The organism is Kitasatospora sp. NPDC058478 (assembly GCF_042720345.1).
In the GTDB taxonomy this organism is placed as follows: Bacteria; Actinomycetota; Actinomycetes; order Streptomycetales; family Streptomycetaceae; genus Kitasatospora.
On the sequence record NZ_JBHXML010000020.1, the window covers coordinates 1 to 54,002 of the forward strand.

The 54,002-nt window shown below is 73.4% G+C and carries 56 protein-coding genes (1 of these 56 running past the window's edge); 28 read left to right on the plus strand and 28 right to left on the minus strand.

Annotated elements, in window-relative coordinates:
* Window positions 1-45: 45 nt before the first annotated feature.
* Window positions 46-726 (minus strand): TetR/AcrR family transcriptional regulator, encoded by a 681-nt coding sequence (locus ACFWPT_RS13370; RefSeq protein WP_380481741.1) that lies wholly within the window; start codon window positions 724-726, stop codon window positions 46-48.
* A 135-nt stretch (window positions 727-861) separates the two neighbouring features.
* On the opposite strand from ACFWPT_RS13370, the gene ACFWPT_RS13375 reads away from it, so the two are divergent.
* A complete protein-coding gene (locus ACFWPT_RS13375; protein WP_380370123.1) occupies window positions 862-1,899 on the plus strand; it encodes an aldo/keto reductase in 1,038 nt (345 codons plus the stop codon).
* A 50-nt stretch (window positions 1,900-1,949) separates the two neighbouring features.
* Entirely contained in the window at window positions 1,950-2,471 is a 522-nt protein-coding gene (locus ACFWPT_RS13380) for a GNAT family N-acetyltransferase (protein ID WP_380481743.1), read from the plus strand.
* Here the strand turns inward: ACFWPT_RS13380 and ACFWPT_RS13385 are convergent.
* Entirely contained in the window at window positions 2,468-4,534 is a 2,067-nt protein-coding gene (locus tag ACFWPT_RS13385) for an MDR family MFS transporter (RefSeq protein ID WP_380481745.1), read from the minus strand. The genes ACFWPT_RS13380 and ACFWPT_RS13385 overlap by 4 nt on opposite strands.
* A 230-nt stretch (window positions 4,535-4,764) precedes the next feature.
* Between ACFWPT_RS13385 and ACFWPT_RS13390 the strand changes: the two genes are divergently transcribed.
* Window positions 4,765-6,234 (plus strand): MFS transporter, encoded by a 1,470-nt coding sequence (locus ACFWPT_RS13390; protein WP_380370115.1) that lies wholly within the window; start codon window positions 4,765-4,767, stop codon window positions 6,232-6,234.
* Window positions 6,235-6,267: 33 nt separating this feature from the next.
* On the opposite strand, the gene ACFWPT_RS13395 is transcribed toward ACFWPT_RS13390, so the two are convergent.
* Both ACFWPT_RS13395 and ACFWPT_RS13400 read right to left on the minus strand, forming a co-directional pair.
* Entirely contained in the window at window positions 6,268-7,107 is an 840-nt protein-coding gene (locus ACFWPT_RS13395) for an ABC transporter permease (protein WP_380481747.1), read from the minus strand.
* Window positions 7,104-8,015 (minus strand): ABC transporter ATP-binding protein, encoded by a 912-nt coding sequence (locus ACFWPT_RS13400; protein ID WP_380370110.1) that lies wholly within the window; start codon window positions 8,013-8,015, stop codon window positions 7,104-7,106. The genes ACFWPT_RS13395 and ACFWPT_RS13400 overlap by 4 nt, the downstream gene beginning before the upstream one ends.
* A 132-nt stretch (window positions 8,016-8,147) precedes the next feature.
* Between ACFWPT_RS13400 and ACFWPT_RS13405 the strand changes: the two genes are divergently transcribed.
* Both ACFWPT_RS13405 and ACFWPT_RS13410 read left to right on the plus strand, forming a co-directional pair.
* Window positions 8,148-9,344, plus strand: coding sequence for a sensor histidine kinase (locus ACFWPT_RS13405; protein ID WP_380481749.1), 1,197 nt, complete (start codon window positions 8,148-8,150; stop codon window positions 9,342-9,344).
* Entirely contained in the window at window positions 9,341-10,051 is a 711-nt protein-coding gene (locus tag ACFWPT_RS13410; protein ID WP_380370105.1) for a response regulator, read from the plus strand. The genes ACFWPT_RS13405 and ACFWPT_RS13410 overlap by 4 nt, the downstream gene beginning before the upstream one ends.
* A gap of 11 nt (window positions 10,052-10,062) precedes the next feature.
* Here ACFWPT_RS13410 and ACFWPT_RS13415 read toward each other — a convergent pair whose 3' ends face one another.
* The 4 genes from ACFWPT_RS13415 to ACFWPT_RS13430 all read right to left on the minus strand — a co-directional run bounded on the left by ACFWPT_RS13415 (window position 10,063) and on the right by ACFWPT_RS13430 (window position 13,270).
* A complete protein-coding gene (locus tag ACFWPT_RS13415; RefSeq protein ID WP_363589115.1) occupies window positions 10,063-10,902 on the minus strand; it encodes an SAM-dependent methyltransferase in 840 nt (279 codons plus the stop codon).
* Window positions 10,903-11,031: 129 nt separating this feature from the next.
* Complete coding sequence (locus tag ACFWPT_RS13420) at window positions 11,032-11,793, minus strand: hypothetical protein (protein WP_380481751.1); 762 nt, start codon at window positions 11,791-11,793, stop codon at window positions 11,032-11,034.
* A gap of 119 nt (window positions 11,794-11,912) precedes the next feature.
* Window positions 11,913-12,926, minus strand: coding sequence for a DUF1648 domain-containing protein (locus ACFWPT_RS13425; RefSeq protein WP_380481753.1), 1,014 nt, complete (start codon window positions 12,924-12,926; stop codon window positions 11,913-11,915).
* Window positions 12,923-13,270 (minus strand): GntR family transcriptional regulator, encoded by a 348-nt coding sequence (locus tag ACFWPT_RS13430; RefSeq protein WP_063350510.1) that lies wholly within the window; start codon window positions 13,268-13,270, stop codon window positions 12,923-12,925. The genes ACFWPT_RS13425 and ACFWPT_RS13430 overlap by 4 nt, the downstream gene beginning before the upstream one ends.
* 137 nt (window positions 13,271-13,407) lie before the next feature.
* Here ACFWPT_RS13430 and ACFWPT_RS13435 point away from each other — a divergent pair, with 137 nt between their 5' ends.
* The 5 genes from ACFWPT_RS13435 to ACFWPT_RS13455 all read left to right on the plus strand — a co-directional run bounded on the left by ACFWPT_RS13435 (window position 13,408) and on the right by ACFWPT_RS13455 (window position 20,216).
* Window positions 13,408-15,804: a DUF4118 domain-containing protein gene (locus ACFWPT_RS13435; protein ID WP_380481755.1), complete on the plus strand. Its 2,397-nt coding sequence runs from the start codon at window positions 13,408-13,410 to the stop codon at window positions 15,802-15,804.
* A 311-nt stretch (window positions 15,805-16,115) separates the two neighbouring features.
* Entirely contained in the window at window positions 16,116-16,670 is a 555-nt protein-coding gene (locus tag ACFWPT_RS13440; protein WP_380481757.1) for a universal stress protein, read from the plus strand.
* 3 nt (window positions 16,671-16,673) lie between these two features.
* Window positions 16,674-17,090 (plus strand): hypothetical protein, encoded by a 417-nt coding sequence (locus tag ACFWPT_RS13445; protein ID WP_380370092.1) that lies wholly within the window; start codon window positions 16,674-16,676, stop codon window positions 17,088-17,090.
* 389 nt (window positions 17,091-17,479) lie between these two features.
* Entirely contained in the window at window positions 17,480-19,051 is a 1,572-nt protein-coding gene (locus ACFWPT_RS13450) for an APC family permease (RefSeq protein WP_380481760.1), read from the plus strand.
* A 106-nt stretch (window positions 19,052-19,157) separates the two neighbouring features.
* Complete coding sequence (locus ACFWPT_RS13455; protein WP_380481762.1) at window positions 19,158-20,216, plus strand: Clp protease N-terminal domain-containing protein; 1,059 nt, start codon at window positions 19,158-19,160, stop codon at window positions 20,214-20,216.
* A 184-nt stretch (window positions 20,217-20,400) separates the two neighbouring features.
* On the opposite strand, the gene ACFWPT_RS13460 is transcribed toward ACFWPT_RS13455, so the two are convergent.
* The 3 genes from ACFWPT_RS13460 to ACFWPT_RS13470 are packed head-to-tail and all read right to left on the minus strand — an operon-like array spanning window position 20,401 to window position 22,165.
* Entirely contained in the window at window positions 20,401-20,790 is a 390-nt protein-coding gene (locus tag ACFWPT_RS13460) for a roadblock/LC7 domain-containing protein (RefSeq protein WP_063350516.1), read from the minus strand.
* Window positions 20,787-21,809, minus strand: coding sequence for a hypothetical protein (locus ACFWPT_RS13465; protein ID WP_380481764.1), 1,023 nt, complete (start codon window positions 21,807-21,809; stop codon window positions 20,787-20,789). Before ACFWPT_RS13465 ends, ACFWPT_RS13460 begins: the two co-directional genes overlap by 4 nt.
* A complete protein-coding gene (locus ACFWPT_RS13470) occupies window positions 21,806-22,165 on the minus strand; it encodes a hypothetical protein (protein WP_063350518.1) in 360 nt (119 codons plus the stop codon). Before ACFWPT_RS13470 ends, ACFWPT_RS13465 begins: the two co-directional genes overlap by 4 nt.
* A 141-nt stretch (window positions 22,166-22,306) precedes the next feature.
* On the opposite strand from ACFWPT_RS13470, the gene ACFWPT_RS13475 reads away from it, so the two are divergent.
* Together ACFWPT_RS13475 and ACFWPT_RS13480 are read left to right on the plus strand one after the other, a co-directional pair.
* Complete coding sequence (locus ACFWPT_RS13475) at window positions 22,307-22,672, plus strand: hypothetical protein (RefSeq protein ID WP_063350519.1); 366 nt, start codon at window positions 22,307-22,309, stop codon at window positions 22,670-22,672.
* A gap of 710 nt (window positions 22,673-23,382) precedes the next feature.
* Window positions 23,383-24,066 carry a GPP34 family phosphoprotein gene (locus ACFWPT_RS13480; protein ID WP_063350520.1) on the plus strand — a complete coding sequence of 228 codons (684 nt, stop codon included), beginning with the start codon at window positions 23,383-23,385 and terminating at the stop codon, window positions 24,064-24,066.
* Between the two features lie 66 nt (window positions 24,067-24,132).
* Here the strand turns inward: ACFWPT_RS13480 and ACFWPT_RS13485 are convergent, their stop codons facing one another.
* Window positions 24,133-24,549: a DUF3592 domain-containing protein gene (locus ACFWPT_RS13485; RefSeq protein WP_380370079.1), complete on the minus strand. Its 417-nt coding sequence runs from the start codon at window positions 24,547-24,549 to the stop codon at window positions 24,133-24,135.
* Window positions 24,550-24,945: 396 nt separating this feature from the next.
* On the opposite strand from ACFWPT_RS13485, the gene ACFWPT_RS13490 reads away from it, so the two are divergent.
* Window positions 24,946-25,383, plus strand: a complete 438-nt coding sequence (locus tag ACFWPT_RS13490; RefSeq protein ID WP_380481766.1) for a hypothetical protein — start codon at window positions 24,946-24,948, stop codon at window positions 25,381-25,383.
* 157 nt (window positions 25,384-25,540) lie between these two features.
* Here ACFWPT_RS13490 and ACFWPT_RS13495 read toward each other — a convergent pair whose 3' ends face one another.
* The 4 genes from ACFWPT_RS13495 to ACFWPT_RS13510 form a co-directional block, all read right to left on the minus strand.
* A complete protein-coding gene (locus ACFWPT_RS13495) occupies window positions 25,541-25,750 on the minus strand; it encodes a DUF397 domain-containing protein (protein ID WP_380481768.1) in 210 nt (69 codons plus the stop codon).
* Complete coding sequence (locus ACFWPT_RS13500; protein ID WP_380481770.1) at window positions 25,743-26,096, minus strand: Scr1 family TA system antitoxin-like transcriptional regulator; 354 nt, start codon at window positions 26,094-26,096, stop codon at window positions 25,743-25,745. Before ACFWPT_RS13500 ends, ACFWPT_RS13495 begins: the two co-directional genes overlap by 8 nt.
* 112 nt (window positions 26,097-26,208) lie before the next feature.
* Window positions 26,209-26,403 (minus strand): DUF397 domain-containing protein, encoded by a 195-nt coding sequence (locus tag ACFWPT_RS13505; protein WP_380481772.1) that lies wholly within the window; start codon window positions 26,401-26,403, stop codon window positions 26,209-26,211.
* Window positions 26,400-27,227, minus strand: coding sequence for a helix-turn-helix domain-containing protein (locus ACFWPT_RS13510; RefSeq protein ID WP_380481774.1), 828 nt, complete (start codon window positions 27,225-27,227; stop codon window positions 26,400-26,402). Before ACFWPT_RS13510 ends, ACFWPT_RS13505 begins: the two co-directional genes overlap by 4 nt.
* A gap of 102 nt (window positions 27,228-27,329) precedes the next feature.
* Here ACFWPT_RS13510 and ACFWPT_RS13515 point away from each other — a divergent pair, with 102 nt between their 5' ends.
* The 5 genes from ACFWPT_RS13515 (at window position 27,330) to ACFWPT_RS13535 (ending at window position 31,002) form a co-directional block, all read left to right on the plus strand.
* The gene (locus ACFWPT_RS13515) at window positions 27,330-27,581 is read left to right on the plus strand and encodes a hypothetical protein (RefSeq protein WP_063350523.1); all 252 of its coding nucleotides are present in this window, start codon (window positions 27,330-27,332) and stop codon (window positions 27,579-27,581) included.
* 659 nt (window positions 27,582-28,240) lie between these two features.
* The gene (gene tgmA / locus ACFWPT_RS13520; RefSeq protein WP_380481776.1) at window positions 28,241-28,504 is read left to right on the plus strand and encodes a putative ATP-grasp-modified RiPP; all 264 of its coding nucleotides are present in this window, start codon (window positions 28,241-28,243) and stop codon (window positions 28,502-28,504) included.
* The gene (tgmB, locus tag ACFWPT_RS13525) at window positions 28,504-29,475 is read left to right on the plus strand and encodes an ATP-grasp ribosomal peptide maturase (RefSeq protein WP_380481778.1); all 972 of its coding nucleotides are present in this window, start codon (window positions 28,504-28,506) and stop codon (window positions 29,473-29,475) included. The genes tgmA and tgmB overlap by 1 nt, the downstream gene beginning before the upstream one ends.
* On the plus strand, window positions 29,472-30,638 hold the full coding sequence (gene tgmC, locus ACFWPT_RS13530) for an ATP-grasp peptide maturase system methyltransferase (protein WP_380481780.1): 1,167 nt from the start codon (window positions 29,472-29,474) through the stop codon (window positions 30,636-30,638). Before tgmB ends, tgmC begins: the two co-directional genes overlap by 4 nt.
* A gap of 70 nt (window positions 30,639-30,708) precedes the next feature.
* A complete protein-coding gene (locus ACFWPT_RS13535) occupies window positions 30,709-31,002 on the plus strand; it encodes a DUF6087 family protein (protein WP_380481782.1) in 294 nt (97 codons plus the stop codon).
* 936 nt (window positions 31,003-31,938) lie between these two features.
* On the opposite strand, the gene ACFWPT_RS13540 is transcribed toward ACFWPT_RS13535, so the two are convergent.
* The 4 genes from ACFWPT_RS13540 to ACFWPT_RS13555 all read right to left on the minus strand — a co-directional run bounded on the left by ACFWPT_RS13540 (window position 31,939) and on the right by ACFWPT_RS13555 (window position 36,052).
* On the minus strand, window positions 31,939-33,210 hold the full coding sequence (locus tag ACFWPT_RS13540; protein ID WP_380481784.1) for an NAD(P)/FAD-dependent oxidoreductase: 1,272 nt from the start codon (window positions 33,208-33,210) through the stop codon (window positions 31,939-31,941).
* 178 nt (window positions 33,211-33,388) lie between these two features.
* On the minus strand, window positions 33,389-33,820 hold the full coding sequence (locus ACFWPT_RS13545) for a nuclear transport factor 2 family protein (protein ID WP_063350525.1): 432 nt from the start codon (window positions 33,818-33,820) through the stop codon (window positions 33,389-33,391).
* 6 nt (window positions 33,821-33,826) lie between these two features.
* Window positions 33,827-34,630: an MBL fold metallo-hydrolase gene (locus ACFWPT_RS13550; RefSeq protein WP_380481786.1), complete on the minus strand. Its 804-nt coding sequence runs from the start codon at window positions 34,628-34,630 to the stop codon at window positions 33,827-33,829.
* 123 nt (window positions 34,631-34,753) lie between these two features.
* The gene (locus tag ACFWPT_RS13555; protein ID WP_380481788.1) at window positions 34,754-36,052 is read right to left on the minus strand and encodes an MFS transporter; all 1,299 of its coding nucleotides are present in this window, start codon (window positions 36,050-36,052) and stop codon (window positions 34,754-34,756) included.
* 169 nt (window positions 36,053-36,221) lie between these two features.
* Here ACFWPT_RS13555 and ACFWPT_RS13560 point away from each other — a divergent pair, with 169 nt between their 5' ends.
* The 4 genes from ACFWPT_RS13560 to ACFWPT_RS13575 all read left to right on the plus strand — a co-directional run bounded on the left by ACFWPT_RS13560 (window position 36,222) and on the right by ACFWPT_RS13575 (window position 40,596).
* Window positions 36,222-37,319: a DUF5937 family protein gene (locus tag ACFWPT_RS13560; protein WP_380481790.1), complete on the plus strand. Its 1,098-nt coding sequence runs from the start codon at window positions 36,222-36,224 to the stop codon at window positions 37,317-37,319.
* A gap of 91 nt (window positions 37,320-37,410) precedes the next feature.
* The gene (locus tag ACFWPT_RS13565) at window positions 37,411-38,268 is read left to right on the plus strand and encodes a PhzF family phenazine biosynthesis protein (protein ID WP_380481792.1); all 858 of its coding nucleotides are present in this window, start codon (window positions 37,411-37,413) and stop codon (window positions 38,266-38,268) included.
* A 132-nt stretch (window positions 38,269-38,400) separates the two neighbouring features.
* On the plus strand, window positions 38,401-39,681 hold the full coding sequence (locus tag ACFWPT_RS13570; protein WP_380481794.1) for a phosphotransferase family protein: 1,281 nt from the start codon (window positions 38,401-38,403) through the stop codon (window positions 39,679-39,681).
* Window positions 39,682-39,690: 9 nt separating this feature from the next.
* On the plus strand, window positions 39,691-40,596 hold the full coding sequence (locus ACFWPT_RS13575; RefSeq protein ID WP_380481796.1) for a LysR family transcriptional regulator: 906 nt from the start codon (window positions 39,691-39,693) through the stop codon (window positions 40,594-40,596).
* Here the strand turns inward: ACFWPT_RS13575 and ACFWPT_RS13580 are convergent.
* The 3 genes from ACFWPT_RS13580 to ACFWPT_RS13590 form a co-directional block, all read right to left on the minus strand.
* On the minus strand, window positions 40,577-41,761 hold the full coding sequence (locus tag ACFWPT_RS13580) for an MFS transporter (protein WP_380481798.1): 1,185 nt from the start codon (window positions 41,759-41,761) through the stop codon (window positions 40,577-40,579). The genes ACFWPT_RS13575 and ACFWPT_RS13580 overlap by 20 nt on opposite strands.
* Before the next feature lie 132 nt (window positions 41,762-41,893).
* Window positions 41,894-42,157 (minus strand): ferredoxin, encoded by a 264-nt coding sequence (locus ACFWPT_RS13585; protein ID WP_079136117.1) that lies wholly within the window; start codon window positions 42,155-42,157, stop codon window positions 41,894-41,896.
* Window positions 42,154-43,371: a cytochrome P450 gene (locus ACFWPT_RS13590; protein WP_380481800.1), complete on the minus strand. Its 1,218-nt coding sequence runs from the start codon at window positions 43,369-43,371 to the stop codon at window positions 42,154-42,156. Before ACFWPT_RS13590 ends, ACFWPT_RS13585 begins: the two co-directional genes overlap by 4 nt.
* A gap of 670 nt (window positions 43,372-44,041) precedes the next feature.
* Here ACFWPT_RS13590 and ACFWPT_RS13595 point away from each other — a divergent pair.
* Genes ACFWPT_RS13595 through ACFWPT_RS13605 form a run of 3 tightly spaced genes read left to right on the plus strand, consistent with a single transcriptional unit; the run spans window position 44,042 to window position 46,210 of the window.
* Window positions 44,042-45,127 carry an S-(hydroxymethyl)mycothiol dehydrogenase gene (locus tag ACFWPT_RS13595; protein ID WP_380370031.1) on the plus strand — a complete coding sequence of 362 codons (1,086 nt, stop codon included), beginning with the start codon at window positions 44,042-44,044 and terminating at the stop codon, window positions 45,125-45,127.
* Complete coding sequence (locus tag ACFWPT_RS13600) at window positions 45,124-45,753, plus strand: MBL fold metallo-hydrolase (protein ID WP_063350533.1); 630 nt, start codon at window positions 45,124-45,126, stop codon at window positions 45,751-45,753. Before ACFWPT_RS13595 ends, ACFWPT_RS13600 begins: the two co-directional genes overlap by 4 nt.
* A 55-nt stretch (window positions 45,754-45,808) precedes the next feature.
* Window positions 45,809-46,210: a pyridoxamine 5'-phosphate oxidase family protein gene (locus ACFWPT_RS13605; protein WP_063350534.1), complete on the plus strand. Its 402-nt coding sequence runs from the start codon at window positions 45,809-45,811 to the stop codon at window positions 46,208-46,210.
* Between the two features lie 21 nt (window positions 46,211-46,231).
* Here the strand turns inward: ACFWPT_RS13605 and ACFWPT_RS13610 are convergent, their stop codons facing one another.
* The 3 genes from ACFWPT_RS13610 to ACFWPT_RS13620 all read right to left on the minus strand — a co-directional run bounded on the left by ACFWPT_RS13610 (window position 46,232) and on the right by ACFWPT_RS13620 (window position 49,533).
* Window positions 46,232-47,140, minus strand: coding sequence for a phosphotransferase family protein (locus ACFWPT_RS13610; RefSeq protein WP_380481803.1), 909 nt, complete (start codon window positions 47,138-47,140; stop codon window positions 46,232-46,234).
* 140 nt (window positions 47,141-47,280) lie between these two features.
* Window positions 47,281-47,784 carry a DinB family protein gene (locus tag ACFWPT_RS13615; RefSeq protein WP_380370024.1) on the minus strand — a complete coding sequence of 168 codons (504 nt, stop codon included), beginning with the start codon at window positions 47,782-47,784 and terminating at the stop codon, window positions 47,281-47,283.
* A gap of 108 nt (window positions 47,785-47,892) precedes the next feature.
* On the minus strand, window positions 47,893-49,533 hold the full coding sequence (locus ACFWPT_RS13620; protein WP_380481805.1) for a serine/threonine-protein kinase: 1,641 nt from the start codon (window positions 49,531-49,533) through the stop codon (window positions 47,893-47,895).
* A gap of 258 nt (window positions 49,534-49,791) precedes the next feature.
* Here ACFWPT_RS13620 and ACFWPT_RS13625 point away from each other — a divergent pair, with 258 nt between their 5' ends.
* Together ACFWPT_RS13625 and ACFWPT_RS13630 are read left to right on the plus strand one after the other, a co-directional pair.
* Window positions 49,792-50,346, plus strand: a complete 555-nt coding sequence (locus ACFWPT_RS13625; protein ID WP_063350538.1) for a TetR/AcrR family transcriptional regulator — start codon at window positions 49,792-49,794, stop codon at window positions 50,344-50,346.
* 219 nt (window positions 50,347-50,565) lie between these two features.
* A complete protein-coding gene (locus ACFWPT_RS13630; protein ID WP_380481807.1) occupies window positions 50,566-51,678 on the plus strand; it encodes an agmatine/peptidylarginine deiminase in 1,113 nt (370 codons plus the stop codon).
* A 44-nt stretch (window positions 51,679-51,722) separates the two neighbouring features.
* Here ACFWPT_RS13630 and ACFWPT_RS13635 read toward each other — a convergent pair whose 3' ends face one another.
* Window positions 51,723-52,301, minus strand: coding sequence for a TetR/AcrR family transcriptional regulator (locus tag ACFWPT_RS13635; protein WP_380481809.1), 579 nt, complete (start codon window positions 52,299-52,301; stop codon window positions 51,723-51,725).
* A gap of 197 nt (window positions 52,302-52,498) precedes the next feature.
* Here ACFWPT_RS13635 and ACFWPT_RS13640 point away from each other — a divergent pair, with 197 nt between their 5' ends.
* The gene (locus tag ACFWPT_RS13640; RefSeq protein ID WP_380481811.1) at window positions 52,499-53,701 is read left to right on the plus strand and encodes an agmatine deiminase family protein; all 1,203 of its coding nucleotides are present in this window, start codon (window positions 52,499-52,501) and stop codon (window positions 53,699-53,701) included.
* A 119-nt stretch (window positions 53,702-53,820) separates the two neighbouring features.
* Here the strand turns inward: ACFWPT_RS13640 and ACFWPT_RS13645 are convergent, their stop codons facing one another.
* A protein-coding gene (locus tag ACFWPT_RS13645; protein WP_380481813.1) for a phosphocholine-specific phospholipase C crosses the window boundary here: on the minus strand, window positions 53,821-54,002 show its final stretch. It continues 2,938 nt past the right edge of the window; 182 of the gene's 3,120 nt are visible here — the last part of the coding sequence; the start codon falls outside the window, past its right edge; it ends in the stop codon at window positions 53,821-53,823.

The following is a 54,002-nucleotide window of genomic DNA, read 5'->3' on the forward strand; positions in this document are numbered from 1 at the left end:
GCGCAGTTCGACGAACTGCGCGGCCGGCGGCGTTCCCGGACGTTCTCAGACGCCCTCCTGTCGGTGCGCCCCCGCCCGGGCGGCCGCCTCGGCGGCGGCCGCGGCGCGGTCGGCGGCGGCCTCGTCGAGCGGCTCGGCGGTGGTGAGCATCCGGTAGTAGAGCGGCGCGGAGACGGCCCGGACCACCTCGAACGCGTCGGTGTCCGGCGGGAGTTCGCCGCGTTCGACGGCCTCGGTGACGCACGGCGCCCACTCCTCGACCCGGCGCAGGTAGAAGCGCCGGAGCGCCTCGGCGGCGCCCGGGTCGCAGGTGGCGGCCACGATCACCGCGCGGAACAGCGCCCCCTGCCGGGGGTCGGCCAGCGTGCGCTGGACCAGCCGGGCGTTGGCCCGCAGGTCCTCGGCGAGGGAGCCGCTGCGGGTGCGCGGCAGTGACTGCTCGGCCATGTCCGCGAGCAGGTCGGCGACCAGCGCGCTGGTGGTGCCCCAGCGCCGGTAGACGGTGGTCCGGCCTACCTCGGCCCGCTGGGCGACGTCGCCGAGGTCGAGCCCGCTGAAGCCGTGCTCGACCAGGGCGTCCTCGGCGGCCCGCAGGACGGCGGCGCGGACCCGGGCGGTGCGGCCGCCGGGGCGCCGCGTCCCGGGCGTGGGGGTCTCCGGGGCGTCCGGGGCGTCCGGGGTCTCTGGAGCGTCCGGGGTGTCCGGCGCGGAGGGCTCGGCAGTCATTAACGGGATTCCTGTTCCATTAGGTCGATGCGGCCTGCTAGGGTCGAACCATCCTAACGGAATGGGAGTCCCGTTAAGGGCTTCGAGGGGAGAACTGCCATGGAAACCAGCACGACAACCAGCACGACAACCGCCATGGAATACCGCCGACTCGGCTCGTCCGGCCTCAAGGTCCCCGCGCTCAGCCTCGGCACCGGCACCTTCGGCGGCCGTGGACCGTTGTTCGGCGCCTGGGGCACCACCGACGTCCAGGAGGCCCGCCGCCTGCTCGACATCGCCATCGACGCCGGAGTCACCCTCTTCGACACCGCCGACGTCTACTCCGACGGCGCCTCCGAAGAGGTCCTCGGCCAGGCCATCCGCGGCCGCCGCGACCAGGTGCTCGTCTCCACCAAGGCCGGCCTGCCGACCGGCGACGGCCCGCAGGACGCCGGCACCTCCCGGGCCCGCCTCACCAGGGCCGTGGACGATGCGCTGCGCCGCCTCGACACCGACTACCTCGACCTCTTCCAGCTGCACGCCTACGACGCCGGCACCCCGATCGAGGAGGTGCTGGCCACCCTCGACGACCTCGTCCGGGCCGGCAAGATCCGCTACACCGGCGTCTCCAACTTCTCCGGCTGGCAGCTGATGAAGTCCCTCGCCGTCGCCGAGCGCTACGGCCGCCCCCGCTACGCCGCCCACCAGGTCTACTACTCGCTGGTCGGCCGCGACTACGAGTGGGAGCTGATGCCGCTCGCCCAGGAGGAGGGCGTCGGCGCCCTGGTGTGGAGCCCGCTCGGCTGGGGCCGCCTCACCGGCCGGATCCGGCGCGGCCGGCCGCTCCCGGCCGACAGCCGGCTGCACGACACCGCCGACTACGGCCCGCCGGTCGAGGACGAACTGCTGTACCGGGTGGTCGACGCGCTCGACGGGATCGCCGCCGAGACGGGCCGCACCGTCCCGCAGATCGCCATCAACTGGCTGCTGCGCCGCCCGACCGTGTCCTCGGTCATCATCGGCGCCCGCAACGAGGAGCAGCTGCGGCAGAACCTCGGCGCGGTCGGCTGGTCGCTGACCGACGAGCAGGTCGCCCGGCTGGACGCGGCCAGCGCCCGCACCGCGCCGTACCCGTACTTCCCCTACCGCCGGCAGGAGGCCTTCGCCCGCCTCAACCCGCCGCTCGTGGGCTGAACCGGGTAATCCGCTTGCCGTGCCGCCCGGCCTGCGGCAAGGTCCGCACCATGTCCGAACTGCACGAACCCGAACCGCACGAGCCCGAACTGCGCCGGCTCGGCTCCGACGACTGGGCGCTCTGGCGCGAGCTGCGCCTGGCCGCGCTGACCGAGGCGCCGTACGCCTTCGGCTCCACCCTGGCGGACTGGCAGGGCGCCGGCGACCACGAGGCCCGCTGGCGCTCCCGCCTGGAGATCCCCGGCGCCCTCGACCTGGTCGCGGTGCTGGACGGCCGCCCGGTCGCGATGGCCAGTGGCGTCCCGGCCGACGAGGGCGGGGCGGCCGCCGAGCTGATCTCCCTGTGGGTCGGCCCGGCGGCGCGCGGCCGGGGCGTGGGGGACCGGCTGATCGGCGCGATCGCCCGCTGGGCCGCCGAGCAGGGGTTCACCACCCTCAAGCTGGCGGTGAACCCCGACAACGGCGCGGCCATCGCCCTCTACCGCCGCAACGGCTTCGCCGAGACCGACGAGCCCGGCGACCTGATGGCCGACGGCGTGCGGCGCGAACTGATCCTGGCGAGGAAGCCCTAGGTTCGCGCCGCGGCCTTCGAACGGGCGTGGGCCGGAAGGCCGTTGGCGAGGTCTTCGACCATCAGGCGCCAGGCGATGGCGGTCGCCGCGGTGCGCAGCTGGGGGCTGCGCGGGCGGCCGGCGTCGGCGTCCAGCCGGGCGTTGAGCCAGTCCGACCAGGCCTGGGCGAGGACGCGGACCTCCTGGGAGCCGGCCTCGGTGGGGGAGAGCCGGTCGCCGTCGCGGGTGAGGTAGCCCTCGGCGGCCATCCGGTCGAAGACCGGCTCCAGGACCTCGGGCGGCACCCGCTTGCGGGCGGCGATGAGGTCCAGGGAGGCCTGGCCGACGGCCTTGGTGTGGCCGGCGACCTCCATCAGCGCCCAGGCCCCGGCCAGGTCGACCCGGGTGTCGGCGTCGTCGACGATCGAGCGGACGGTGTCGAGGTCCACGCCGCGCACGAGCTTGCCGACGGCGTACTCCAGGTGCGGGTCGGAGTCGCTGGTGGTCGGCTGGGCGAAGCCCTCGCCCATGTCGGTGGAGCCGGCCCGGGCGGTGTCCCGCAGCTGCACCTGCTTGAGGAAGAGCGCGACCACGAACCCGACCAGGGCGACCGGCACCGTCCACAGGAACACGGTGTGCAGGGCGTCGGAGTAGGCCTGGATGATCGGGGCCGCCTGCGTGGCGGGCAGCCGGTGCAGGCCCTGCGGGCTCTCGGCGGCCCGGGTGAGCAGTGCCGGGTCCGCGCCGGTGAGGTGGGTCGAGGAGGCCACGCCCCGGGCGAGTTCGGTCTTGAGGCTGTTGGCATAGATGGTGCCGAACACGGCGGTGCCGAAGGAGCTGCCGATGGTGCGGAAGAAGGTCACCCCGGAGGTGGCGGTGCCGAGGTCCGCGTAGTCGACGGTGTTCTGCACGGCGATGGTGAGCACCTGCATGCTCAGCCCGATGCCGACGCCGAGCACGAACATGTAGAGGGAGGCGAGCGCGGTGCCCGTGCCGGGTTCGAGCCGGGAGAGCAGGTAGAGGCCGACGGCCATCACCAGGGTGCCGACGATCGGGAACACCCGGTACCGGCCGGTCTTGCTGACGGCGTTGCCGCTGGCGATCGAGGCGAGCAGCAGCCCGATCACCATCGGCAGCGTCCGCACGCCGGAGACGGTCGCCGAGTCGCCGTCGACGTACTGCAGGAAGGTCGGCAGGAAGGTCAGCGCGCCGAGCATCGCGAAGCCGACGATGAAGCTGAGTACCGAGCAGACCGCGAACACCGGGTTCCGGAACAGCCGCATCGGCAGCATCGGTTCGACGGCCCTGCTCTCCACCCAGCAGAACAGCCCGAGGGCGACGGCGCCGCCGGCGAACAGGGCGATGATCACCCCGGAGCCCCAGGCGTACTCGTTGCCGCCCCAACTGGTCGCCAGGATCAGGGCGCTGGCGCCGATCGCGACGAGTGCGATCCCCAGGTAGTCGATCACCGGGCGCACCGCCGAGCGCACCGAGGGGATGGTCCGGGCGGCCGCGATCACCACCAGGATCGCGATCGGCACGTTGACGTAGAACGCCCAGCGCCAGGACAGGTGGTCGGTGAACAGCCCGCCCAGCAGCGGCCCGATCACCGTCGCCACGCCGAACACCGCGCCGATCGCGCCCTGGTACTTGCCGCGCTCGCGCAGCGGGATGACGTCGGCGATCAGTGCCATGGCCGTCACCATCAGGCCGCCCGCGCCGATGCCCTGGAGCGCCCGCCAGGCGATCAGCAGCGTCATGTTGGTCGCCAGGCCGCAGAGGAACGAGCCGGTGATGAAGACGACCGCCGAGACCTGGAAGAGCAGCTTGCGCCCGTACAGGTCGCCGAACTTGCCGGCCAGCACGGTGGCCACCGTCTCGGCCAGCAGGTAGGCCGTCACCACCCACGACATGTGCGCGGCCCCGCCGAGGTCCGCGACGATGGTGGGCAGCGCGGTGCCGACGATGGTCTGGTCGAGCGCGGCCAGCAGCATGCCGAGCACGATGGTGCCGAAGACGACGTTGCGCTGCCGGACGTCCAGCACCGGCGGGGCGGTCGGCGGGGTTTCGGTGGCGGCGTTCATGTCCTCAGCCTCCGGGGCGCCGGGGGAGGCCGCGATCGGGTTCGGCCGTCCGGGTGAGCGGCGGCGCGGGCGGCGCAGCCCGGCTGGCGGCTCCGGGGCCGCGCCGTCCACGATGGCCGTTCGGAGGGGGGCACGCGTGGCGGGCGGGCACAGCCGGACCGGGAAGCCGGACGACGGCCGGCCGCCGGGCGCGAAGCCAGACGACCGCCGGACGCCCGGAAGGTGCTCCCATGACGGCCCAACCCCCGTGCAGCACCCCGGAACAGCGGCCCGGCGCCTCCGCCGCGAGCCGGCGGGCCGAGGCGCGGCGCTGGCGGGCGCTGACGGTCTGCCTGGTCGCGGGGTTCATGACGCTGCTGGACGTCAGCATCGTCAACGTCGCCCTGCCGACCGTGCGGGCCGGGCTGCACATGTCCGACAGCGGCCTGCAGTGGGTGCTCAGCGGCTACGCGCTCGCCTTCGGCCTGGTGCTGGTCCCGTCCGGGAGGCTCGGCGACGCCCGCAGCCGCCGGGCCGTCTTCCTCACCGGGCTCGCCCTGTTCACCGCGGCCAGCGCGCTGGCCGGGGCGGCGCAGAACCAGGAGTGGCTGGTGCTGGCCCGGCTGTTCCAGGGCGCGGCCGGCGGGGTGCTGGTGCCGCAGGTCTCCGGCTTCATCCAGGTCCTGTTCCAGGGCGCCGAGCGCGGCCGGGCCTTCGGCGCGCTCGGCGCCACCATCGGTCTGTCCACCGCCGTCGGCCCGCTGCTGGGCGGCCTGCTGATCCACCTGTTCGGCCCGCAGAACGGCTGGCGCTGGGTGTTCCTGGTCAACCTGCCGATCGGCGTGGCCGCCCTGCCCATCGCCTACCGGCTGCTCCCGCCGCCCCCGCCGGCGGCCTCGCGGGCCGGGCACCGGGACTTCGACCCGGTCGGGGTGCTGCTGCTCGGTGCCGGGACGGTCGCGCTGCTGCTGCCGTTCGTCCAGGCGCAGCAGTGGCACGGCTCGACGCGCTGGTTGCTGCTGCCGCTGGCGGCGGTGCTGCTGGGGGCCTTCGTGGGCTGGGAGCGGTACTACGCGCGGGGCCGGGAGCCGCTGGTGAGCATGGCGCTGTTCGCGGTGCGCCCGTACGCGGCGGGGGTGGCGCTGTCGCTGGTGTACTTCGCCGGGTTCACCGCGATCTTCTTCATCTTCACGCTCTACCTCCAAGCGGGCCTGCACTACTCGGCGCTGACGGCGGGCCTGGCGATCACGCCGTTCGCGCTGGGCTCGGGCGTGTCCGCGGCGATCGGTGGACGGCTGGTGCACCGGCTGGGCCGCCGGTTGGTGCTGCTCGGCCTGGTGCTGGTCCTGGCCGGCCTGCTGGCCTCGGCCCTGGCGGTGCAGCTGTGGACGGGGTCGGCGATCGGCTGGGCGACGGTGCTGCCGCTGCTGGTCGCCGGGGTGGGCAGCGGGCTGGTGATCGCGCCGAACCAGACCCTGACCCTCCAGCAGGTGCCGATCGCCCGGGCGGGCAGCGCCGGCGGCGTCATGCAGACCGCCCAGCGGGTCGGCTCGGCGGTCGGCATCGCCATCGTCGGTTCGGTCTTCTTCGCCCACGCCCAGGGCCCGCGCCCGGACTGGGCGCTGGCCTTCCAACTGGGCGTGACGGTCGCGGCGGGCCTGGTCCTGGCGGCGCTGCTGGTGGCTCTGGCGGATGTGGCGGCAGGCCGCCGCGACGGGTGAGCAGCGTTTCCGGCGCCGCCGCCGGACGGCGGGTCAGTGGTCGCGGCGCTGGACGGCGACCGCGGCGACCACCACCGAGGCGAGCGCCCAGAGCGCGAACGTGGCCCAGGATCCGGCGACGGTGGCCGGGTGCGCGGAGGGCAGCGAGTGGGTCAGGTCGACCTGGGCCAGCCGGCGCCAGGCCTGGAGCGGCATGGCGTGCAGGAGGTCGGCCGACCAGCGGTAGCGCTCGTTGAAGAACGCCGGCAGGAAGAACAGCACCAGGACGGTGCCCACCACGGCTCCGGCGGTGTGCCGGATCAGCGCGCCGAGGGCGAATCCGGCGAGGGCGCAGACCGGGGCGAACAGGGCGGCGGCCGCGACGAAGCGCAGCGCGGTCGGGTCGGTGGCGGACACGCCGATGTGGGTGTCGGCGAGGACCGCCTGGCAGGCGCCGAAGGAGACGCCCGCGGTGACGGCGCCGTAGCCGAGCATGACCGCGGTCAGTACGCAGGCCTTGGCGGCGATCACGGCCCGGCGGTCCGGGACGGCCACCAGCGTGGTGCGGATCAGCCCGCTCGCGTACTCGCCGACCAGGACGAGCGCGCCGACGCTGCCCGCGACGATCATCACGACGTCGGCGGCGATCATGGTGAAGGAGTTGCCGAGCGCGACCTGCAGCATGGTCGCCGGATCGCCGTCGCCGACGGTGTAGTGGTCGTAGGTGTACCGGGCCGCCTTGAGGTTGGCGGCGATGATGAACAGGGCGCTCAGGCCCAGCACCCAGACGGTCGAACGCAGGGACCAGAACTTGATCCACTCGGCGGCGAGCAGGTCGCCGAAGCGGGCGCGTGGCCGGGGAAGGGGGCGGGGGGTGGTGGTCGCGGTGCTCATCGGGGCTCTCCGGCCAGGTAGTCGACGCTGTCGGCGGTCAGTTCCATGAACGCCTCCTCCAGGGAGGCGGTGCGGGTGGTCAGGGCGTGCAGCAACAGGCGCTGCTCCAGGGCGAGTTCGCCGATCCGGGTGGCGTCCAGGCCGGTCACGGCGAGCGCGCCGTCCGGGCCCGGGCGGACGGTGGCGCCCGCCGCGGTCAACACGGCCGCCAGCCGGTCGGGTTCGGCCGCCCGGACGGTGACGCCGGTGCGGCCGGCCCGGGCGGAGAACTCCGCCAGGCTCTCGTCGGCGATCAGCCGGCCCCGGCCGATCACCACCAGGCGGTCGGCGGTGTGCTCCATCTCGGCCATCAGGTGGCTGGAGACGAAGACCGTCCGCCCTTCGGCTGCGAGGCGGCGGAACAGGCCGCGCACCCACAGCACGCCCTCCGGGTCGAGGCCGTTGAGCGGCTCGTCGAAGAGGAGGACGGGCGGGTCGCCGAGCAGCGCGCCGGCGATGCCCAGGCGCTGCTTCATCCCCAGCGAGTAACCGCGGATCCGGCGCCCGGCGGCCTTGGTGAGCCCGACCTCGTGCAGCACCTCCTCGACCCGCGCGGCCGGGATCGCGTTGGCGCGGGCCAGCGCCCGCAGCTGGGCCGCGCCGCTGCGCCCGCCGTGGACGTCGCCCGCGTCGAGCAGGGCGCCGACGTCGCGCAGGCCGCGCGGCCGAGACCGGAACGGGCGGCCGTCGATGGTGGCGGTGCCGCCGGTCGGGTCGTTGAGGCCGAGGATCAGCCGCAGGGTGGTGGACTTGCCCGCGCCGTTGGGGCCCAGGAAGCCGGTCACATGGCCGGGCCGGACGGTGAAGGTGAGGCGTTCGACGGCGGTGGTGCGGCCGTAGCGCTTGGTCAGCTCGGTGACTTCGATCATGGGCTCAACGGTGCCGGGCGGGGCCGGGCCGCCGCATCGGACCGGCGCTGACACCGCGCGCCCCGGCTGTCACCCCCGGTCGTACAACCACGGTCCGATGACGGCGCCTCGGGCCGCCGATACGATCTTCGTATGCTTGCGACGCCCTCTCCGCCCCTGTTCCGGCGCGTTCCGCCCGAGGTCTGGGTCGGACTCGCCTGGTGCGTGGCCGCCGCCTATCCCGCCGTCCTGCTCGGCGGCAACGCCCGGTACCACGGCGGGGCCGCCGCCCACGGCGGCCTGTCCTTCACCCTGGCCACCACGGTGGTGGCCTTCGCCGGTGCCGCGCTGGTGCGCCGCCTTCCGGTGCTCGCGGTCGCCCTGCTGTTCGTCGCCGCCTTCACGGAGACCGACGGCTGGGCCGCCGACACCCAGGTGCCGCCGGCCTCCCTGCTGGCCGTGGACGTCGCGCTCTGCCTGATCACCGCCACCCGGCCGCGCCGCAGCTCGCGGGCCGCGTTCGCGCTGGTGATGAGCCTGCTCGTGCTGCACATCGGCCTGGTGCACGGCAACACCGTCGGCATCTTCACCGGCACCCACATCGGCTCCGCCGATGGCGCCGCGCTGCTCGCCCTGGTCGCCTGGCTGATCGGCCGCTCGATGCGGCAGAACCGCGAGCACGCCCAGGCGTTGAGCACCCGGGCGGCCACCGAGGCCGTCACCGCCGAACGGCTGCGGATCGCCCGCGAGATGCACGACACCGTCGCCCACACCATCGGCATCGTCGCCCTCCAGGCCGGCGCCGCCCGCCGGGTCATCGACACCCGCCCCGAACGGGCCAAGCAGGCGCTCGGCGAGATCGAGAACGCCGGCCGGGACACCCTGGCCGGGCTGCGCCGGATGCTCGTCGCGCTGCGCCAGGCCGACGGCGAGACGTCGGCGACCACCCCCCAGGGCCTGGCCGATCTCGACCGGCTGGCCGCCGCGACCACGGCCGCCGGCGTCCGGGTCGAGGTCCGGCGGCGGGGTGAACAGGGCCCGCTGCCACCGGAGATCGACCTCTCGGCGTTCCGCGTCATCCAGGAGTCCGTCACCAACGTGGTGCGGCACGCGGACACCCGCTCCTGCGAGGTCCTGGTCGACCGCCGCACGGCGGGCGAGGTGGCCGTGGAGATCACCGACCGGGGCACGGGCACCGGCACCGACCCGGGCCGGGGCACCGGCTTCGGCCTGGCCGGGCTGCGCGAGCGGGTCGGCCTGCTGGACGGCGAGTTCGAGGCCGGTCCGCGCCCCGAGGGCGGCTTCCGGGTCGCCGTCCGACTGCCGATCCCCGTGGAGGTGAATGCATGACCCGCGTCCTGCTGGTCGACGACCAGCCGCTGGTCCGGGCCGCGCTGGAGATGGTCATCACCGAGACCGCCGACGTCGAGGTGGTCGGCGAGGCCGGCACCGGCGCCGAGGCCGTCCGGCTGGCCGGTGAACTGCGGCCCGACGTCGTCGTGATGGACCTGCGGATGCCCGGCATGGACGGCATCGAGGCGACCCGCCTGATCACCGGCGGCGGTGGGCCGACCAGGGTCGTCGTGCTCACCACCTTCGACGACGACGACCACGTGTACGCGGCGCTGCGCGCCGGGGCGTCCGGCTTCCTGGTCAAGGACATGGCGCTGGACGACATCCTCGCCGCCGTCCGGGTGGTGGCCGCCGGGGACGCCCTGATCGCACCGAGCGTCACCCGCCGGCTGATCTCCTCCTTCGCGGACCAGCGGCCGGCCCCGGGCCCGGCGGCCGCCGCGTCACCGGCCGTTGCACCGGCGCCGGTCGCCGGGCCGACAGCGGCCGCCCGGCGGCTGGGCGCGATCACCGACCGGGAGCGGGAGATCCTCACCCTGGTCGGCCGGGGCCTGTCCAACACCGAGATCGCCGCCGAACTGGTCCTCAGCATCGCCACCGTGAAGACCTACATGACCCGGCTGCTGGCCAAGCTCGACGCCCGCGACCGGGTCCACCTCGTCATCCTGGCCTACGAGGCGGGCCTGGTCGCCGTCCCCGGCTGACGTCGGCGGGCTCAGCGCTTGATCGCCACGCCCGCGTACATCGCGATGTCCTGGTCGCGGATCGGCGCGGCCCCGGCGTCCGGGCGCCAGTGGTGGACCAGGGTGACGCCGGGGTCGAGGAGGTCGTAGCCGTCGAAGAAGGCCGCGGTCTCCTTCTGGTCGCGGATCTGCAGCGGGATGCCGCGCGCGTTGTACTCCCGGCCGACGCCGCCCACGCCCACCGGGTCGGTGTCCCCGGTGAACACGGTCAGGGCGAGGAAGCTGCCGGGCGCCAGGGCGTCCATGAAGCGGCGCACGATGCCCTGCGGGTCGTCCTCGTCGAGCACGAAGTGGACGATGGCGATCAGCGACAGCGCCACCGGCTGGGAGAAGTCGAGGACCTCGCGCAGCCGGGGGTTCTGGATGATCGACTCCGGGTCGCGGAAGTCGGCGTCCACGTAACAGGTGCGGCCCTGCGACGTGCTGGACATCAGGGCCCGCGCGTGGGTGAGCACGATCGGGTCGTTGTCGACGTAGGCGACCCGCGCGTCCGGGGCGATCGACTGGGCGATCTCGTGGACGTTGGGCGAGGTGGGGATGCCGGTGCCGATGTCCAGGAACTGCCGGACGCCGTACTCCTCGGTGAGGTGGCGGACGGCGCGCTGCATGAAGTCGCGGGTGGTGCGCATGGAGATCGGCAGCGACGGCCAGGCCTGCACCGAGGCGTGCGCGGCGACGCGGTCCGCCTCGAAGTTGGTCTTGCCGCCGATGAGGTAGTCGTAGACCCGCGCCGAGTGCGGTACGTCCATCCGCAGATCCACCGACGGGTACTCCTCCTGCGGACCGCGCCCTGCCCGGACCTCGTTCGACATGCTCGTCCTCCCGTTGCTGGGGTTCCGTCACCGGCCGCCCTGGTGGCGGGCCTTGGTGCGCATGGTAACGGTGTTCCGGGACGACAAGATGACCATCTCTTGGGGTTAAGGCCCCCTTAAGGGCGCATCCTAGGGCTGGGCCGCCGGGCTGCCGGTGGCGGTGGAGCCGCTCTGCCCCGGGAGGAGCGGGTGGTGTCCGTACGATCGACCGGCGGCGGCCAGTTCGAGCGCGGCGCCGGTCCAGGCGGCACCGAACGCCCAGGTCGAGAACCACTCGCACAGGTACAGCGGCCGGACGGCCCAGTCCGTGCCGACGCCGGCCACCCCGGCGACGACGGCGAGCAGCAGGAGCACCAGGATCAGCACCCCGGCCGCCAGGTAGGCCCGGCTGACCCAGGACGGCTGGGTGGAGCGCGGGTTGCGGAAGGAGTACACGCAGAACATCGCCAGCACGAAGAGCAGCAGTCCGGCGAAGGCGTAGTGCAGCAGGCCGACCGCGCTCTGGAACGAGGTCGCGCCCTGCGGCGCGGTCGGGCACAGGGCGACCCCGAGCGCGAACACGCCGGCGGCGGTGCTCCAGCGGTCGTCCCGGCGGTCGAAGCGGTAGCAGATCAGGAACACCCCGAGCGCGCACAGGCCGCCCACGAAGAGGTTCCGGGTGCTGGTGTAGTACGAGCCGCTCATCGAGGCCGGCCAGAATCCCGCCGTGCTCTGGCCCCTGAGCTCGGCGAACAGCCAGTTCCCCAGGGGGAGTGCGAGCGGCAGCAGGATGCCGATCAGTCCGACGCCGAGTCGTAGGAAGGTGATGGTCCGTTCGTCCTGGTTGGTGCCTCCCCGGGCGACGACCGCGTCGCGCTCCGGGGCTTCCGCCGTCCGCCGTTCGTGGGTCACGGACGCCTCCTTGCCCTCTGCACTATGAGCAGCTGTCAGCTGGTGTACCCACGGTGCGGCCCCTGTCCACACCACCTGAACGGGCGGTTTGAAGACGGACCCCAGCGGCGTGACGGGGGTCAGCCGGTGGGGCTGGCGGACCTGGCGATGAGGGAGTTGAGCAGGGCCGCGCCGCGCTCGGCGTCGTCGACGCTCACGGCGAACTCGCGCCCGCGCCGGGTGCGGACCACCAGGCAGACGCCGCGGCGCAGCATCACGGTGGTGCCGAGGCCGTTGACGCGGTAGCCCCAGCCGCCGGCCTGGGCGGGGGTGCGCAGCTCGGCGCGGGCCGAGTCGAGGTCGGCGGGGGACCAGCGCCGGCTGGGCCAGCCGAACGGGCCGAAGTCGACGGACAGGCCGTCGGCGGTCACCCGGGTCGTGACCGAGGAGCAGCCGAGCGTGATGACGGAGGTGGAGGCGAACGGCACGATCAGCGACCAGTTGAGCGCGATCAGCCCGCTGGCCGGCGCCAGCACGGCGCCCAGGGCGCCCAGGGCGAGGACGGCCGAGGCCAGTTGCAGCCACGCGTTGGCGGCTCGGGAGAGCCAGACCAGGTGCTCGCCCGGCGCGGCCGTCAGCGTCGGCGCCCCGGCCGTCGGGCGCGCCCCGGCGGGGTGGTCGACGTGCGGGCGGACGGCCAGCCAGGTCAGCAGGCCGGCCAGGCCCGCCGCCACGACCAGGACGACCACCTCGAAGCCCATCGGCGCGGCCTCCTGCCAGCGCGCGCGGTCCAGGTTGGCGTGCACGATGGAGGTCTGCGCCCCCGTCAGGAGCACTCCGCCGGCCGCCAGCGCCGCCCCGATGGCACCGCGCGCCGTCCCGGCCCGGAACCGGAGGGTGGCTGCGGCGGCCAGCACCAGCACCAGCCAGACCGCCGCCGGGAACAGCGCGGCCGCCGTCAGTGACATGGAGCCGTCCGGGTCCTGCCCGCCCCAGTGGGTGGCGAGCGGGTCCGGCAGCCGGTGGCGCGCGGCCCACGGCAGCGCGATCAGCAGGGCCAGGACGCCCGCCGACCAGGCCACCGCGCCCCAGAACGCGCCGCGCCCCGCCCCGGGCTCCCGGTGCTCCTTCGCTATGAGCTTCCCGTCCGTCACGACATCCCCCTGATCATGTCCACGAGATCGTTCCTGCTGTAGCCGGCCCGGGCCGCATCGGCAACCAACTGCCGTACCCGCTCGGCCAGTTCGGAGCGCGTGTCGGCGTCCTCGGCGACCGTGACGCCACGGCCCCGGCGGAACTCCAGCACGCCCTCGTCGCGCAGCGTGCGCAGCCCGCGCAGGACGGTGTTGGTGTTCACCCCCAGCGCCCGGGAGAGCTCCCGGGCCGGTGGCAGCCTGTCCCCGGGGGCGCACTCGCCCTCGGCGACGGCCCGCCTGATCGCGCCCGCCACCTGCTCGTGCAGGGGGCGGGCGTCGCCGGTGTCCAGCTTCAGCAACATGGTGCTAATGACGATAGCACCATCCAGATCTCTCGTCGGCCGCCTCGCGTGCCCCGCCACTCCGGTGGAGCGCCCGCCCCCTCGCGCACCCCGGCGCCCCGGCGGAGCATGGACACCGAGGAGGTGGCGGCACGGCGGTGAGCGGACGACTGCGGGTGTTCCTGGGGGCTGCGCCGGGGGTCGGCAAGACGTACGCCATGCTCGCCGAGGGCCGCCGGCTGCGCGACGACGAAGACCTCGACGTCGTCGTCGGACTCGTCGAGACCTACGGCCGCCGGGGCACCGAGCACCAACTCGGGGACCTGCCCGTACTGCCCCGCCGCACCGTCGGCCACCGCGGCACCACCCTCACCGAACTCGACGTCGACGCCCTGCTCGCCCGCCGCCCGCAGCTCGCGCTCGTCGACGAACTCGCCCACACCAACGCCCCCGGCGGCCGCCACCCCAAACGCTGGCAGGACGTCCGGGAACTCCTCGACGCCGGCGTCGACGTGGCCACCACCGTCAACATCCAGCACCTGGAGAGCCTCAACGACGTCGTCGAACAGATCACCGGCGTCGCCCAGCGCGAACGGATCCCCGACGAGGTGGTCCGCGCCGCCGACCGGATCGAACTCGTCGACCTCAGCCCGCAGGCCCTGCGCACCCGGATGGCCCAGGGCGCGATCTACCCGCCCGACCGGATCGACGTCGCCCTCGACCACTACTTCCGGGCCGGCAACCTCGGCGCCCTGCGCGAACTCGCCCTGCTCTGGCTGGCCGACCGGGTCGAGGAGGAACTCGCCGACTACCGCGCCCGGCACGGCATCCGGGCGCCCTGGGAGACCAAGGAACGCATCGTCGTCGCCCTCAACGGGGCCCCGCAGGGCGAGCACCTGATCCGCCGCGGCGCCCGCACCGCCACCCGGGTGCACGGCGACCTGATCGGCGTGCACGTCCGGCCCGACGACGGCGCCACCGTCCACGAGCCGCCCGCCCTCGCCGGCCAGCGCGCCCTGCTGCACGAACTCCACGGCGGCTACATCGAGGTCGACGGCAACGACGCCGCCCGCGCCCTGGTGGACTTCGCCCACGCCGAGAGCGCCACCCAGATCCTGCTCGGCCCGACCAGCCGCAGCCGCCTGCGCGAACTGGTCTCCGGCTCGGTGATCAACCGCGTCATCCGGCTGGCCGGCCCGATCGACGTCCGGGTCGTCCCCCCGCCCCAACCCGGCCTGCTGGCCGTCCCGCCCGCACCCCGGCGCCGCCGCCCGGCCGCCGTCCCGCCGCGCCGCCGGCGCCTGGCCTGGCTGGCCGGCCCGGCCGCAACGGCCGCCCTGGCCTGGGCGCTCTCCCCGCTGCGCGACTCGCTCGCCCTCCCCGGCGCCCTGCTCTGCCTGCTGCTGGTCGTCGCCGCCACCGCCCGGCTCGGCGGCCTGCTGCCCGCCGCCGCCAGCACCGCCGCCGGGGCGCTCGCCGCCGACTACTTCTTCACCGCGCCCTGGCACAGCCTCGCCGTCACCCGCGGCGCCGACCTCGCCGCGCTGCTGCTCTTCCTCGCCGTCGCCGGGATCATCGCCCACCTCATCGACGGCCTCACCCGCCGCTCCCAGCAGGCCGACCGGGCCCGCGCCGAAGCGGCGGTGCTGGCCCGGCTGGCCGGCGCGGCGGTCGAATCCGGCGCCCGCGCAGTGCCCGACCTGGTCGCCGACCTGCGCCAGGTGCTCGGCCTGGAGGGCGCCGTCGTCCTGGTCCGCACCGGCCGGCTCTGGCGCCCCACCGCCGCCTCCGGCACCGCCCTCCCGCAGCGCCCCGAAGAGGCCTCGCTCGCCGTCGACCTCGGCCCGGACGCCGTCCTGGCCCTGCGCGGACCGGCGCTCACCGAGCAGGACACCCGACTGCTCGGCCCCTACGTCACCCAGCTGCGACTGGCCCGGGAACGCGAACGGCTGGCCGCCCAGGCCGCCGCCGCCGAGACCCTCGCCCACACCGACGCCCTGCACACCGCACTGCTGGAGGCCGTCGGACAGGACCTGCGCGCCCCGCTCGCCGCGCTGCGCCGCGAGGCCGCCGACCTGCCGGGGCCGCCGGGGCGGCGGATCGCCGCCGAGGTACGGCGGATGGAACGCCTGGTCGCCGACCTGCTGGACCTCGACCGGCTGCGGGCCGGCGAGCAACCGGTGCTGCTGCGCCCCACGGCGCTGGCCCCGGTGCTCGCCGCCGCGCTGGCCGCCCTGCCCGCCCTGCCCGCCGAACAGCGCGACGTGCGCCTCGCGCTCCCGGACGGCCTGCCGCCCGTGCTCGCCGACGCCGGGCTGCTGGAACGCGCCCTCGCCGACGTCCTGGCGGGGGCCGGCAGGCCCGCCCTGGTGGACGCGGGCGCGGTGGCCGGGCGGATCCACCTCCGGGTGAGGGCCCCTGGCCCGGCCGTCGACGGTGCCGGCCTCACCGTGGCGCGGGGCTTCGTCGAGGCGATGAACGGCGAGCTCACCGTCGAACCGTCCCCCGCCGGCGGCACCGCCTACATCCTCGACCTCGCCCGCGCCCCGGCCTGACGCCACGGCTGATCGCCCGCGATCCGGCATCCGGGGCACCGCGCCGCCGCGCGGCTCCCGGCTTCCGCCGCGTTCCGGCTCCCGGCTTCCTGGCTCCGCCGAACGGGTGAAACCAGGTGTCGGCGGGAGGCAGGCGGGCGGTCGGCGTATGGAGCGCGTTGGGAAGGCGGCCCGGGGCGTCAGGAAGGCGTCAAGGACGGGCGGCGGGCGGCCGGCGCGGCGGTTGGGTGGAGGACGACACACCAGGTGACACACCGGGCGAGACGCCGGGCGACACGCCGGGTACCGGAACGACGACGCGAGGACGGACCATGCACGGCAACGGGCGGCACCAGGGCAGCGGCACCGGCAGGGTGGTGGTCGGGGTCAGCGGATCGCTCGGCAGCCTCGCCGCCCTGCACCGCGGCGTGGCGGAAGCCCGCAGCCGTGGCGCCGAAATCGTCCCGGTACTCGCCTGGGAGCCGCCCGGCGGCGAACTCGGCTACCGCCGCTCGCCGTGCCCGCCGCTGCTCGCGGCGGTGCGGGAGGCGGCCGAACAGCGGCTGCGGGACGCCCTCGACGCGGCGTTCGGCGGCGCCGACCCCGGCGTGCCGCTGCGCCCGCTGGTGATCAGGGGCGAGACCGGGCCCGCCCTCGTCCAGGCCGCCGACCGGCCGGACGACCTGCTGGTTCTCGGCCAGAGCGGCGGTCTGCTGCGGCGTCGGTTGCGGCGCTCGGTCACGGCGCACTGCGCGCGCGAGGCGGGCTGCCCGGTGCTGACCGTCCCGGTGCCCGAGCTGCTGCACGACCTGGAGGCGCTGCACCGGCGCACCCGGTGGCACCTGCCGGTCGGCCCGGCGCCCGAACTCGTCGTCGCGAAGGGGTAGGGCGTGCGGATGTACGCGGCCCGGCCGGGCGGGCGGCGCTACCACCCGGTCCTGGAGCGGCTCTCCGCCCCGACCTCGGGCACGGTGGCCCTGCTCGCCGGCGGCGTCCTGGCGATGGGCCTCGGCGGGCTCGGCGAACTGCACTCCGGTGGGCTCGCCTACGTCGCCTACCTCGGCCTGTGCGCGATCCTCGGCGGCTTTTCCCGGCCCCGGGCGGCGCCGCTGATCGGACTGGCGGCCTGGCTGTGCTGCAACGCCTTCGCCGAGCACCGGCACGGCGAACTGGGCTGGGCCGGGCCTTGGCCGGAGGGCTCGCACTTCGCGATGTTCACCGCCACCGCCCTGCTGGTGGCCCTGCCCACCACCCTGCCGCGCCGGACGGTCCGGGTGGCGCGGCTGCGCCTCGACCAACTCGGGTGAAACCCCGCAGACGGTCCCTCACCGGCCTTCGGGCCGGCGGGCGGACCACGCCGAGACCAGGGCTCCGGCCGGTACTCCGGAGCCCTCGGCAACCGGTGGAAAACAGGTAGGAGGCGCGCGGCGCCGTGGCGGCGGAGCGGTCGCCGTTCGGACAGCGGGCCCGCCGAGCCAGGCGGGCACCGCCGCGACCGCACCACGGCCCGCGCCGCGCGTCGTCCGTCCAGTCCGGAAGCCCGGAAGCCCGGAAGCCCGGAAGCCCGGAAGCCCGGCAACCCTGCGCCCAGGCCGCCTGCTCGCCGCCCCCGGGCCGCCCGCCGAGGGCGGCGTTACGCTGAGACGACCAGATCGGTCCTCGCGGCCCCCGCTGCGCACTCAAGGGGGTGGGGCCAGTGCCGGCGTCCCCGACCAGCCCCCCGACCGGCGGTCCGAGCGACCGTCCGACGGGTTCCGGTGCGGGCGAGAAGGGCCTGAAGAGCGGCGCCCTGGGCCTGCTGTCCTCGGTGTGCATCGGTCTCGCCTCCACCGCCCCCGCCTACAGCCTGGCCGCGACCCTCGGCATCGTCGTGGTCGGGGTCGGCCTCCAGGCGCCCGTCGTCACCGTCCTGGCGTTCATCCCGATGCTGCTGATCGCCTACGCCTACAAGGAGCTCAACGCCGCCGACCCGGACTGCGGCACCACCTTCACCTGGGCCGCCCGGGCGTTCGGCCCGCGCACCGGCTGGATGGGCGGCTGGGGCATCGTCGTCGCCGACGTCATCGTGATGGCCAACCTGGCGCAGATCGCCGGGGTGTACGGCTTCCGGCTGGTCGGCCTGGACTCGCTCGCGGGCAGCCGGGTGTGGACGACCAGCGCCGGGGTGCTGTGGATCGTCCTGATGACCGCGATCTGCTACGTCGGCATCGAGCTGTCCGCCACCCTCCAGCGCCGGCTGCTGGCCGTCGAGGTGGTGATGCTGGTCGCCTTCTCGCTCACCGCGCTCGTCAAGGCGTACGGCTCCGCCGCGCCCCCGACGGCCATCCCCGTCGACGCGTCCTGGTTCAACCCGTTCAACGTGCCCTCGACCTCGGCGTTCACCGCCGGCATGCTGGCCGCGGTCTTCATCTACTGGGGCTGGGACACTGCCGTGTCCGTCAACGAGGAGACCGCCGACTCCGCGCGCACCCCCGGCCGCGCGGCCGTCATCTCCACCGTGCTGCTGCTCCTCATCTACGTCCTGGTCGCGACCTCGGCGCAGTCCTTCGCCGGGGTCGGCACGGACGGCATCGGGCTCGGCAACCCGGCGCACTCGGGGGACGTGCTGTCCGGCCTGGGTGACGCGGTGTTCGGCACCACCGGGATCGGCGCGGTGCTCAGCCGGCTGCTGATCCTGATGGTGCTGACCTCGGCCGCCGCCTCCACCCAGACGACGATCCTGCCCACCGCCCGCACCACCTTCTCGATGGCCACCCACCGGGCCATCCCGACCGGCTTCGCCCGGGTGCACCCGCGCCACCGGACCCCGACCTGGTCGACGGTCGCCATGGGCCTGGCGTCGATCGCCTTCTACGTCCTGCTCACCGCGATCAGCGGCAACGTGCTGGCCGACTCGATCGCCTCGGTCGGCCTCGGCATCGCCTTCTACTACGGCCTGACCGGCTTCGCCTGCGTCTGGTACTACCGCCGGGTCCTCACCCGCAGCGTCCGGGACTTCGTCTTCAAGGGCGTGCTGCCGCTGGCCGGCGGCCTGATGCTGCTGTACTTCTTCGCCTACGGCGCCTTCGACGTCTACGCCGACCCGGACTACGGTGCCACCTCGATCGACCTGCCGGGCATCGGCCGGGTCGGCGGGGTGACGGTGATCGGGCTGGGCGCGCTGCTGCTCGGCGCGGTGCTGATGCTGGTGCAGCGGCTGGTGCAGGGGTCCTGGTTCCGCCACCCGGACGTCCCGGTGAGCGCCGCCGACCCGGCCTCCGCGCCCTGAGTCCAGAACCGGCCGGTTCTGACGTTTCCCTGACGCGCAGTCACGTGTAAAGGGCGAGCAAAGCAGGCATATAGTTCGGGCAAAGCATCGTGGTGGGAGGGCTCGGATGGAGACGACGCTGGAACCGGACTGGCGCACGCTCGGCGTCCTGGGCGCGGCCCGGGGCGCGCGCGGCGGGGGTGACGGCCGCCTCGGGACGGAACACCTGCTGGCCGCCGTCGCCGGGGCGAAGGGCCCGGCCGGTGAGGCCCTGTCGGCCGCCGGGGCGACCGCGACCGCCCTGCTCGCCGTCCTGCGAGACCGCCAGGGCGGGGTCGACACGGCACGCTGGGGCTCGGACGACGGGGCCGGTGCGAGCGTGCCGGCCCGCGACGTGCTCGGCCCGACCGGGGAGCGCGGCCTGCTGCTCAGCGGCGCCGCCGCCCGCGCCCTGGCCGGCGCCATGGAGCGGGCCCGGCAAGACGGCGAGCGGAAGTTCAGCGCAGAACACCTGTTGCGCGCCCTGCTCGCCGATCCGCACGCCCGGGCCGCCGAACTGCTGCACGCGGCGGGCGTCGCGCCGGGAGCGGTACTGGAGCGACTGGCGGTGCCCGCCGGCCCCGACGTGCCGGACGGTCCCGGTGCCCCGGGCGCCCCCGACGACCTGGACGACCTCGACCCGCTGCTGCGCCCCACCCGGGACGCGCTGCTCGGCCGCACGCCGTACCGGCTGCCGCGCTGGAAGCGGCTGCTGGTGCCCGGCTTCGCCAAGATGAACATCGCGGTCGCGCCGATGGCCTGGGTCCGGCTGGAGGTCGACGGGCAGGCGCAGCGCCTCGGCCGCCGTGCGCCCGGCACCGAGCACGTGCTGCTGGCCGTTCTCGCCGTGCACGAAGTGGCGTGCCGGCAGCCGCAGTTGGCCGGCGAGGGCGGCGCGGACCCGGCCGAGCGGCACGCGGGCGGGGTGCGGCTGGCCCGGCTCGGCCTGGACTACGCCCGGGCCCACGCGGCGCTCACCGCCGGGCGGGTGCCGCTCGCGGCCGACCCACGAGCGGTCGAGGCCTACCTCTCCGGCGCCACGGACAGGCAGGGAACCGGGCCGCTGGTGGAGACGCTCCTCTCGGAGGAGACCCGGGCCCGGCGGCTGGTCGAGGCCCTGTGCGGAGATCGGCTCGATCGCCCCTGATTACTACTGAACGGCGTTGGGACTAGGGGCTCTCTTTCGGATCACGTCGGATCAGCGCGCGGCGTCGGAGTGCGTGCATCGCAAGGCGGAGGAGGGAGTCCATGCGGAGTATCGGCGACCGACGACAACGCGGCGAGGTGCGTGCTCCGGCGTCGCGCGCCCGGCGTGATCCGAAAGAGAGCCCCTAGACCGCGGGGACCATCCCGAGCAGCTCGCTCAGGCGGCGGACCGTGGCGGGCGACTCGCGGTGCAGGCCGGCGACGTCGAGGCCCTCGTCTCCCAGGATCATCAGCAGCGCCTGCTCCCCGATCGCCAGCACCACGACGTAGCCGCTGTTGCAGCGGGTGACCACGTCGCGCAGGCCGCCCACGCCGACCTCGGCCGCGGTGCGCCGGCCGAGGCCGAGCATGGCGGCCGACAGGGCGGCGGCCGACTCGGGGTGGACGGCGGCCGTGTCGGCGGCCACCAACAGGCCGTCAGTGGTGGAGATGACACTCTCCGAGATGCCCATGACCCGGTCGCGGAGGGACTTCAACTCGTCGACCAGCACGGCGGTCGGTGTCTGGCTGCTCATGGTGCGCTCTTCTCGCTCTGCTCGGTCGTCTCGGTACGCGCGGTGTGTTCGGCGCGGTGTGCGTTCGGTGGACCCTCGGAAGCGGCCGCCGCTCCCTCGGATCGGGCGGGCAGGCCGCCGGGGCCGCCCGGACCACCCGCGCCGCGTCCGCTGCGGACGCGGCGCGGCAGCGGCCCGGTGTCGGCCGGCGGCGGTTCGCCCGTCGGTATGCGCGGGGCCACGCTCGGTGCCAGGGGAGTGGGGTGCGCCGGTTCCCGGTGGAGCAGGTGCCGGGCGTCCATCCGTACGACGTCGAGGAGCACCGCGAACACACCGCGTCCCAGGGCGAAGCCGAGGTCGCGCGCGGTGCGGCGGCCGGTGGCGGCGGCCAGGATCTCCCGGTAGCGGACCGGGATCCGCAGCGCGCCGGATTCGGCCCGGGCGGCAGGACGGATCCGGATGCGGGCCAGTTCGCCGGGCGGTCCCCAGAGGCGGGTCAGCAGGGCCGTCCGCCGGGCGGTCTCCTCGAAGAGCTGCTCCGGCTCGATGCCCGGGCGCAGCGCGATCCTGGCAGGCGGCGCCGCCTCGGACGTCTCCCAACTGCCGGGCGGGCTCAGCACCAGGGCGAAGGCCCCGTCGAAGGCGGCGGCGGCGCAGACGGCTTCGAGCTCGGCGGCGCCGATCGACCCCTGAGCCACCAGGGCCGCGCCGAGGTCGCCGCCCCAGGTCGGGGGAGCGTCGGCCGGCCGGCCGACGGACGCGGCCGTCTCGGCGGACGCCCACTCCTCCTCGCCGACGCGCCGGGACTTCAGCAGCAGGGTCGCGGCGGTCGGGGCCCCGGGGGTCTCGATCGCGGCGACCAGACCCTGCTCCAGGTGGATCGTGCCGCCCGGTGCGCTGGAGACGGTGACCGAGCCGGTGAACTCCGTCCGGCGCAGCGCGAGCAGCAGCGCGGGCACGTTGCGCGCGGTGGGCGGAGCCGGCGTCGTGGGAGCTGCGGGCATGGCGGGCGGCGCCGTGTCGTGGGACGGGTCGGTCATGCCAGCAAGTCCTGCGCGCGGTCGGCGGTCTGGCGGACGGCCAGCGCCAGGTTGGTCCGTTCCCGGTCCAGCACGGTGGCCAGCAGCAGGGGGTCGCCCATCCGGGACACCACCTGGACGACCTGGTGATGGCGGGTGCTGGTGACCACCAGGCTCTCCAACTCGCTCTCCGCCCCTGCCTCGTACAGCCGCTCGCCGATCAGGTTGGTCAGCTCGGCGAGTTCGGCCCCGGTCCCGAGCAGCCGGTGGTCCCCGGCGGACTGGTAGCTGAGACCTGTGACGGCGTCGACGAGCGCGGCACCGACCACTCCGGGGGAGCCGAGCACATCGGAGAGAGAAGCTTCGAGTGCGCGCACCAGTACCCCTTCACATTCTGAACCCCGGTAGCGTACTTTATTCCATCATTTTCACGAGGCGACCACAACCGGTGACTTCTTGCTATTTTGTTCCTGCACACGGGAGTTCTGCCCGGAAGTCACGCAAAGGACGAACAGCGTATGAACATTGACGACGCACTCAAGGACGCGATGGCCATCGAGGGGGCCATCGGAGTGGCCGTGGCCGACTACGAGAGCGGTATGTCGCTCGGGTCCCTCGGCGGGGGGCAGCAGCTCGACCTGGAGATTGCGGCCGCCGCCAACACCGAGGTCGTTCGTGCGAAGATACGCGCCCTGGCCGCGCTGTCGATCGACGATGTCATCGAGGACATCCTGATCACCCTCGGCACCCAGTACCACCTGATCCGCCCGCTGACCCGTAGTCACGGCTCGCTCTTCCTCTACCTGGCGCTGGACCGCTCGCGCGGCAACCTTGCGCTCGCCCGGCACGGTCTCAAGCGCATCGAGGCCGCTCTCGACGTCTAGCCGAGGCCGGGCCGGCGGCCCGGGTGTCCGCGCCCCGTCCGGAAGGCCCGTCCGGAAGGCCCGCGCGGGCCGCGTTTCGCGCGTGGAATTCCGGGCGGAGCGAATGCGGGGCGTGACGAACCGACTACGGGGATCCGTCCGTGGGAATCGGGCCGCGAATATCGCGGGTGTGCGCCGACCATGGAAATGCGTGACTTTCCGATGACTGGGCGTCATATTCGCCCCGGCTGTTCCGGCCGGTGACGGAGCGCCGGAATACCGTGGTCGAACCGCCGGAGCGCCGGTGTTTCGGCGGTGCCGCGGAACCGGCTCGACCATGCCGCGCGCGGCACGAAGGCGCGCCGCCGAGCCGCCGCGCCGGACGGCAGGGGAAGCGGGGGAGCCCGATGGGTACCGCCGACGTCCAGCGCCAACGCCGTTCAGTTACTGAGGTTCTCAGGGCCGAGTCGGTGGAGCGAGTGACGGGCCGGTGCCGGCCGGACATCCCTCGATGAGGGGTGGCTGGAGCTGGATGTGTCGCAGGCCCCGGCGGAGGGTGCGGGTGAGGTGGTCGGCGTCGGTGAAGGCGGTGTTCGCCATCGGGCCGCCACGAAAACCTCAGTAGACTGATCGCTTCTTGATCATTTCCCGGTCGCCGCCGGTCGCCGCCGGTTGCTGCTGGTAGTTGCCGGTTGCCGGTGATCGCCTCTGATCCGCGAAAGGAATGGAGCATGCACGTCACCCTCGCCGAGGAGCTGATGCTGTTGTCGCTGGACGACAAGTCCGGTGCTGCGAAGGCGGGTACGACCGCCGGCTGGGCGGTGGCGGGCGGGTTCCTCGCGGACCTCGCGCTGGCCGGGCGGGTCGTGGTGGACGACGGCCGGCTGACCGTCACCGACCGCACGCCGACCGGCGAGCCCCTGCTCGACGGGCGTCTCGACCGGCTCGCCGAGTGGGCGGAGCGCAAGGGCGCCGGAAAGGCCAAGCCGGCCGAGTGGCTGGCCAAGGACCAGCCGACGGCGATCCGGGACACCGTCCAGCGGCTGTGCGAGCGCGGCCTGGTCGTCGAGGAGCGCCACCGCGCCCTCGGCCTCTTCCCGGTCCGCCGCTACCCGGAGGCGGACGGCTCCGTCGAGCGCGCCCTGCGCGCACGCCTGGCCGCCGTGGTCCTGGACGGCGCCGAACCGGACGTCCGCACCGCCACGTTGATCGCCCTCCTGCATACCGCCCGCCTGTACAAGGTGGCCTTCCCGGAGCAGCCCCGCAAGCAGGTCGAGCCGCGCTTCGCGGAGATCGCCGAGGGCGACTGGGCGGGCGAGTCCGTCGGCCAGGCGATCCGGAACATGCAGGCCGCCGTGGCCGCCATCGCGGCCGTCACCATCGCCACCACGGCCGCCACCACCGTCATCACCTGAGCCGGCAACGGCGCCGGGCCCGCCCCACGACTCGGTTCTGATGAACGTCGCAACCGTCGGGCAGCCTCACAGAACGGCGACCGCCAGCGTGATCGCGGCCAGCACCATCAGCAGCCCGAGCGCCACGAAGCCGTACTCCAAGGGCCTGCGTTCGCGGCCGTCCACCAGGACCTGCCGGGGGTCGGCCGGGTCGTAGCGGACCTGCACGTGGCCGCCGTCCGGCAGCGGGTGGCGTGGGGTGGACGGGACGGGCGAGAAGACCTCCACCACCCGGCCGTCCTCGGTCTCGAACTGCAGCAGCGGGCGCGGTGGCAGCGCGCGGTCCTCCGGGGCGGGGACGCGGGCGCGCACCAGGGCCTGGGCCGGGACGCCGACCCGGCGCAGCCGCCGCAGGTCGCGCAGCCCGACCACCCCGGCGAGGTAGGCGACCACGCCGCCCAGCCCGCCGAACACCACCACGGCGAATCCGGCCGTCCCGCCCACCGCGCCTCCCTGTCCGAATCGCCCCCGGACACCCCAGTATTGCCGACAGCAGGCACTCCTGACGCCCGGAACCCGCCCAGTTCACGGCGGAGCCCCGCCACTCCGGAAAAGGCGTGACGGGGCCTCCTCTCTCCGCACAGGATCGCGGCACCGTACGGTCTTGCCCGGGACGCACTGTTGGGGTCAGTATCGATCACGGCTTGGTCCTCCTGTCGGCGTGCGGACGTGGCTCGTCCGACCGACAGGTGCACCGACCGAGTCCGTCCGCGACCGCAGACGGCGATCCCATCGGGACGGCGCGATGCGCCGGAGGTCGGGAATGGCCGCGACGTACGATCGCGGTGAAGGCGAAGCGCCAGGCCGAGAGTCCGGCACCGGTGTGAGGGAGGGGCCAGGATGTTCGGTTCGCGGAAGAAGCTCAACGATCTGATGGCGCAGCTCAGGCCCGACCTGAGTCGGGAATCGCTCGGTGTCGGGCCCGACTTCCCGGGCGTCGCCCCGAACCCGTTCCTGAGCAGTGAGGCACGGAAGCGCAATGCGGAACTGCGTACGGGGGCGCTTGCGCTCGGCGTTCTCGTCGACTGGCGGGAGGTCAACAGCAATCCACGCGTGGTCCTGATGCTCGACGTGGAGACCGCCGGCGGCATCTCGTTCCGCGGTATCGCGGACGAAGACCTCACGATCACCGAGCTCACCCGACTCGCTCCGGGACAGACGTTCCCCGTGCGCTACCGGCCGGCCGTCATGGACCACTACGTCGCCCTCGCCCGGGACGCGGACCCCGACCACGTGCAGCAGCTCGCTGACGAGATCGCGAGCCGCAAGCGGACCTGACCTGAAGTCATTGGCCGGATCCCTGGAAGCCTCTTGAAGATCTTGCTCTGGCTGCCCAAGCCGGGCGCGCTTTCAACATCTTCGGCAGGTAGCGGTCAGCCAAGAGACCCCGCCACTCCGGAAAGGGATGGCGGGGTCTCAGGGCAGCGCGCGTACGTCAGACGTCGCCGAACTCGCCGGTACGGACAGCGGAGACGAAGGACCGCCAGGCGTCAGCCGGGAAGATCAGGGCAGGGCCCTCGGGGTCTTTGGAGTCACGGACGGGCAGGGAGTCAAGAAAGCCTGGCGCAACCTCAAGGCAGTTCCCACCTTGTTGGCTGTAGCTCGACTTCACCCACGACGCCGTCGTCAAATCGGTGTCAGCCACGAGAGTCCTTCCAAGCAGCACGTATCAATTCGAGAGTCGCCAACTCCGCCAGCGCTCCAACCTGTGGGCGATCGTATCGCCTGCGCCAGTCAAGTGGCCTGACGTCGTCCCGCTCCACGTGCCCCCGACCCTCCGACTCGGAGTAGCCAAAGAGGGAGCCGTCGGGGAGCGTGAGCAGCTGCACAGGTGAGACGAATGGGCGATGCTCGCCCATGCTGAACGGCGCCACCTGAAGGACAACGTTCCCCCGCTCGTACTGTTGCTCAAGCTTCTCGAACGAACACCACCACGGCGAATCCGGTCGTCCTGCCCACCGCGCCTCCCTGCCCGTATCGCCCCCGGACATCCCAGTATTGCCGACCGTAGGCAGTCCTGACGCCCTGAACTGCCCAGTCGACGGCGGGGCCCCGCCACTCCGGACAAAGGGGTGGCGGGGCCCTCAGGGCAGCGCGTGTACGTCAGACGTCGCCGAACTCGCCGGTACGGACGGCGGCAACGAAGGACGCGAAGCCACCGGGGGAGAAGGCAAGGGCCGGGCCCTCGGGGTCCTTCGAATCGCGGACGGGGACAACACCGGGGACGTTGGCGGCCACCTCTACGCAAGCGCCGCCGTTGTTGCTGTAGCTGGACTTGAACCATGCGGGTTCGGTCACTGGATTTCCTCTCGCAGCTTGCTGATCAGCGCCACGGATGCGGCCTGCGGTAGCGCCTCTACCTGTAGATGATGGTAGGCCGTGAGCAGAGGCCGCACCGCTTCGGGATCACGTTCATACGAACCCTGCTGGGCTGACTCCGAGTATGCAGTGACCGAGTGATCCGGTAGCCCCAACAGGTAGATCGGCAAGTCCAGACTGCGGACTGCGCCCATAGAGTACGGCGCGATCTGGAGGGTCACGTGGGGAAGCGCTGCGATAGCGATTAGGTGTTCCAGCTGTGCAGCCATCGTGTCAGAGGTTCCGATGGGCCGACGAATACAGCTCTCGTCCAAGATCGCGAACAGCCGCGGTGGCGGTTGGCGGGTGAGCAGGCTCTGGCGGCCGGTCAGGATCTTCAGCCGCTCGTCGGCCTGCTCCTGGGCGATGGCGCCCCGACTCAGCGCGGCAGCGGCAAGCTCCGCCGCGTACTCGGGCGTCTGGAGCAAGCCAGGGACGATGCCGACTTCGAAACACCGGATCTCAACTGCCTTCGCCTCCTCCGCAACGTACTGGCCGAATCCCTGCAACAGCGAGCTTGCCCGTACATCCAGGAACAGGTTTGCGAACTTGGTAACCGTGTCGAACGTTCGATCAACTTGCCGTGCGAAACGCAAGGTTGGCGGCTTCCTGCCAGTTTCGACGGACGAGATGTGTCCTGGTGAGTATCCCGTGCGATCTGCCACTTGATCCTGTGTCATACCCAACTCCTCGCGTTGGGCCCGGAGTTGAGCGCCGAAGGAAGCTCGCGGCGAGCTTTCTGGGGTGAGCGGCCTGATGTTCACGCGGCTGCCTTTCTTTCCAATTCGCAAGGTTGAAGGCACTGTGAGGTTAGAGGACAGTTGGCTCCCCTGGGTAGTCATAGCACTACGGATCGGAGCCACCCCATGTCTGAAGACTCGAAATCCACGCTGCCCGACTTCGTTCGCAACGAGGTGGTGCGGGACCTGAAGCACCGTGACGCCGACGGCAAGCCCCGAGAGGGGGTCTTCATGGAGATCCTCTGCGGGGCGGCCTTCCTGAGGCCGATCGGTGGGGGTCAGGAGTGGACGACCAGGCCGGACCAGTTGCGGCAGTGCGACCCCCGGGAGATCGCGCCCGGTGCCGGGTGCAATCCGCGCCGCCGGCCGCTCTCGTGACCGTCGAACTGGCCGCCGCAACGGCCGCCTTGGCGGGGGCATCGCCGCCGCTCCGACCCGCGATGCGCCCTCGCCCTCGTGTGGCGAAGAGGTGAATCTCCTTGAATGAACGTCGAGTTGATGTCATGACTGCCGCTCAGTGTGACCTTCGATGTATCTCTCCGGCCGGCGTGTGGTGCGGGTGGGAACCGGACCCGCCGGACTGACAGGCTCCCGTCGTCGCAGCGTGAGTGCTCATCCTCTGTGACGACGGGGTTCAACGCCCGTCCGCGAAAGACGGCCGCGGACGGGTGAGTACCGGCGGGCCTACTTCCCTGCCGGTCGGCTCCGAGGGTGGGTTGGTGCCGGGCCCTCGTCGAGCCACACCGCTCCTCGCCAGTCACCCCCTTCTGGCGGGGAGCGGCCGTCCCCTTCATCACCGGCCGGTGGAGTCCTGATCCTCCGGCCGGAACCCCCGCCCTGGAGCCGTTACACGTCACGGACGGACAACCTGGACGGGCCTGAAACTCCCGCCCCCGGCGACCCCGGGGGCGGGAGCCAGTGTTCGCACTGGCGCGCGCCCCAAACGCTCCGTCCGGGTCGGGTAGTTGATGGAGCTGGAGGGGCGGCATCACCGCAATGTTCAGCATGTGCGCCGCAACGCAACGTGAGGAGTGTTTGTGAACGACACCGCAACGCTGCCCGCCATTACTTCCCGCCCGTGGGGCGCCGGTCGGCTCGCGCCGTACCCGGCCTCCGTGCGCCTCCCGTTCTCCACCGTCACCATCGACCCGGTGACGCAGCTCGGCGTGTTCCACGACAGCGCCGGCCTGGTGGTTGAGATGGGCAGGCACGGTACCAGCGCGGGAACCGAGACCAACACCACCACGAACCAGGACTCGAAGAACGACCAGGGCCACGACCAGGACAGCACCCAAGACTGATGTCATCGACCGAGGAGAGGCCGGTTTTGGTGGCCACCGAAGCGGTGGACGTCACCGCTGACATGGTGATCGCCGAACTCAACCGGAGAAGTGTGCCGGTGGTCAGGTTCAACCCCTCCGACATCGGAACGGGGCTGACGGTCTCGGCTCGGTTCGGCACCTGCCCGGCCCCCGTGGCCGGGCAGGTGCGTACCCCGTCGAGGACAGCTGACCTGGCCCAGGTGCGATCGGTGTACTGGCGTCGCCCCGTCTGGCCCACGTTCCAGGGTTCGGGCCTGGGCGGCGACGATGCCCGCTTTGCTGCTGCCCAGGTCCGCTACGGCCTCGGAGGCACCCTGTACGCCCTTGACGGGCCGTTGTGGGTGAACCACCCGCTCCGTGAGGTGGCGGCCGACTACAAGCCTGCCCAGCTTGCGACAGCCCAGCGTCTCGGGCTGTCCGTGCCGCCCACGATCGTGACCAACGACCTTGAGGACGCCCGGCAGTTCATTGCCGCGCACGATCAGGTGATCTTCAAGACCCTCCGGTGGACTTCGGTCGAGCGGAACGGCGTACCGGTCACCGGGTGGGCGGAGCCGGTGACCGTCGCTGAACTCGACGAGAGCGTTCGCGTCGCACCGCACCTGTTTCAGGCCCGCATCGACAAGATCGCCGACGTGCGTGTTCTGGTGGTCGGCCGTCGCACCTTCGCCGTGCGGATCGACTCCGGGCTGTTGGACTGGCGCCGGGACTACTCCGCGTTGTCCTACAGCGTGGTAGACCTGCCGGACCGGCTGAACAGGACGCTCCACGCCTTCGTGTGCCATGTCGGGCTCGTCTCAGGGTCCTTCGATCTCGCCATTGACCGGGCGGGAGAGTACTGGTGGTTGGAGCTGAACCCCAATGGCCAGTGGGCATGGCTGGAAGGCGCGACCGGGTTGGCGATGGCCGCTGCGTTCGCTGATCTGCTGACGAGAGGAGAGGCCGCATGATCGACACCGCTTCCCACCGACGGGCCCTTGCCGACCGGTTGCAAAAGGCAGGCGTTCTGACCACTCCCGCCTGGCGCGCGGCCGTGGAGGCCGTGCCACGGGAGGAGTTCCTGAAGCCAGGGGTCTTCCTCCCGGTGGACGGTGGCCGGTGGCGTGCCGTCACCGAGCGCGGGACGGACCCGGCCGAGTGGGCGGAGATCGCCTACCACGACGAATCGTTGACTACCCAGCTCGACGGGCACCTGACCGCCGACCAAGCCATCAGTCTCGTGACCGGCTCGCCCACGTCATCGTCCACCACCCCCGTGACGGTGGTCGGCATGCTTGAGCACCTGGAGGTCGAGGACGGACACACAGTGCTGGAGATCGGCACAGGCACCGGGTACTCCTCAGCCCTGATGTGTCACCGCCTGAGCGAGGACAACGTGACCACGATCGAGGTGGACCCGGACGTGGCGGCCCGCGCGGATGCCGCGCTGGAGTCAGTCGGGTTCTCCACCTGGACCGTGACCGGGGACGGACTCCTCGGTCACCCCCGTCGTGCGCCCTTTGACCGCGTGATCGCCACCTGCGCCGTCCGACGCATCCCCTACACCTGGATCCGCCAGACCAAGCCTGGCGGAATCGTCCTTGCGACCGTCGGCTCCTGGGGCTACGGAACCGGTCTCGCCAAAGTCACCGTTGCCGAGGACGGGACCGCAGAGGGCCGAATCATCGACCGTTCCTCCTTCATGCAGGCGCGCGCCGAAGCCGCCGTCCCGGTGTCCGGCGACCTGTCCGCCCGTACGGCCTACGCCGACAGCGAGCGAGTTGCCAAACTGCCGCCGACCGTCCTGAACGAATGGATGCCGGCCTTCCTGGCCCAACTCGCCGCCCCTGGAGCACAGTTCGTTCGCGCCACAACGAGTGGCGGCGAACAGCTGCTGTATGTCTTCGCCCCAGAACGCGAGTCCTTCGCCGAGTTCATCGCCAACGGGGACAGCTGGACGGTCCGTCAGGGAGGACCCGTCGCTCTCTGGGACATCATCGAGGGGACGCTCTCTGCGTGGGAAACCGCGGGAAGCCCGGACATCACCGCGGTGCAGCTCCGTATCACCGAAGATGCTCACATCTACTGGATCGGCGACGATCCGGCGCTTCGGTGGCAGCACAGCCTGACTTGATCATCGACAACTGCTCAGCAAGACCGCCAGTAGCCTGGTTGGCGAACTTCCCCGAGTGAAGGAAGCCTGGATGGACGACGAATCGCTGTCACAGTGGGCGGAGCGACGCGATCGACGCCTGCGCCCGGTGGGGCAGTTGAAGGCCGTCATCGTCGGTCACGAGAACCGGCCCTCTCACCTCCACCCGGACCTTCCTCGTCTCCTCCTCCGCTGGGACGGCTACCAGTGGACTCCTGAGGGCTACGCCGAGAACTACGCGAGCGCCCAGAGGTTCCTGCACGGCATCTCGGGTGACGGGGTGGTTCAAGGAACGCCACCGCCGGTCCGTAAGAAGTCGGCTGGCAGGCACCGAAAGCCGGCCTGAAACACGAAGAATCCCCTCCCTGAAAGGGGAGGTGATTCTTTGCGTTCAGGGTCAGGCGGTCTGCTCGTCGGCAAGAACCCGTCCTCGCCAATGAGAGGTTTATCGGTGAGGAACCACTTAGGAAGTGAAGCTGATGGGGGCCGTCACGTTGGTAGACCAACTGGTCCCGTTGTTCGTGACTGTCACGAACCAGTTTCCCCCCACTTCGCTGCCGGCATTTGTCCTCGTGCTGTCGAAGCAGGCCAAGCTCTGGCGAGGCGCAATGGGGTAGAAATTACTGTTGTTACAGTCGCCGTAACTCCAGTCGTTCCAGTTCAGCTGAGAGGTCACGTGAGCTTGGACGCTCGTGGCAGAGCCGCCGCCGGTAACGATCAGGATTGACTGCCAGGAGCTACCCGACGTCTTCATACATGGCAGCAGGTAGAGACCGTGCCAGGAGACGGTGCTACCGGGCTGGCCACAGTTCCACGAGCTGTCTCGTGTGTAGCCTTGCCAAGTAAGAGGGTCAGCGTGTGCCAAACCGGCGGTGGCCAAGGTGAGGCTGACTCCCAGTGTTCCAACTGCGAGTGTCTTGATGATGTTCCGCTTCATGCGCATGGCCCCCCAGTTCAGCTTGAGAGGGTCGGCTCTCGGCCTCCCCCTTGAACGGTCAGAAACTAGCGGCAGCACGGTATGTACGGCGAGGCCACTTCCAGCCAGGTTCACCGAAACTCTGATTTCCCCCTAGTCACATCCTTACGGGCCAATGGTCGCCATATCCTCTACGGAGACGGTGGCCCTTGAACATTGCTCTCCCGTGCCTGCACGGTGAGCACTGGAGAGGAACGGCAGCAGAGCCCCCGGGCGGCGCTTGGCGGTGTCAATCCCGGGGGCTCCGTGCTGTTCGTCAGTGTGTGATCCGCGGGGTCGTGCGGGCGGCGAGTGCTCGTCCCTCTCTCAGATCTCCCCGAGCGGGGTGTCCGGGTCGGCCAGGGCCTTCGGGTCCACCGTCCGGCCGGAGCGCACGAGTTCGCGGATCGGGTCGGTGACGTCCCAGACGTTGACGTTCATGCCTGCCAGCACCCGGCCGGCGGCCAGCCAGAAGGCGATGAACTCGCGGGTCGCCGGGTCGCCGCGGAACACCACCTGGTCGTAGCCGTCCGGTTCGACGTAGCCGACGTACTCCAGGCCAACGTCGTACTGGTCGCTGAAGAAGTACGGGATCCGGTCGTACACCGCGTCCGGGTGCCCGAGCATCGCGCGGGCGGCGGTCTGCGGCTGGTTGACGGCGTTGGCCCAGTGTTCGACCCGCAGGTGCGTGTCGAACAGCGGGTGGTAGGCGTTGGCGACGTCACCGGCCGCGTAGACGTCCGGGTCCGAAGTGCGCAGCTGCTGGTCGGTCTTGATGCCGTTGTCGACCTCCAGCCCGGCGGCCTCGGCCAGGCCGGTCGCCGGGGTGATGCCGATGCCGACCACCACCGCGTCGGCCGGCACCGTGGTGCCGTCGCCCAGCCGCACGCCGCTCACCGTGCCGCCGGAGCCGGTCAGTTCGGTGACCTCGACGCCGAACCGCAGCTGGACGCCGTGGTCGCGGTGCAGATCGGCGAAGACCTGCGCCACCTCCCGGCCCAGCACCCGCAGCAGCGGCAGTTCGGCGGCCTCCAGCACCGTCACCTCGGCGCCGGCCTCCCGGGCCGCGGCCGCCACCTCCAAGCCGATCCAGCCCGCGCCGATCACCGCGACCCGGGCGCCCGGGCGCAGCACGGCCTTGATCCGGTCGCTGTCCTCGACCCGGCGCAGGTAGAGCACGCCGTCCTGGTCCGCGCCCGGCACCGGCAGCCGGCGTGGGGTCGAGCCGGTGGTGAGCAGCAGTTTGGCGTACTCGATCTGGCCGTCGTCGGTGAGTGTCACGGTGTGCCCGGCCGGGTCGATCGCGGCCACCGCCGTGCCCAGTCGCAGCGTGACGTCCTGCTCCCCGTACCACTGCGGCGGGTGGACGTAGATCTTCTCCCGGGGCGTCTTGCCGAGCAGGTACCCCTTCGACAGCGGCGGCCGCTCGTACGGGCGTTCGTGTTCGTCGCCGATCAGGACGATGCCGCCCCGGTACCCGGCCTCGCGCAGTGCCTGGGCGGCCTTCGCGCCGCCCAGGGACGCCCCGACGATCACGATCGGCCGCTCGCGCCCGCCGCCCTCCGCCGTTCCCGCTGTTCCCGCCGTGCCCGTGCCCATGCTGAACTCCTCGCTCTCCGGCCGGAATCAGGGGCCAGCCTGCCGCCGTCCGGGTGGCGTGTCGAGGCCGTGCCGGGCGCGCCGCGCCGCGCTCCCCCGTACGGGTGAACGCGAACCGGTGCGCGAACCGGCGCGCGAACCGCTACGGGGGCGGTCAAGGAATCCGCTACGGGGCTCGCTACGGGGTCATCGCCTCCCGGACCAGCGCGGTGTCGGCGAACTGCTCGAAGCGGACGATCCGGCCGCCGCGCACCGTGAAGTGGTGGGCGACCCGCACCGCGAGCGGCTTTCCGGTGGCCTTGTGCACGGCCGTGTAGCGGGCCAGCACCACCACGTTCTCGCCGTCGACCACGTAGGTGTCGTCGTGCGCCGTCCAGTTCTCCCAGGCGGCGGCCAGGCGCTCCATGACGTTGGCGGTGACGCCCTTCGGGGTGCGGTAGGTGCCGGCCAGTGGGAAGCCGGCCATCTCGGTCCACTCCACGTCGTCGGCGAGCGTGGCGCGCAGGGCGGCCAGGTCGCCGTGGGCGGAGGCCAGGTACTGGCGGCGGACCACGTCGGCCGGGGCGGAGGACTCGGCGAACGAGGCGGTGTCCCTCGGGATCTCGATCATCGTCGCTCAGCCCCAGGCCATCTCGCCCATGGCGACCTTGGTGCCGAGGTCGACGGCGATCTTCAGTCCCAGGTCGGGGAAGCGCCGTTCCAGCGCCTCCTTCGCGGCGGCGGCGTCCGGGGCCCGGCCGATCTCGGTCTCGAAGGCGCGCAGGTAGTCCCGGGTGTGGCGGACGGAGGTGAGGTCGGTGGCCGCGCCGGCGGTGCGGTGGCCGGCCGCGACGAACTGCGGTTCGAGCGCCTCGATCCCGTCCAACAGGTCGATCCAGGCGGCGCGTTGGGCCTGTTCGGGGGTGTCGGCCGTCCACACGTGCAGGCCCTCGAAGAGCAGCACGCCGCCGAGTACGGCGTGGTGGTGGTGCTGCCAGAGGTAGTGCCGGTCGGGCAGGTGGAAGTCGGCGCCGCGCAGCTCGAACCGGTGCCCCTCGAAGACGAGTTCGTCCCCGTGCAGCACCTCGGGGCGGACCAGCCGGGTGGGCAGCTCGGGGCCGAGGTGGGCCCAGGCCTTGAGCTTGCCCTCGAACGTCTCCTGGATGTGCTCGACGGTGGAGGCGGTGGCCAGGAACCGTGCCTCCGGGAAGGCGTCCTGGACCTCCTGGGCGCCGAAGTAGAAGTCCGGGTCCCCGTGGCTGACGAAGACCGCTGCCAGCCGCTTGCCGGCGGCGCGGATCCGCTCCACCAGCCGGCGGCCGTCGGAGCGGGTGAACCCGGCGTCCACCAGCAGGGCGTCCTGCGGGCCGGTGACCAGGACGGAGGTCTTGTTGAGCGAGCTGTCGGGGCTGTCGATGATCTCGAAGTCGAGAGCACTCATGGGTCTGTTGTCCTTCCTCCTGCCGGGCACGCCTCGCCGCCAGCATCGGCCTTGCGGGTGCGCTCCGCATCCGGAGGAGGGGCGGGGGTGGGACCGGGCCCGATCCGACCCGCGCCGTGGGCGTCACGCCCTCGGGGCCAGTCGCAGCACCGCCAGCGCCCCCAGCAGCGTCGCCCCGGCCAGCACCGGCCACAGCACCCCCGGACCGGCCGCCAGCAGCGCCATCAGCGTCGCCGGCGCCGCCGCCCGGCCCACGCCCGAGGAGAGCTCCCAGCGTGCCAGCGCCCGCCCCAGCAGGTGCGGCGGGGTGGCGGCCGTCACCAGGGCCGTCCCCGCACCGGTGTAGAGGATCTCGCCCAGCGTGAACACCACCGAGACCGCCGCGGCGCCCGCCGCGCCCGCCGTGCCGCCCAGCGACCCGACCGCCCAGTACCCCAGGTAGGCCAGGGCCAGCGTCACCCCCGAGGCGGCCAGCACGGCCCGCCGCGAACGGTCCGCGAGCCGCAGCACCAGCACCAGCTGCAGCGCGACCACCAGCACGGTGTTGCCCACGAACACTCCCGACGACCACGCCGGGGAGGCGTGCAGGTGCAGCACCAGCAGCGCCGGCAGCGCCACCTCCAGTACGTCGAAGCAGAACGCGTACGGCAGGTTGGCGAGGCTCAGCATGCTGATCCGCCGCAGCGACTCGCCCTGCTCCCGCACGTCCACCGCCCGGTCGGCGGCCCGGTGTGGCGCGCGCACCCGCAGCGACAGCACCAGCGCGGCGGCGGCCAGGCAGGCCGCACCCGTCGCCCCGGCCAGCACCCGGATCGCGCCCGCCCCGCCGGTCACCACCAGCGTGGCCAGCAGCGCCCCCGCGCCCAGCCCCGCGTTGCGCAGCGACCGCCCGGCCGCCAGCGCGGCGTCCCGCAGCCGGCCCTCGGTCAGCGTGCTGACCACCGCCGCGTGCGTGGTCGGCCAGGACTGGCTGCCCACCCCGATCAGCACCGACGCCGCCACGAACCCCGGCAGGCCGTCCGCGACCAGCAGCGCCAGCGCGCCCGCCGCCCGCACCGCCAAGGTGGCCGCCGCCGGGAGGGTCCGGGCGCCGCGGTCGATCCACCGGCCGGTCAGCGGCATCACCAGCAGGCCCGCCACCATCCCCGCCGACATCGCCAGCCCCGCCGCCGCCGCGCCCAGGTGCAGCACCCCGATCCCGTACAGCAGCAGGAACGGCCGCAGCAGGCCGGAGCCCACCGCGTCCACCACCAGCGCGGCCGCGTACCGGGGCCCGCCCGCGGCGGTCAGCAGCCTCAGCAGCGTGAACGGGCCCCGGCGGCTCGCACCGATCGGCGGGGCCGGCGGCCGGCCGTCGCGGACGGCGGCGTGGTCACGGGCGGCGGCGTGGTCATGGACGGACTTCTCCTGGATCAGGCTCATGGCCGGTACCGTCCGCCCTGCCCGGCCCGACGGGCACGTCGATTGACGCTAACCGTCAATCGACGCGGGAGCGGATCCGGGCGGGTGGCAGGATCGCCGTCGTGAGCGAACCGATCATCAAGAGGCGCGCGTGGGCAGACGCCCCTGCCGGGAGGAGCACGGCGGGCGCATGAGCGTGACCATCGACATCACCGGCCTGCCCGACGAGCGCCTGCTCTTCACGCCGTCCCCGCTGGGCGAGCTGACCGCGATGCTGGACGTCCTCGCCGAGCCCGCGCACCACCCCGCGCTGCACGGCTGGGCGTCCAGCACCGCCGCGACGATCCCGCCGGTGCTGTCCGAGCGGCTGCTGGAGGCCGACTTCCTCTGGCGCTCCTCCCGCGCCGACTTCCTCGTCCCCGGCCTGCCCGGCGCCACCCTGGCCGCCGAACTCGACGCCGTCGACCGGATGGACGACGAGCTGTACGTCGCCGCCGCCCTCGTCACCACCTGCGGCTCCTCCCGGCCGGCCCGCCGGACGCCCTCCCCGCTCACCGACCCGGTGGCCAACGAGCGGGCCCGCGAACTCGCGCTCGCCCGGGGCCCCCGACAGGCCGCCTTCGCGGACCGGCTGCTCGCCGACCCGCCCGCCGTCCGGGCCCTCGTCCGGCGGATGCTGGAGGACTGCGAGTCGGCGTTCTTCGCCGACGCCTGGCAGCGCGTCCTGCCCGCCCTGGCCGCCGACGCCCGGCGCAAGGCCGACCTGCTGGCCCGGCGCGGCCCCACCGAGGCGCTGGCCGCGGTCTCACCCTCCGTCAGCCTCGACCAGGGCGCCGACGGGCGGCGGCGGATCGTCGTCGACAAGCTCCAGGACAACGCCACCAGCGGCACCGACGGCGGCGGCGTCACCCTCATCCCCACCGCCTTCGGCCGGCCCCACCTCGTGGTGGTGTACACCCCCGGCTGGCGTCCCGTCCTCCAGTACCCCGTCGCCGAGACGGGCATCCCCGAACCCGTCTCGCCGGCCCTCGTCCAGCAGCGGCTGGAAGCCCTCGCCCACCCCGTCCGGCTGCGCCTGGCCCGCACCATGGCCCGCGGCGCGCACACCACCGGCGAACTCGCCACCACCTGGCAGCTCAGCGCGCCCGAGGTGTCCCGGCACCTGGCCGTCCTGCGCAAGGCGGGGCTGCTCATCACCCAGCGGCGCGGGCGGTACATGCTCTACCAGCTCGACCTTCCGGGCAGCGCCCGGCTCGGCTCGGACTTCCTGGAGGCGTTGCTGCGGTGAGCGGTGCTGCGGTGCTTCGGTGAGCGGAAAGCAGGTGAGCGGAAAGCAGGTGAGCGGGAACAGCGGGGGAGCGGAACGCGTTCGTCCGGGCATGACCGACGACGCCTCACCCCGCATCCTGCGCTACGCCGCCTTCACCACCCGCCCCGAGGGCGGCAACCCGGCGGGCGTCGTACTCGACGCCGCAGGCCTGACCGACGAGCGGATGCTCGCCATCGCCGCCGAGCTCGGCTACTCCGAGACGGCCTTCCTGACCGCGGGAGCGGCCGAAGGCGCCTACGGAGTCCGGTACTTCAGCCCGCTCACCGAGGTGCCGTTCTGCGGCCACGCCACGGTCGCCTCCGCCGTCGCGCTCGCCGCCCGCACCGGCCCCGGGCACTACGTCTTCACGACGGCCGCGGGCGAAGTCCCCGTCCAGGTCGACCAGGACGCGGAGGGCGTCCTGCGCGCCACCCTGACCAGTGTCGAGCCGCAGGTGGAGGACGTGACCGACGCCGACGTCGACGAGGTCCTCGCCCTGCTCGGCTGGGCCCGCACCGACCTCGACCCGGCCCTGCCGCCCCGGATCGCCTACGCCGGCGCCCGCCACCTCGTCCTCGCCGCCGCCACCCGCGACCGCCTGGCCCGCCTCGACTACGACTTCGACGGCCTCGCCGCCTACACCCGGGCCCGCGACCTGGTGACCCTCCAACTCGTCTGGCGCGAGGCCCGGGACGTCTTCCACGTCCGCAACCCCTTCCCGGTCGGCGGCGTCGTCGAGGACCCGGCCACCGGCGCCGCCGCGGCCGCCTTCGGCGCCTACCTGCGGGAGCAGGGCGCGGCGGCGGCCCCGACGGTGCTGACCCTCCACCAGGGTGAGGACCTGGGCCGCCAGGGCGTGCTCCACGTCGAACTGCGGACGGCGGACAGCCGGATCCGGGTGTCCGGCGCGGCGGTGGCGATCCCGTAGCGCGAACGCGATCGGCCCGGTCCCGGCCCGGTCCCGGCCCGGTCCCGGCCCGGTCCCGGCCCGGTCCCGGCCCGGTCCTGGGCGCCCGGAAATTCGCTCGCATACGGGGCCCGGGTGGGCGAAGCTGCCCGGATGCAGCGAGCGAACGAACGCACCGTCACGGTCCATCTCACCCACGGGGCCGAGTACTTCGGCCCCGTGGGCCCGTTCGAGGCGGCGGGCGGGTGGTGGTCGTCGGTGGACGGGGTGGGAGCGCGGGCGGCCGAACTCGCCGGGGTGCCGGTGCTGGTGCTGCGGCTGGTGGAGGGGCGGAGCGAGCAGGGCGGGCGCGGCGGCCACGGCGGGGAGGTGTGCTACCACGCCGAGGCGCTGGAGCGGCCGACGGCCGTCGAGGCCCGGCCGCTGGACGCCGGGACGGCCGCGCTGCTCGGCCCCGCCGAGCGCCGCGCGGCCTGGGCCACGCCGGCCGGGCTGGGGGAGGCGCTGGCCTGGGCGGAGGCGGAGCTGGCCGGGGCCGGCCGGCCGGTCGCCGGCCCGGCGCGGCAGATCCGGACGTGGAACCTGTCGGGCCTCGTCCGCCTCCCGACGGCCACCGGCCGCGACGCCTGGCTGAAGACCACGACGCCCGCCTTCAACGCCCGGGAGGGCGAGGTGATCGCGCTGCTAGGCAGCGTCGACCCGGGGCTCGTGCCGCCGGTGCTGGCCGCCGACCCGGCGGGCGGGCGGCTGCTGCTGGACCACGTGCCCGGCGAGGACTGCTGGTCGCCGTCGCTCGACACCGTCGAGGAGGTGGTGCCCCGGCTGGTCGCCGCCCAGGCGGCGCTGGCCGCCGACGGGCGCGCGGCGACGGCCGGGCTGCGCGACCGGACGCCCCGCACCCTGCTCGCCCAGGCGCAGGCGCTGCTGGACCGGCTCCCCGGCGAGACCGACCTGACGCCCGGGGAACTGGCCGGCGTCCGTCGACTGGTCGCCGAACTGCCAGCGCTGCTGGAGGAGTTGGCGGCCTGCGGCCTCCCCGAGACCCTGGTGCACGGCGACTTCCACCCCGGCAACTGGCGCTCCGACGGCGAGCGTCCGGTGGTCGTCGACTACGCCGACTCCTGCCTCGGCCACCCCGCCCTGGACGGGCTGCGCCCGCGCGCCTACCTCGCGCCGGAGCGCTGGCAGCACCTCGTCGAGGTCTGGCTGAAGGCCTGGAGCGAGCACGCGCCCGGATCCCGGCCGTGGCGCGCGCTGGAGCTGGTCGAACCGCTGTACCACCTGTCCTACGCGCTGCGCTACCAGGAGTTCCTGGACCACATCGAGGAGAGCGAACGCCCGTACCACGCGGGCGACCCGGCCGCCGAGCTGCGCGCGGCGCTGGCCTGCGGCGTTCCCGACCTCACGGGTCAGAACACCGAGGGCGCGCCCTAGACTGCCGGGGTGGATCGGACGACGCCAGGCCCCGTGCTCCCGGAGCTGCCGCTCCAGGAACTGGAGTGCTTCTCCGTCCTGGTGCGCCAGTTGCACTTCGGGCGGACGGCGCAGCTCCTGGGCGTCTCGCAGGGCCGGGTCTCCCAGCTGATCAAGCGGCTGGAGGGCCGGGTCGGCGCCCCGGTGTTCGAACGGACCAGCCGACGGGTCGAGTTGACCGAGCTGGGGCGCGAGCTGGCCGAGCAGGTGGTGCCCGCCGTCGACCGGCTCCGGGAGGGCTTCGAGGCGGCCCGCGCCCGGGCCGCCTCGACGGACCGGCCGCTGCGCCTGGGGTTCCAGTGCGCCGTGTACGAGCCGGTGGCCAGGGCGATCGCGGGCCTTCCGGAGGGCGCGGCCCAGCTCGTCGAACTGTCCTGGGGGGATCCGTTCTCCCACCTGGGCCGGGGTGAGATCGACCTGGCCATCGTGTTGTCCCCGTGCCGGGAGGACGGCCTGCGGGTGCTGCTGGAGTTCTCGCGGCAGCCGATGTACGTCGCCCTCTCCGCCGGGCACCGCCTGGCCGGGGCGGCGAGCGTCTCCACGGACGAACTGGCCGGGCTGGCGCTGATCGAACCGCGTGGGCCCGCCCCGGACTACTGGCGCCGGGCGAACGCCCCGCGGCAGGCGCCGGACGGGCGCGAACTGGCCTACCCGGCGGGCGCGGCCACCCTCCAGGAGGGGCTGTCGACGGTGGCCAGCACCCGCCTGGGGCTGCTGCTGTGCGAGGCGAGCACGGCGTACGTCCAGCGGCCGGACATCCGCTATCTGCCGGTGCCGGGCCTGGAACCGTCCACGCTGCTGGTGGTGCAGGGCGAGCGGCGGCCGCACCCGCTGGCCGGGGCCTTCGTGCGGGCGCTCACCGCCGTGGGCGCGTGACGGCGGCGAGCAGCAGTCCGGCCGCCGTGATCAGCGCCGCCGTGAGGAGCACGGCGTGGGTCCCGGCCCGGTCGATGACCAGCCCGCCGGCGAGCGAGCCCAGCGCGATGCTCGCGTTGAACACGCCCGCCCACAGCGCCGCCGAGGCCTCGATCCGGGCGGGGTCGGCGATCCGGACCCAGGTCTGGGTGGAGATCGAGACCCCGCCGTACGAGGCGCCCCAGACGACGAGCGCGATCAGCACCGCCACCACGCTCCCGGTGAGGAACGGCAGGAGGGCGGTGGCGAGCGCGACGCCCGCGAGGGTGGTGGCCACGGCCGTCTTGGGGCGCCGGCCGGCCAGTGGGCCGAGGGTGAAGTTCCCGGCGACGCCGGCCAGTCCGTAGACCAGCAGGCAGGCGGCGACGACGCCGCTGCTCAGGCCTGCGTCGATTTCGAGCACCGGCCGTACGTACGTGTAGCCGGTGAAGTGGCCGAGCACGACCAGCGCCGTGACGGCGAGTCCGGCGGCGACGCCCCGGCTGCGCAGCGCGTCCGTGATCCGGTCGAGCCGGCCGCGCTCGTGGACGGGGAGGGCGGGGAGCGTGCGGGCGAGGACGGCGGCGGACACCGCGCCGAGCAGGGCGAGGGCCCAGAACGCGGAGCGCCAGCCGAGCAGCGCCGCGAGGTAGGTGCCGAGGGGGACGCCGAGCACCGAGGCGATGGAGACGCCGGAGAAGATCAGCGTGGTGGCGATCGCGACCCGCGGCCCGTCGGCGAGGCGTGGGCCGAGCCCCGCGGTGATGCCCCACACGACGCCCATCGCGAGGCCGAGCAGGACGCGGGCGGCGGCCAGCACGGGGTAGCTGGGGGCGAGCGCGGTGAGCGCGTTGGCCAGCGACAGCAGCAGCATGAAGGCGATCAGCACGTGCTTGCGGTCCCGGAGCCCGATGAGCGTGGGAACGAACGGGGACAGGACGGCGGCGAGGAGCCCGGTGATGGTCAGGGAGAGCCCGGTGACGCCGTCGGAGACGCCGAGGGTCTTCGAGACGGGGGTCAGCAGCCCCACGGGCATCATCTCGGCGGAGACCACGGTGAAGGTGGCGAGGGCCACGGCGGTGATCGGTGCCCAGCGGGGCGGGCTGCCGGGCGCGGCCGGGGGCGCGAGGGTGTCGGCGTCGGTCATGGGGCCAGCCCATCAGCCGCGCCGAGGACGGAACAAGATCGATGAGCTCATCCGTCGATTAGCCCGGCTCATCGATCCGGGAACGCCCCCGGCGCCGCCCGCCGTGGTGCGGCAGGCGGCGCCGGGGCGCGGTCACTCCGCCGGGGCGATCCGGTAGCCGCCCGCGGCCGAGTAGAGGGTCAGCGCCTCGACCGGGCAGAAGTCGACCGCGTCGGCCAGCGCCTCCGTCAGCTCGGCGCCGTCGGCCGCGTAGTCGGCCACCGGCTCGGCCAGCCCGTCGGCGCCGAGCGCCAGCGAGCCGGGGGCGCTCAGGGCGCACATCCCGGAGCCGATGCAGCGGTCCCGGTCGACCCGGACCACCACCGCGTCGGCACCCGTCCCCGGCGTGGCCGTCACCAGGCGACCTGGAGGGCCTCGGGACTGCGGGTGAGCAGGCCCCGCCGCCAGTCGATCTCCTCGACCGGCCCGGTCAGGCGCAGCGAGGGCAGCCGGCGGGCCAGGCGGTGCAGGGCGAGTTCGAGCTCCATCCGGGCCAGCCAGGCGCCCAGGCAGTGGTGCGGCCCGGCGCCGAAGGTCAGCATCGGCGCGGCCAGCGGGGAGAACAGCTCGGTGAGCAGGTCCCCGGTGAAGACCGTCGGGTCCTGGTTGGCGGCGACGGTGTCGGCGGCGACGACGCTGCCCGCCGGGATGACCACCCCGCCGATCTCGACGTCCTCGATGGTGCGGCGCAGCAGGCCGGGCAGGTGCTGGCCGTCGCCGAGCGGGACGGCGCGCAGGATCTGCTCGGTCGCGGCGGTCGCGCTGGCCTCGTCGGAGGCGAGCCGCTGCCAGGCCTCGCGGTCCTCGGTGAGCAGGTAGACCAGCGCGTTGCCGAGGCTGGTCATGGTGGTCTCGTGGCCGGCCACGACGAGGCCGATGACCAGCGTGACCAACTGCTCCTCGGCGATCGAACCGTCCTCGGCCGCGGCTGCCAGCAGGCTGCTGACCAGGTCCTCGCCGGGGTCGGCGCGGCGTTCGGCGATCACCGCGGCGCCGAAGCCGGCGAACTCGGCCATGGCGGTGGCGATCTCCTCGGCCGTGTAGGCGGTGGCCGAGAGCGCGTGGTCGCTCCAGTGCGAGAGCTTCTTGCCGTCCAGGTTGTCGAGCCCCATCAGCCGGGTGATCACCTGGACCGGCAGCTTGCGGCTGTAGCCGGCCACGATGTCGGCGGGGGAGCCGTGGTCGATCATCTCGTCGATCAGGGCCTCGACCACCGAGGCGACCCAGGGCCGCCAGCGGGCGATGGCGCGCGGCGTGAAGGCCCGCTGCACGGTGCGGCGCAGCCGCTGGTGCTCGGTGCCGTCGATGTTCAGCAGGCCCTGCGGGCTGTCGAGGATGTTCGGGATGACGGCGATCGGCGGCGCGTCCGGCGCGTACAGCGGGGCGCGGCCCAGGCGCGGGTCGGTCAGCACCTGCCGCACGTCCGCGTGGCGGCTGACCAGCCAGACGGGCGTGCCGGTCGGCAGCGCGGCGAGCCGGGGCGGGCCGGGCTCCAGGCGGCGCAGGCAGTGCATCGGGATGAGCGGGACGGTGCCGGTTCCGGCACCGGTCGCACTGTTCTCGGCGGACATCCGTACTCCAGACTCCAGGGCGGGGGGCCGTACGTGACGGCCCGACGGGGGGTGGAACCGGGATGGTGCGGGGACGGGTGGGGCGGGCCGGCGGGCGGCTCGGCCCGGGCCGGGTTCGGCGGACCGGGACGAACGGCGGATCGGGTGGGACGGCGGACCGGGACGAACGGCGGATCAGGTGGGACGGCAGATCGGGACGAACGGCGGATCGAAGGCGGAAGCGAAGGCGAACGCGGACCGGAACGGGGGATGGCGCGAATCGTGCGACGGCGTACGGTCGGTACGCCTCGGCGCGGACGGCGCGCGGTGGCGCACCGTCGGGTGGGGCGGATGTGCTGAGCGTGGTCGCGTGGACCGCTTCTGCTACGACCGTACGTGGGCGGTGGTGCGCGCGTCAGCGGCACTTCCAGCCAACGGCGCTCCTTTCCGGGCACTTCGAGGCACGCTGACGGGCGCTCGGCGCCGCCCGCGCGCCCTGCCCTGCGGGCCGCGCCGGGGGGTCCGGCGGATATCTCGACGGCATATGACGCCTTTGCGGCCGGTGCGGTGAGCCGGATCACCGGGCCCGCCCCGTCGGCGCCCGTCGCTACGGGCGCTACGCTTCGTGGGCAGTCGTTTGTCGCAGGTCACGCCGGTGCAGAGCCGCATCGGCCGACGGAGGTGGAATCGGATGGCCCAGCAGGTCAAGGCAGTCATCGCGCGCGCCAAGGGCGCGCCCGTGGAGGTGACCACGATCGTGGTGCCGGACCCGGGGCCGGGCGAGGCGGTGGTCAAAATCCAGGCCTGCGGGGTCTGCCACACCGACCTCCACTACCGCGAGGGCGGCATCAACGACGAGTTCCCGTTCCTGCTCGGGCACGAGGCGGCGGGCGTCGTCGAGTCGGTCGGCGAGGGCGTCACCGAGGTCGAGCCGGGCGACTTCGTCGTCCTCAACTGGCGTGCGGTGTGCGGCCAGTGTCGCGCCTGCCGGCGCGGCCGCGCGCAGTACTGCTTCAACACCCACAACGCCGAGCAGAAGATGACGCTGCTGGACGGCACCGAGCTGTCCCCGGCGCTGGGGATCGGCGCGTTCGCCGAGAAGACCCTCGTCGCGGCCGGCCAGTGCACCAAGGTCGACCCGGCGGTCTCGCCGGCCGTCGCCGGCCTGCTGGGCTGCGGTGTGATGGCGGGCATCGGCGCCGCCATCAACACCGGGGGCGTCGGCCGCGGCGACTCGGTCGCGGTGATCGGCTGCGGCGGCGTCGGCGGCGCGGCCGTGATGGGCTCGCGGCTGGCGGGCGCGTCGAAGATCATCGCCGTCGACATCGACGACCGCAAGCTGGAGACGGCCCGCAGGCTCGGCGCCACCCACACCGTCAACTCCCGCAGCACCGACCCGGTCGAGGCGATCCGGGAGCTGACCGGCGGCAACGGCGCGGACGTGGTGGTCGAGGCGGTCGGCCGCCCGGAGACGTACAAGCAGGCCTTCTACGCCCGCGACCTGGCCGGCACCGTCGTCCTGGTCGGCGTGCCCACGCCGGAGATGACGCTGGAGCTCCCGCTGCTCGACGTGTTCGGCCGCGGCGGCGCGCTGAAGTCCTCCTGGTACGGCGACTGCCTGCCCTCGCGGGACTTCCCGATGCTGATCGACCTCCACCTCCAGGGCCGCCTGGACCTCGGCGCGTTCGTCACCGAGACCATCGAACTCGACGCGGTGGAGCAGGCGTTCGAGCGCATGCACCAGGGCGACGTGCTCCGTTCGGTCGTGGTCCTGTGAACGCGCGGATCGACCGGCTGGTGACGGCCGGGACCTTCGAACTCGACGGCGGCAGCTGGGAGGTGGAGAACAACGTCTGGATCGTCGGCGACGACGAGCAGGCGGTGGTGATCGACGCCGCGCACGACGCCGACGCGATCGAGGCCGCGCTCGGCGGGCGCCGGCTGCTGGCGATCGTCTCCACCCACGCGCACAACGACCACATCGACGCCGCCCCGGCCCTCGCCGCCCGCACCGGCGCGCCGATCCTGCTGCACCCGGACGACCTGCCGCTGTGGAAGCTCACCCACCCCGAGCGCCTCCCGGACGGCGAACTCGCCGACGGGCAGCGGATCGAGGTGGCCGGCACCGAGCTGACCGTCCTGCACACCCCGGGCCACGCCCCGGGCGCGGTCTGCCTGTACGCGCCGGAGCTCGGCACCGTCTTCACCGGCGACACCCTGTTCCACGGGGGCCCGGGCGCGACCGGCCGGTCGTTCTCGCACTTCCCGACGATCATCGACTCGATCCGCGAGCGGCTGCTGTCGCTCCCGGCCGAGACGGTGGTCCGCACCGGCCACGGCGACCCGACCACCATCGGCGCCGAGGCCCCGGCCCTGCCGGACTGGATCGCCCGCGGGCACTGACCGCGAACGGCCCCCGGAGCACGCCGCGTGCTCCGGGGGCCGTAGCATCGCGATCATGGCCCATGATCCCCGCGACCTCGACGACGCCTTCCTCGCCTTCTGGCGCGAGCGTCACATCGCCACCCTGACCACCGCTCGCCCGGACGGCTCGCCGCACGTGGTGCCGGTCGGCGTGACGTACCAGCCGGAGACCGGGACGGCCCGGGTGATCACCAGCCGCACCAGCCGCAAGGCGCGCAACGTGGCGGCGGCCGGCCCGCAGGGCCTGCGGGTCGCGGTCTGCCAGGTGGACCGGGCCCGCTGGTCGACCCTGGAGGGCGTGGCCGTCGTCCGGGACGAGCCCGAGCAGGTCGCCGACGCCGAGCGGCGCTACACCGAGCGCTACCGCGAACCCCGGGCGAACCCGGACCGGGTGGTCATCGAGATCGCCGTCGACCGCGTCCTCGGCCGGCCCTGAGAGCCCTGCTCCCGGGCTTCCTCACGCGTGGCTCGCGCCCATCCTGAGCGCGAGCTCGCGGGCGTGGTCGGCCGCCGCCGGGCCCCGGCCGGCGTCGGGCGCCTCGGAGAGGAAGACGAGCGCCAGCATCAGCGCGGCGTCCAGCCGGCCCACGACCAGGCACGGATCGTCGTCGGCCGGGGCGGTCGCCGTCCTCGCGTACCCGCTGCGGACCGCCGCCGGGTCGAGGCCGTTCTCCGGGTACCGGGCGTACTCGACGAGCCGGCCGAACTCCACGGCCGGGGGCCCGAGCAGGGCGTTCGACCAGTCCAGCAGGGCGACCGCCCGCCCCTGGTGGCGGCGGATGTTGTCGCTGCGCACGTCGAGGTGCAGCAGGCTGTCCTCGGTGCAGCCGGTGAGGTGGCCGGCGACCAGGGAAGCGGCCGGCGGCTCGGGCCAGTCGTCGACGCGGCGGCCGATCTCGGCCCAGCGGCGCCCGATGCGTGCGGCGATCGCCGCCGCCGTGCTGGTTCCCTCCGCCGCGACGGGCCTCAGCTGCGGCGGCGGCACCCGGTGGAGCCGCGCGAGGAGGTGACCCAGCTCGAAGGAGTCGAGGTCCGAGCCGTCGTCGGGGACGTAGGCGGACAGCAGCACGTCGGGGGCGGCCGGGTCGTCCGCCAGGACGAGCTCCCTCGGCTGCGCGACCGGCAGGCCGTGGGCGGCCAGGTGCTTCGCGATGACGTACTCCTGCCGGAGCAGGGTCCGGGTGTCCACGTGGGGGTCGTTGGCGTTCGACTCGAACCGCTGGCGTGCGAGCCGCACCGCGACGGGCTGGCCGTCCCGCGCCTGCGCCCGGAACACGGAGAACTCCAGGCCCTTGCCGACGAGTTCCAGGCCGCTCAGGCCCCACCGCTCGGCCAGGTCGTCCAATGCGGCGAATCGCTCACTCATGTGCACCTTCGGGGTTTCGCGGTCGCAGGTCGGCCTGCGTCTTTCACCACCAGTGTGAAGGCGCCGGGCGGGCACGTCAGGCGTTCACCGGAGATGGCGCGGGACGACGAGGGATGGCGCAGGTGCGGCCCCTGCCCGGCTCAGCCCCGGTTGTGGTCGCCGGCCGCGCCGTCGAGGAGTTCGCGCAGGATGTCCACGTGGCCCGCGTGCCGCGTGGTCTCCGTCACCATGTGGATGAGCACCCAGCGCAGCGAGACGGCGTCGCCGAACCAGGCCTTGCCCAGGTCGTCGAGGTCGAGTTCGCCGATCACCTGGTCGGCGGCGGCGCGGGCGCGGGCGTAGAACGCCAGGACGTCCTCGGTGGACTCGTGCGGCTCCACCCTCATGTCGGAGGTCTCGTCGGCCTCCAGGTCGAAGGGCAGGGGCCCCGTCTCGCGGCCGAACGCCTCGCAGAACCAGCCCAGCTCGGCACCCCCCAGGTGCTTGACCAGGCCCAGCAGGTTCGTCCCCGACGGGGTCATCGGCCGCCGCAGCTGCTCGTCGTCCAGGCCGTCGAGCTTCCACAGCACCGCGTCGCGGTGCCGGTCGAGGGCGACGTGCAGACTGTCCTTCTCAGCACCGGTGAACGGTACGCGCTTCATCATGGGCGGACCGTACCAGCCGTCACCGACAGTGCCGCCGGGCCGGTGGCCGGGCCCCGTCCGGTCACGCCTGCGCGCGGAACGGGGCCGTCCGCCCGGGGTGGCGCCGCGTCAGGCGGAGCGGTGGTAGGAGGTGAGCGAGATCCGGACCGGGCCGTCGTCGGCGGCCGTGGCGAGGATGCGGACGATGGCGATGTCCTGGCCGCCCTGGGCGCGGACGCAGAAGCTGCGGTCGGTGCGCAGGGCGTTGAAGGGCAGGGTGGAGACCGGTTGGGTCTCGACGCCCTTGACGCAGTCGGGGAGGGTGAGCCGGCCGGTCGGCGCGACGTAGGCGTCGCTGTCCTCGGGGATGTAGAACTCGCCGGCGTGGCGGCCCAGGTACCAGGTGGAGGCGTCCTGGGCGGTGACCTTCCCGGCCTTGAGGTCGAACTCGTAGCTGGGGTCGGGGGAGGTGAGTTCGAGGTTGGTGTGGACGGCGGTGTACCCGGGGGCCGTCGTGGCGGCGGTGGTGGCCGGGGCGGTGGCGGACGGGGCGGTGGCGGCGCCGGCGGACGGGGCGAGGCCGGCGGCGACGTTCTGGTCGTCGAGGTCGTCGAGGTACTCGGGATCGAGCAGGACGAACGCGGCCGCGGCGCCGACGAGGAGGGCGGCGGTGGTCAGGAGCACGGTGCGGGTGCGGGTGTGCCGGCGGGCGGGGGCGGCGGGCTCGGGTCTGTCGGGGGCCGGTTGCAGCCGGGTGGGCGACGGGGCGGGGAGGCCGAGCCTGGTCGGGGCGTCGGCCGCGGCCCGGGCCGGGGAGAGGACGGTGGCGGGTGTGGCGGGCGTGGTCGGCAGGTCGCTGTGGCGGCGGATCGCGCTGCTGACCTGCTGGGGCAGCCAGTCGTCCGAGAAACGGAGTTCGCCGCCGGTGGCGGGGTGCCGGCGGGCGGCCTCGATCAGCTGGGCGGTGCCCGGCCGGTCCTCGGGGCGCTTGGCCAGGCAGAGCCGGACCAGTTCGTGCAGTCCGGGCGGCAGGTGGGAGAGGTCGGGCTCCTCGTGCACCGCCCGGTACAGCGAGGCGGGCTCGGGCCCGTCGCCGAAGGGGGGAGTGCCGGAGCCGACGTAGGCGATCAGGGCGCCCAGCGCGAAGACGTCGGTGGCCGGGGCGGCGGACAGGCCGAGGGCCTGTTCGGGGGCCATGAAGCCGGGCGAGCCGATCCGCAGGCCGATGCCGGTGAGCGGGCTGGCGTCGGCGGCCCGGGCGATGCCGAAGTCGATGACGCGGGGGCCGTCGGCGGCGACGAGGACGTTGCCGGGCTTGAGGTCGCGGTGGACGACGCCCGCCGCGTGGATCGCCTGGAGGGCCTCGGCGATGCCGGCGAGGAGCAGCAGGACGGTCCGTTCGGGCAGCGGTCCGTAGTGGTGGACGACCTGCTGGAGGGAGGGGCCGGGCACGAAGGTGGTGGCCAGCCAGGGAGTGGCGGCGTCGGTGCCCGCGTCGACCACCTGGGCGGTGTAGAGGCCGTGGATGCGCCGGGCGCTGGCGACCTCCTGGGCGAAGCGGTGCCGGAACTCGGGGTCCTCGGCGAGTTCGGGCCGGACGACCTTGAGCGCGACCGGCCGCCCGCCGGGGGTGTAGGCCAGGTAGACGAGGCCCATGCCGCCCGCGCCGAGCCGCGCGCAGAGGCGGTAGCCGCCGACCTCGCGGGGGTCGTCCGGGGACAGCGCCTGGAACGCCGTGGGCGACGGGGCGCCGAAGGGCTCTGCGGTCATGCTGGCTCCCAGCGGGTCGTGCGGGTGGGACGGGGGAGTGGCGGAGCGGGGCAAGGCAAGGGCAGGACGGGGCAAGGCAGGACGGGGCAAGGCGCGGGCGCGGCGGCCGGTCGGGCCGGGGCCCGGGCGGACGTCGGCGTCGTGAAGCGCACCGGATCATACCCCGACTGGGATTTCAGTCAGGAGCAGGGTCCTCCGATCGGTCGGCGCCCCCTCCGGGTAAGGTGATTCCTTGTGGCTGACCGTCGAACCTTGATCATGGAAGCGGCTGCGCGGGTCATCGCCCGGCGCGGCGTCCGCGGGCTGCGCGTGGAGGAACTGGCGGCGGAGGCGGGTGTTTCGACCGCGCTGATCTACTACCACTTCAAGGACCGCGCGGGGATCCTCCGCGCGACGCTGGAGTTCATCAACGACCGGGCCGAGCGCTACACGACGGAGCGCGCGGCGGACGCGCCGCCGCTGGACGCCCGGGGCGAGCTGGAGCAGACGCTGCTGCTGGAGCTCCAGGACACCCCCGAGGTGCGGGAGAACAGCACGGCCTGGGGCGAGCTGCGGGCGAGTGCGGTGTTCGACCCCGAGCTGCGGGAGGACCTGGCCCGGGCCACCCTCGTCTGGGTCCAGGAGGTCGCCGAGCTGCTCGGGCAGGTGCGGCCGATGAACGGGGCCGCCGCCCTGGCGGCCTCGGCCGAGCGGCTGACCGCGCTGCTGGAGGGGCTGAGTGTCCGTTGGCTCAGCGGCAGCCTGCCGGTGGCGCACGCGCGCGAGCTGATGGCCGGCGCGATCGAGGCTGAAGTGGAGCGACTGCGCGGGTAGCGCGCGTCGCGTTCCGGCCCCGGGCGAGGCGGCCCGGGGCCTTCTCGCGTGCCGGGGCCTTTCTGTGCCGGGTCCTTTTCCGTGCCGGGCCTTTTCCGCATGGGGAAAGGCCCGGCAGCTTCGCGACGTGGAGCTTGACTGAAAATTCAGTCAATGCCAGAGTTGCGGCTGCGGGGCCACCGGTCACTCGGTGGGCAATACTTGATTTGGAGATCCGTCATGAGCAACACCCACGGTGACAACCGCTCCCTGTTCGGCCGCCTCTTCGGGGCCCCGCCCCCGCACCAGGCGGAGCACGGGCTGCCGTACGCCGGCGAGGCCGGGCTCCCGCAGTGGTGGGTGGACCGCGACGACGTCCCGCACGCCCGCACCTGGATGTCCTGGCCGTCCCGCAAGTCCGTCTGGGGTCGGCAGCTGGCGGGTGTCCAGCAGGACATCGCGCTCATCGCCCGGACCATCGCCCGCTTCGAGCCGGTGGTCATGTGCGCCCCGGACGACTACAGCGTCCGGGAGGCCCAGTCCCTGTGCGGACCCGCCGTCACCGTGACGGACGCCGTCCCCACCGACGACCTCTGGATGCGGGACACCGCCCCGGTGTTCCGGCGCGACGGCTACGGCCGGCTCGACGCCGTCGGCCTCAACTTCAACGGTTGGGGCGGCAAGCAGACCCACCGGGACGACGCCGAGGTCGCGCGCGGCATCGCCGAGATGCTCCGACTCCCCTTCTCCTACGCGGAGTTCGTCGGCGAGGGCGGCTCGGTCGAGACCGACGGCGACGGCACCCTGATGGCCACCGAGAGCAGCCTGGTCAACAAGAACCGCAACCGGGGCATGAGCCGGGACGAGATCGAGGAGGCCGTCCTGGAGGTGTACGGCGCGGACAAGATGATCTGGGTCCCCGGGATCAAGGGCCAGGACATCACCGACGACCACATCGACGTCACCTCCCGGTTCGTCCGGCCGGGCGTCGTCCTGGTGCAACTGCCCCCGGCGGACCGCCACGACGTCTGGGCCCGGGACGCCCGGGAGCAGTTCGACATCCTCTCCCGGGCCACCGACGCCAGGGGCCGCCGGCTCCAGGTGATCCGGGTGGACGGCCCCGACACCGTCCGCTCGCGCGACTCGAAGTTCGTCGACTCGTACCTGAACTTCCACGTCGTCAACGGGGGCGTGATCGCCGCCCAGTTCGGCGACGTGTACAAGGACGAGGCCGCCCGGCGCACCCTCGCCGAGGCCTTCCCCGGGCGCGAGGTCGTCCAGCTCGACGTCGACCGCCTGATGGCCGGGGGCGGCGGCATCCACTGCTCCACGATGCAGGAACCGCTGCCTTAGGGCCTGTCCGGTCGACCGGGCCCAGCAGATTTTGAAGACGCGCCCTAGGCGCGCCAGCCCGCGATCTCCGTGCCGATCGCCTCGCCGAGCAGGCTGCGCGCGCGGTCGAGCGGCAGCGAGCCGCTCAGCCACCGGATGGAGAGGCCCTCCAGGAGCGCGGTGAGGCGTTCGGCGGAGGCGGCGTGCGCGGGCGCGGTGCCGAACGGGTGGGCGCGGCCGAGCAGGCCGGCGATCTCGTGCACCCAGGTGTGGGTGGCCCTGGCCAGGTCCTCGCGGAGGCGGGACTCGAAGACCGCGCTCGCCCGCAACTCGCCCCAGGCGGTGCTGTTCTCGCGGACCTCGGTGGAGTCCTGGAGTTCCAGCAGCAGGGCCTGGGCCAGTTCGCTCCAGGGGTCGTCCGTGGGCGCCCCGGGCTCCGGTTCGGCGGTGTAGCGGTCGGCCCGTTCGCCGATGAACTCCAGGGTCTCGCGGAGGATCCCGGCGCGGTCGGTGAAGTGGTAGTAGATCAGCGAGGTCGACACCCCGGCCTCGGCCGCCAGTTCCCCCACCCGCAGTCCGCGTACGCCGCGTCGCGCGATGAGTCGTGTGGCCGCTCTCAGTATCTCTGTTCGACGGTCTGGCATGGTGGTCCACTGTACTCGAAATATTGACTGAACTTTTAGTCTGGCTTGAGAGGCGCCCACCCCGCCCTCCCGGCCCGGCGGATCGCCCGATTCGCCCGATCGGCGCCGCGCGGGCTCGCCGACGGACCCGCCGGCCACCCCTACTGTCGGATATCGCCCGCTTCGGGGTGGAATCCGTGTCGACGAGGGGACCTGCCATGAGAGAACCCGCCCTGTCCCGCCGGGCCGTGCTGCGCTCCGGGGCGGCCGCGGCCGTGGCCGCGATGGTGGAAGGCTGCGGTTCGTCGGGGGCCTCGTCCCCGAAGGACGAGCCGACCACGGCCGCCGGCACGGGCACGGGCGGAGCCGCGAGCCCCGCGGCGTCGTACGCCATGCCGGCCGAATGGCGCCCCCACACCAGGACGTTCATGGCCTGGCCGGCCCTCGATTCGGTGTGGGGCGACCAACTGCCCGCCGTCCGCCAGGACATCGCGCACGTCGCGCAGGCTGTCGCCCGGTTCGAACCGGTGGTGCTGATGGCCCGCCAGGACCAGAGCGCCGCGGCCCGGCAGCTGTGCGGCTCCAGCGTCGAGGTCCTCGACCTGGCGGTGGACGACCTGTGGGCCCGCGACACCGGCCCGACCTTCGTCACCGGCCCGGCAGGACTGGCCGGCGTCGACCTCAACTTCAACGGCTGGGGCGGCAAACAGACCCACGACAACGACGCCAAGGTCGCCCGGTACCTCCTCGACCACTACAGGATCCGGCGCATCCAGGCGCCGATCACCGGCGAGGGCGGCGCGATCGAGGTCGACGGCGAGGGCACCCTGATGGCCACCGAGAGCTCGTGGGTCAACGCGAACCGCAACCCGGGCACGAGCCGCGACCAGATCGAGGGGGCCCTGAAGGAGCTGTTCGGCGTCCAGAAGGTCATCTGGTTCGCCGGCGTGGCCGGGCAGGACATCACCGACTGCCACATCGACGCCCTGGCCCGGTTCGCGGAGCCGGGCGTGGTCGTCATCCACCGCCCCGGCCCGGACACCCCGCCGGACATCTGGTCCCGCGCCTCCGACCAGGCCTTGCAGGTGCTCGGCTCCACCACCGACGCCAAGGGCCGCAAGCCGCGGATCGTGGAACTCGCCGAACCCGACCTCACCGGGCAGCCGGACCGGGGCAAGGACTTCCTGGCCACCTACCTCAACTACTACGTCGTCAACGGGGCCGTGATCATGCCCCAGTTCGGGGACAAGGCCTCCGACGACCGGGCGGCGGGCGTGCTGGCCGACCTCCACCCCGGCCGCGAGATCGTCCCGGTGAGCATCAACGCCATCGCGGCCGGCGGTGGCGGCATCCACTGCTCGACCCAACAGCAGCCCGAGGCCGCCGCCGGGGCCTCCGGCGGCTCCTCGGGCCCGGCCTGACCGACCGGCCGGGCCCGAGGAGCCGGGCCGGACCGATCGGCCGGGCCTGACCGACTGTGCCGCGCCGAGCCCGGAAGCCGGGGCGGCGCGGCGCGGCCGATCGGGCCGTTTCCGGACGGTCAGCCCGTGATCGGCCGGCTGTCCAGGCGGATGTGGTCGACCGCCCAGTACCAGTTGTTGCCCGCGTCGTACATCCGGAACTTCAGCGTCACCGCCTGCGCCCCCGCCGGGACGGTGAGGCGGCGGGTGACGAGGGTGTTCTGGACGTCCTTGCCGGCGTTGTCGTTGCCGGTGGCGTCGG

Excerpts from the sequence above, each read along its gene's own strand:
- ACFWPT_RS13370 (WP_380481741.1), bottom strand. The coding sequence starts at position 726 with ATGACTGCCGAGCCCTCCGCGCCGGACACCCCGGACGCTCCAGAGACC.
- ACFWPT_RS13375 (WP_380370123.1), top strand. The coding sequence starts at position 862 with ATGGAATACCGCCGACTCGGCTCGTCCGGCCTCAAGGTCCCCGCGCTC.
- ACFWPT_RS13380 (WP_380481743.1), top strand. The coding sequence starts at position 1,950 with ATGTCCGAACTGCACGAACCCGAACCGCACGAGCCCGAACTGCGCCGG.
- ACFWPT_RS13385 (WP_380481745.1), bottom strand. The coding sequence starts at position 4,534 with ATGAACGCCGCCACCGAAACCCCGCCGACCGCCCCGCCGGTGCTGGAC.
- ACFWPT_RS13390 (WP_380370115.1), top strand. The coding sequence starts at position 4,765 with ATGACGGCCCAACCCCCGTGCAGCACCCCGGAACAGCGGCCCGGCGCC.
- ACFWPT_RS13395 (WP_380481747.1), bottom strand. The coding sequence starts at position 7,107 with ATGAGCACCGCGACCACCACCCCCCGCCCCCTTCCCCGGCCACGCGCC.
- ACFWPT_RS13400 (WP_380370110.1), bottom strand. The coding sequence starts at position 8,015 with ATGATCGAAGTCACCGAGCTGACCAAGCGCTACGGCCGCACCACCGCC.
- ACFWPT_RS13405 (WP_380481749.1), top strand. The coding sequence starts at position 8,148 with ATGCTTGCGACGCCCTCTCCGCCCCTGTTCCGGCGCGTTCCGCCCGAG.
- ACFWPT_RS13410 (WP_380370105.1), top strand. The coding sequence starts at position 9,341 with ATGACCCGCGTCCTGCTGGTCGACGACCAGCCGCTGGTCCGGGCCGCG.
- ACFWPT_RS13415 (WP_363589115.1), bottom strand. The coding sequence starts at position 10,902 with ATGTCGAACGAGGTCCGGGCAGGGCGCGGTCCGCAGGAGGAGTACCCG.
- ACFWPT_RS13430 (WP_063350510.1), bottom strand. The coding sequence starts at position 13,270 with ATGTTGCTGAAGCTGGACACCGGCGACGCCCGCCCCCTGCACGAGCAG.
- ACFWPT_RS13440 (WP_380481757.1), top strand. The coding sequence starts at position 16,116 with ATGCACGGCAACGGGCGGCACCAGGGCAGCGGCACCGGCAGGGTGGTG.
- ACFWPT_RS13455 (WP_380481762.1), top strand. The coding sequence starts at position 19,158 with ATGGAGACGACGCTGGAACCGGACTGGCGCACGCTCGGCGTCCTGGGC.
- ACFWPT_RS13460 (WP_063350516.1), bottom strand. The coding sequence starts at position 20,790 with ATGAGCAGCCAGACACCGACCGCCGTGCTGGTCGACGAGTTGAAGTCC.
- ACFWPT_RS13465 (WP_380481764.1), bottom strand. The coding sequence starts at position 21,809 with ATGACCGACCCGTCCCACGACACGGCGCCGCCCGCCATGCCCGCAGCT.
- ACFWPT_RS13475 (WP_063350519.1), top strand. The coding sequence starts at position 22,307 with ATGAACATTGACGACGCACTCAAGGACGCGATGGCCATCGAGGGGGCC.
- ACFWPT_RS13480 (WP_063350520.1), top strand. The coding sequence starts at position 23,383 with ATGCACGTCACCCTCGCCGAGGAGCTGATGCTGTTGTCGCTGGACGAC.
- ACFWPT_RS13490 (WP_380481766.1), top strand. The coding sequence starts at position 24,946 with ATGTTCGGTTCGCGGAAGAAGCTCAACGATCTGATGGCGCAGCTCAGG.
- ACFWPT_RS13500 (WP_380481770.1), bottom strand. The coding sequence starts at position 26,096 with ATGTCCGGGGGCGATACGGGCAGGGAGGCGCGGTGGGCAGGACGACCG.
- ACFWPT_RS13515 (WP_063350523.1), top strand. The coding sequence starts at position 27,330 with ATGTCTGAAGACTCGAAATCCACGCTGCCCGACTTCGTTCGCAACGAG.
- tgmB (WP_380481778.1), top strand. The coding sequence starts at position 28,504 with ATGTCATCGACCGAGGAGAGGCCGGTTTTGGTGGCCACCGAAGCGGTG.
- tgmC (WP_380481780.1), top strand. The coding sequence starts at position 29,472 with ATGATCGACACCGCTTCCCACCGACGGGCCCTTGCCGACCGGTTGCAA.
- ACFWPT_RS13535 (WP_380481782.1), top strand. The coding sequence starts at position 30,709 with ATGGACGACGAATCGCTGTCACAGTGGGCGGAGCGACGCGATCGACGC.
- ACFWPT_RS13540 (WP_380481784.1), bottom strand. The coding sequence starts at position 33,210 with ATGGGCACGGGCACGGCGGGAACAGCGGGAACGGCGGAGGGCGGCGGG.
- ACFWPT_RS13545 (WP_063350525.1), bottom strand. The coding sequence starts at position 33,820 with ATGATCGAGATCCCGAGGGACACCGCCTCGTTCGCCGAGTCCTCCGCC.
- ACFWPT_RS13550 (WP_380481786.1), bottom strand. The coding sequence starts at position 34,630 with ATGAGTGCTCTCGACTTCGAGATCATCGACAGCCCCGACAGCTCGCTC.
- ACFWPT_RS13555 (WP_380481788.1), bottom strand. The coding sequence starts at position 36,052 with ATGAGCCTGATCCAGGAGAAGTCCGTCCATGACCACGCCGCCGCCCGT.
- ACFWPT_RS13560 (WP_380481790.1), top strand. The coding sequence starts at position 36,222 with ATGAGCGTGACCATCGACATCACCGGCCTGCCCGACGAGCGCCTGCTC.
- ACFWPT_RS13565 (WP_380481792.1), top strand. The coding sequence starts at position 37,411 with ATGACCGACGACGCCTCACCCCGCATCCTGCGCTACGCCGCCTTCACC.
- ACFWPT_RS13570 (WP_380481794.1), top strand. The coding sequence starts at position 38,401 with ATGCAGCGAGCGAACGAACGCACCGTCACGGTCCATCTCACCCACGGG.
- ACFWPT_RS13580 (WP_380481798.1), bottom strand. The coding sequence starts at position 41,761 with ATGACCGACGCCGACACCCTCGCGCCCCCGGCCGCGCCCGGCAGCCCG.
- ACFWPT_RS13590 (WP_380481800.1), bottom strand. The coding sequence starts at position 43,371 with ATGTCCGCCGAGAACAGTGCGACCGGTGCCGGAACCGGCACCGTCCCG.
- ACFWPT_RS13595 (WP_380370031.1), top strand. The coding sequence starts at position 44,042 with ATGGCCCAGCAGGTCAAGGCAGTCATCGCGCGCGCCAAGGGCGCGCCC.
- ACFWPT_RS13605 (WP_063350534.1), top strand. The coding sequence starts at position 45,809 with ATGGCCCATGATCCCCGCGACCTCGACGACGCCTTCCTCGCCTTCTGG.
- ACFWPT_RS13610 (WP_380481803.1), bottom strand. The coding sequence starts at position 47,140 with ATGAGTGAGCGATTCGCCGCATTGGACGACCTGGCCGAGCGGTGGGGC.
- ACFWPT_RS13615 (WP_380370024.1), bottom strand. The coding sequence starts at position 47,784 with ATGATGAAGCGCGTACCGTTCACCGGTGCTGAGAAGGACAGTCTGCAC.
- ACFWPT_RS13620 (WP_380481805.1), bottom strand. The coding sequence starts at position 49,533 with ATGACCGCAGAGCCCTTCGGCGCCCCGTCGCCCACGGCGTTCCAGGCG.
- ACFWPT_RS13625 (WP_063350538.1), top strand. The coding sequence starts at position 49,792 with ATGGAAGCGGCTGCGCGGGTCATCGCCCGGCGCGGCGTCCGCGGGCTG.
- ACFWPT_RS13630 (WP_380481807.1), top strand. The coding sequence starts at position 50,566 with ATGAGCAACACCCACGGTGACAACCGCTCCCTGTTCGGCCGCCTCTTC.
- ACFWPT_RS13635 (WP_380481809.1), bottom strand. The coding sequence starts at position 52,301 with ATGCCAGACCGTCGAACAGAGATACTGAGAGCGGCCACACGACTCATC.
- ACFWPT_RS13640 (WP_380481811.1), top strand. The coding sequence starts at position 52,499 with ATGAGAGAACCCGCCCTGTCCCGCCGGGCCGTGCTGCGCTCCGGGGCG.